General features: G+C 59.0%; 54 protein-coding genes and 1 pseudogene (1 of these 55 running past the window's edge). 31 read left to right on the forward strand and 24 right to left on the reverse strand.

Features of this window, described 5'->3' with window-relative positions; translation table 11 throughout:
• Positions 1 to 1,268: 1,268 nt before the first annotated feature.
• Positions 1,269 to 2,309, forward strand: a complete 1,041-nt coding sequence (gene holA / locus BMZ42_RS10265; protein ID WP_091521873.1) for a DNA polymerase III subunit delta — start codon at positions 1,269 to 1,271, stop codon at positions 2,307 to 2,309.
• Positions 2,310 to 2,510: 201 nt separating this feature from the next.
• On the opposite strand, the gene BMZ42_RS10270 is transcribed toward holA, so the two are convergent.
• The 8 genes from BMZ42_RS10270 to hemE form a co-directional block, all read right to left on the reverse strand.
• On the reverse strand, positions 2,511 to 3,395 hold the full coding sequence (locus tag BMZ42_RS10270) for a ParB/RepB/Spo0J family partition protein (protein ID WP_091521875.1): 885 nt from the start codon (positions 3,393 to 3,395) through the stop codon (positions 2,511 to 2,513).
• A 34-nt stretch (positions 3,396 to 3,429) separates the two neighbouring features.
• Complete coding sequence (locus tag BMZ42_RS10275; RefSeq protein WP_091521878.1) at positions 3,430 to 4,230, reverse strand: ParA family protein; 801 nt, start codon at positions 4,228 to 4,230, stop codon at positions 3,430 to 3,432.
• A 35-nt stretch (positions 4,231 to 4,265) separates the two neighbouring features.
• The gene (gene rsmG, locus BMZ42_RS10280; protein ID WP_091521880.1) at positions 4,266 to 4,901 is read right to left on the reverse strand and encodes a 16S rRNA (guanine(527)-N(7))-methyltransferase RsmG; all 636 of its coding nucleotides are present in this window, start codon (positions 4,899 to 4,901) and stop codon (positions 4,266 to 4,268) included.
• A complete protein-coding gene (gene mnmG, locus BMZ42_RS10285) occupies positions 4,898 to 6,766 on the reverse strand; it encodes a tRNA uridine-5-carboxymethylaminomethyl(34) synthesis enzyme MnmG (protein ID WP_091521882.1) in 1,869 nt (622 codons plus the stop codon). Before mnmG ends, rsmG begins: the two co-directional genes overlap by 4 nt.
• A gap of 143 nt (positions 6,767 to 6,909) precedes the next feature.
• The gene (gene mnmE, locus BMZ42_RS10290; RefSeq protein WP_091521885.1) at positions 6,910 to 8,238 is read right to left on the reverse strand and encodes a tRNA uridine-5-carboxymethylaminomethyl(34) synthesis GTPase MnmE; all 1,329 of its coding nucleotides are present in this window, start codon (positions 8,236 to 8,238) and stop codon (positions 6,910 to 6,912) included.
• Between the two features lie 73 nt (positions 8,239 to 8,311).
• Positions 8,312 to 9,577, reverse strand: coding sequence for a transcription termination factor Rho (gene rho, locus BMZ42_RS10295; protein ID WP_091521887.1), 1,266 nt, complete (start codon positions 9,575 to 9,577; stop codon positions 8,312 to 8,314).
• 157 nt (positions 9,578 to 9,734) lie between these two features.
• On the reverse strand, positions 9,735 to 10,262 hold the full coding sequence (gene hemJ / locus BMZ42_RS10300) for a protoporphyrinogen oxidase HemJ (RefSeq protein WP_091521889.1): 528 nt from the start codon (positions 10,260 to 10,262) through the stop codon (positions 9,735 to 9,737).
• Entirely contained in the window at positions 10,259 to 11,287 is a 1,029-nt protein-coding gene (gene hemE, locus BMZ42_RS10305) for a uroporphyrinogen decarboxylase (protein ID WP_091521893.1), read from the reverse strand. The genes hemJ and hemE overlap by 4 nt, the downstream gene beginning before the upstream one ends.
• Positions 11,288 to 11,687: 400 nt before the next feature.
• On the opposite strand from hemE, the gene BMZ42_RS10310 reads away from it, so the two are divergent.
• From BMZ42_RS10310 to dnaQ, 5 genes are read left to right on the forward strand one after another with little or no spacing between them, the layout of a single operon-like run.
• A complete protein-coding gene (locus BMZ42_RS10310; protein WP_091521898.1) occupies positions 11,688 to 12,509 on the forward strand; it encodes a pyruvate, water dikinase regulatory protein in 822 nt (273 codons plus the stop codon).
• Between the two features lie 28 nt (positions 12,510 to 12,537).
• Positions 12,538 to 13,137, forward strand: coding sequence for a Maf-like protein (locus BMZ42_RS10315; RefSeq protein ID WP_091521904.1), 600 nt, complete (start codon positions 12,538 to 12,540; stop codon positions 13,135 to 13,137).
• Positions 13,130 to 13,972 (forward strand): shikimate dehydrogenase, encoded by an 843-nt coding sequence (locus tag BMZ42_RS10320; protein ID WP_091521910.1) that lies wholly within the window; start codon positions 13,130 to 13,132, stop codon positions 13,970 to 13,972. The genes BMZ42_RS10315 and BMZ42_RS10320 overlap by 8 nt, the downstream gene beginning before the upstream one ends.
• Positions 13,969 to 14,562 (forward strand): dephospho-CoA kinase, encoded by a 594-nt coding sequence (gene coaE / locus BMZ42_RS10325; RefSeq protein WP_091521915.1) that lies wholly within the window; start codon positions 13,969 to 13,971, stop codon positions 14,560 to 14,562. Before BMZ42_RS10320 ends, coaE begins: the two co-directional genes overlap by 4 nt.
• Before the next feature lie 52 nt (positions 14,563 to 14,614).
• The gene (gene dnaQ, locus BMZ42_RS10330) at positions 14,615 to 15,331 is read left to right on the forward strand and encodes a DNA polymerase III subunit epsilon (protein WP_091521919.1); all 717 of its coding nucleotides are present in this window, start codon (positions 14,615 to 14,617) and stop codon (positions 15,329 to 15,331) included.
• Positions 15,332 to 15,405: 74 nt separating this feature from the next.
• Here the strand turns inward: dnaQ and secB are convergent, their stop codons facing one another.
• Both secB and BMZ42_RS10340 read right to left on the reverse strand, forming a co-directional pair.
• Positions 15,406 to 15,897, reverse strand: a complete 492-nt coding sequence (gene secB / locus BMZ42_RS10335) for a protein-export chaperone SecB (protein ID WP_091522184.1) — start codon at positions 15,895 to 15,897, stop codon at positions 15,406 to 15,408.
• A 117-nt stretch (positions 15,898 to 16,014) separates the two neighbouring features.
• Positions 16,015 to 16,500 carry an FxsA family protein gene (locus tag BMZ42_RS10340; RefSeq protein ID WP_091521924.1) on the reverse strand — a complete coding sequence of 162 codons (486 nt, stop codon included), beginning with the start codon at positions 16,498 to 16,500 and terminating at the stop codon, positions 16,015 to 16,017.
• 157 nt (positions 16,501 to 16,657) lie between these two features.
• On the opposite strand from BMZ42_RS10340, the gene BMZ42_RS10345 reads away from it, so the two are divergent.
• Genes BMZ42_RS10345 through BMZ42_RS10360 form a run of 4 tightly spaced genes read left to right on the forward strand, consistent with a single transcriptional unit; the run spans position 16,658 to position 19,423 of the window.
• Entirely contained in the window at positions 16,658 to 17,356 is a 699-nt protein-coding gene (locus BMZ42_RS10345; protein WP_091521926.1) for a Tim44/TimA family putative adaptor protein, read from the forward strand.
• 35 nt (positions 17,357 to 17,391) lie between these two features.
• Positions 17,392 to 18,492, forward strand: coding sequence for a murein transglycosylase A (mltA, locus tag BMZ42_RS10350; RefSeq protein WP_091521931.1), 1,101 nt, complete (start codon positions 17,392 to 17,394; stop codon positions 18,490 to 18,492).
• A 2-nt stretch (positions 18,493 to 18,494) separates the two neighbouring features.
• Positions 18,495 to 19,052, forward strand: coding sequence for a Smr/MutS family protein (locus BMZ42_RS10355; RefSeq protein WP_091521934.1), 558 nt, complete (start codon positions 18,495 to 18,497; stop codon positions 19,050 to 19,052).
• Positions 19,049 to 19,423 carry a helix-turn-helix domain-containing protein gene (locus tag BMZ42_RS10360; RefSeq protein WP_091521937.1) on the forward strand — a complete coding sequence of 125 codons (375 nt, stop codon included), beginning with the start codon at positions 19,049 to 19,051 and terminating at the stop codon, positions 19,421 to 19,423. The genes BMZ42_RS10355 and BMZ42_RS10360 overlap by 4 nt, the downstream gene beginning before the upstream one ends.
• Before the next feature lie 106 nt (positions 19,424 to 19,529).
• Here the strand turns inward: BMZ42_RS10360 and BMZ42_RS10365 are convergent, their stop codons facing one another.
• The 4 genes from BMZ42_RS10365 to hslV form a co-directional block, all read right to left on the reverse strand.
• On the reverse strand, positions 19,530 to 20,486 hold the full coding sequence (locus tag BMZ42_RS10365; RefSeq protein WP_420492461.1) for a DUF1402 family protein: 957 nt from the start codon (positions 20,484 to 20,486) through the stop codon (positions 19,530 to 19,532).
• Between the two features lie 124 nt (positions 20,487 to 20,610).
• Entirely contained in the window at positions 20,611 to 21,924 is a 1,314-nt protein-coding gene (hslU, locus tag BMZ42_RS10370; RefSeq protein WP_091521940.1) for an ATP-dependent protease ATPase subunit HslU, read from the reverse strand.
• The gene (locus BMZ42_RS10375; RefSeq protein ID WP_091521942.1) at positions 21,921 to 22,442 is read right to left on the reverse strand and encodes a GNAT family N-acetyltransferase; all 522 of its coding nucleotides are present in this window, start codon (positions 22,440 to 22,442) and stop codon (positions 21,921 to 21,923) included. The genes hslU and BMZ42_RS10375 overlap by 4 nt, the downstream gene beginning before the upstream one ends.
• Complete coding sequence (gene hslV, locus BMZ42_RS10380; protein WP_091522188.1) at positions 22,432 to 22,980, reverse strand: ATP-dependent protease subunit HslV; 549 nt, start codon at positions 22,978 to 22,980, stop codon at positions 22,432 to 22,434. Before hslV ends, BMZ42_RS10375 begins: the two co-directional genes overlap by 11 nt.
• 167 nt (positions 22,981 to 23,147) lie before the next feature.
• Here hslV and hisB point away from each other — a divergent pair, with 167 nt between their 5' ends.
• From hisB to BMZ42_RS10425, 9 genes are all read left to right on the forward strand, one after another.
• Positions 23,148 to 23,747 (forward strand): imidazoleglycerol-phosphate dehydratase HisB, encoded by a 600-nt coding sequence (hisB, locus tag BMZ42_RS10385; RefSeq protein ID WP_091521943.1) that lies wholly within the window; start codon positions 23,148 to 23,150, stop codon positions 23,745 to 23,747.
• 7 nt (positions 23,748 to 23,754) lie between these two features.
• A complete protein-coding gene (locus BMZ42_RS10390) occupies positions 23,755 to 24,234 on the forward strand; it encodes a DUF2628 domain-containing protein (RefSeq protein WP_091521945.1) in 480 nt (159 codons plus the stop codon).
• Positions 24,235 to 24,236: 2 nt separating this feature from the next.
• On the forward strand, positions 24,237 to 24,887 hold the full coding sequence (hisH, locus tag BMZ42_RS10395) for an imidazole glycerol phosphate synthase subunit HisH (protein WP_091521946.1): 651 nt from the start codon (positions 24,237 to 24,239) through the stop codon (positions 24,885 to 24,887).
• Between the two features lie 10 nt (positions 24,888 to 24,897).
• A complete protein-coding gene (locus BMZ42_RS10400) occupies positions 24,898 to 25,188 on the forward strand; it encodes a DUF1330 domain-containing protein (RefSeq protein WP_091521948.1) in 291 nt (96 codons plus the stop codon).
• A gap of 4 nt (positions 25,189 to 25,192) precedes the next feature.
• Complete coding sequence (gene hisA / locus BMZ42_RS10405) at positions 25,193 to 25,933, forward strand: 1-(5-phosphoribosyl)-5-[(5-phosphoribosylamino)methylideneamino]imidazole-4-carboxamide isomerase (protein WP_091521950.1); 741 nt, start codon at positions 25,193 to 25,195, stop codon at positions 25,931 to 25,933.
• Positions 25,930 to 26,712, forward strand: coding sequence for an imidazole glycerol phosphate synthase subunit HisF (gene hisF, locus BMZ42_RS10410; RefSeq protein ID WP_091521952.1), 783 nt, complete (start codon positions 25,930 to 25,932; stop codon positions 26,710 to 26,712). The genes hisA and hisF overlap by 4 nt, the downstream gene beginning before the upstream one ends.
• 19 nt (positions 26,713 to 26,731) lie before the next feature.
• Positions 26,732 to 27,055 carry a phosphoribosyl-ATP diphosphatase gene (locus BMZ42_RS10415; protein WP_091521953.1) on the forward strand — a complete coding sequence of 108 codons (324 nt, stop codon included), beginning with the start codon at positions 26,732 to 26,734 and terminating at the stop codon, positions 27,053 to 27,055.
• Positions 27,056 to 27,068: 13 nt separating this feature from the next.
• Complete coding sequence (gene coaA, locus BMZ42_RS10420) at positions 27,069 to 28,037, forward strand: type I pantothenate kinase (protein ID WP_091521955.1); 969 nt, start codon at positions 27,069 to 27,071, stop codon at positions 28,035 to 28,037.
• 161 nt (positions 28,038 to 28,198) lie between these two features.
• Complete coding sequence (locus BMZ42_RS10425; RefSeq protein ID WP_091521956.1) at positions 28,199 to 29,080, forward strand: phosphatase PAP2 family protein; 882 nt, start codon at positions 28,199 to 28,201, stop codon at positions 29,078 to 29,080.
• Here BMZ42_RS10425 and BMZ42_RS10430 read toward each other — a convergent pair.
• The 5 genes from BMZ42_RS10430 to BMZ42_RS10450 all read right to left on the reverse strand — a co-directional run bounded on the left by BMZ42_RS10430 (position 29,052) and on the right by BMZ42_RS10450 (position 35,015).
• The gene (locus BMZ42_RS10430; protein ID WP_091521958.1) at positions 29,052 to 29,666 is read right to left on the reverse strand and encodes an alpha-ketoglutarate-dependent dioxygenase AlkB family protein; all 615 of its coding nucleotides are present in this window, start codon (positions 29,664 to 29,666) and stop codon (positions 29,052 to 29,054) included. The genes BMZ42_RS10425 and BMZ42_RS10430 overlap by 29 nt on opposite strands.
• Before the next feature lie 71 nt (positions 29,667 to 29,737).
• Positions 29,738 to 30,199 carry a peptidoglycan-binding protein LysM gene (lysM, locus tag BMZ42_RS10435; RefSeq protein ID WP_091521959.1) on the reverse strand — a complete coding sequence of 154 codons (462 nt, stop codon included), beginning with the start codon at positions 30,197 to 30,199 and terminating at the stop codon, positions 29,738 to 29,740.
• Positions 30,200 to 30,306: 107 nt separating this feature from the next.
• Positions 30,307 to 30,741 (reverse strand): alternative ribosome rescue aminoacyl-tRNA hydrolase ArfB, encoded by a 435-nt coding sequence (gene arfB, locus BMZ42_RS10440; RefSeq protein ID WP_091521961.1) that lies wholly within the window; start codon positions 30,739 to 30,741, stop codon positions 30,307 to 30,309.
• A 172-nt stretch (positions 30,742 to 30,913) separates the two neighbouring features.
• Positions 30,914 to 33,154: a methyl-accepting chemotaxis protein gene (locus tag BMZ42_RS18390; protein WP_280139868.1), complete on the reverse strand. Its 2,241-nt coding sequence runs from the start codon at positions 33,152 to 33,154 to the stop codon at positions 30,914 to 30,916.
• Between the two features lie 250 nt (positions 33,155 to 33,404).
• Complete coding sequence (locus tag BMZ42_RS10450; protein WP_091521962.1) at positions 33,405 to 35,015, reverse strand: phosphoenolpyruvate carboxykinase; 1,611 nt, start codon at positions 35,013 to 35,015, stop codon at positions 33,405 to 33,407.
• A 351-nt stretch (positions 35,016 to 35,366) separates the two neighbouring features.
• On the opposite strand from BMZ42_RS10450, the gene BMZ42_RS10455 reads away from it, so the two are divergent.
• The 12 genes from BMZ42_RS10455 (at position 35,367) to trxA (ending at position 52,929) form a co-directional block, all read left to right on the forward strand.
• Positions 35,367 to 36,068, forward strand: a complete 702-nt coding sequence (locus BMZ42_RS10455; protein ID WP_091522192.1) for a response regulator transcription factor — start codon at positions 35,367 to 35,369, stop codon at positions 36,066 to 36,068.
• 17 nt (positions 36,069 to 36,085) lie between these two features.
• Positions 36,086 to 37,870, forward strand: a complete 1,785-nt coding sequence (locus BMZ42_RS10460; RefSeq protein ID WP_091521964.1) for a stimulus-sensing domain-containing protein — start codon at positions 36,086 to 36,088, stop codon at positions 37,868 to 37,870.
• A complete protein-coding gene (locus tag BMZ42_RS10465; protein ID WP_091521965.1) occupies positions 37,870 to 38,316 on the forward strand; it encodes an HPr kinase/phosphorylase in 447 nt (148 codons plus the stop codon). The genes BMZ42_RS10460 and BMZ42_RS10465 overlap by 1 nt, the downstream gene beginning before the upstream one ends.
• A 308-nt stretch (positions 38,317 to 38,624) precedes the next feature.
• Positions 38,625 to 39,026 (forward strand): PTS sugar transporter subunit IIA, encoded by a 402-nt coding sequence (locus tag BMZ42_RS10470; protein WP_091521967.1) that lies wholly within the window; start codon positions 38,625 to 38,627, stop codon positions 39,024 to 39,026.
• Positions 39,023 to 39,325: an HPr family phosphocarrier protein gene (locus BMZ42_RS10475; RefSeq protein WP_091521969.1), complete on the forward strand. Its 303-nt coding sequence runs from the start codon at positions 39,023 to 39,025 to the stop codon at positions 39,323 to 39,325. Before BMZ42_RS10470 ends, BMZ42_RS10475 begins: the two co-directional genes overlap by 4 nt.
• A 242-nt stretch (positions 39,326 to 39,567) precedes the next feature.
• Positions 39,568 to 40,965, forward strand: coding sequence for an adenosylhomocysteinase (ahcY, locus tag BMZ42_RS10480; protein WP_091521970.1), 1,398 nt, complete (start codon positions 39,568 to 39,570; stop codon positions 40,963 to 40,965).
• Between the two features lie 207 nt (positions 40,966 to 41,172).
• Positions 41,173 to 43,710: a sensor histidine kinase gene (locus tag BMZ42_RS10485; protein WP_091521972.1), complete on the forward strand. Its 2,538-nt coding sequence runs from the start codon at positions 41,173 to 41,175 to the stop codon at positions 43,708 to 43,710.
• A 2-nt stretch (positions 43,711 to 43,712) separates the two neighbouring features.
• Positions 43,713 to 45,215 (forward strand): tRNA (adenosine(37)-N6)-threonylcarbamoyltransferase complex ATPase subunit type 1 TsaE, encoded by a 1,503-nt coding sequence (gene tsaE / locus BMZ42_RS10490; RefSeq protein ID WP_091521974.1) that lies wholly within the window; start codon positions 43,713 to 43,715, stop codon positions 45,213 to 45,215.
• A gap of 20 nt (positions 45,216 to 45,235) precedes the next feature.
• Entirely contained in the window at positions 45,236 to 45,934 is a 699-nt protein-coding gene (locus BMZ42_RS10495) for a nucleotidyltransferase family protein (RefSeq protein WP_091522194.1), read from the forward strand.
• Complete coding sequence (gene addB, locus BMZ42_RS10500; protein ID WP_091521975.1) at positions 45,931 to 49,035, forward strand: double-strand break repair protein AddB; 3,105 nt, start codon at positions 45,931 to 45,933, stop codon at positions 49,033 to 49,035. Before BMZ42_RS10495 ends, addB begins: the two co-directional genes overlap by 4 nt.
• Entirely contained in the window at positions 49,032 to 52,544 is a 3,513-nt protein-coding gene (gene addA / locus BMZ42_RS10505) for a double-strand break repair helicase AddA (protein ID WP_091521977.1), read from the forward strand. The genes addB and addA overlap by 4 nt, the downstream gene beginning before the upstream one ends.
• Before the next feature lie 64 nt (positions 52,545 to 52,608).
• Positions 52,609 to 52,929, forward strand: coding sequence for a thioredoxin (trxA, locus tag BMZ42_RS10510; protein WP_091521978.1), 321 nt, complete (start codon positions 52,609 to 52,611; stop codon positions 52,927 to 52,929).
• 49 nt (positions 52,930 to 52,978) lie between these two features.
• Here trxA and BMZ42_RS10515 read toward each other — a convergent pair whose 3' ends face one another.
• The 5 genes and pseudogenes from BMZ42_RS10515 to cutA form a co-directional block, all read right to left on the reverse strand.
• Positions 52,979 to 54,316 carry a bifunctional folylpolyglutamate synthase/dihydrofolate synthase gene (locus BMZ42_RS10515; RefSeq protein ID WP_091521980.1) on the reverse strand — a complete coding sequence of 446 codons (1,338 nt, stop codon included), beginning with the start codon at positions 54,314 to 54,316 and terminating at the stop codon, positions 52,979 to 52,981.
• A gap of 40 nt (positions 54,317 to 54,356) precedes the next feature.
• Positions 54,357 to 55,259 carry an acetyl-CoA carboxylase, carboxyltransferase subunit beta gene (accD, locus tag BMZ42_RS10520; protein WP_091521982.1) on the reverse strand — a complete coding sequence of 301 codons (903 nt, stop codon included), beginning with the start codon at positions 55,257 to 55,259 and terminating at the stop codon, positions 54,357 to 54,359.
• 51 nt (positions 55,260 to 55,310) lie between these two features.
• Positions 55,311 to 56,150, reverse strand: a complete 840-nt coding sequence (trpA, locus tag BMZ42_RS10525) for a tryptophan synthase subunit alpha (RefSeq protein WP_091521983.1) — start codon at positions 56,148 to 56,150, stop codon at positions 55,311 to 55,313.
• Positions 56,147 to 56,554: a hypothetical protein gene (locus BMZ42_RS18435; RefSeq protein WP_342028949.1), complete on the reverse strand. Its 408-nt coding sequence runs from the start codon at positions 56,552 to 56,554 to the stop codon at positions 56,147 to 56,149. Before BMZ42_RS18435 ends, trpA begins: the two co-directional genes overlap by 4 nt.
• Positions 56,555 to 56,623: 69 nt before the next feature.
• A pseudogene (gene cutA / locus BMZ42_RS18440) lies at positions 56,624 to 56,648 on the reverse strand (divalent-cation tolerance protein CutA); its annotated part runs 272 nt beyond the window's last position; the annotation flags it as partial.

The following is a 56,648-nucleotide window of genomic DNA, read 5'->3' on the forward strand; positions in this document are numbered from 1 at the left end:
AGAACATTCACACCTAGGCACCAATCATCTTGCGACAATCAACGCCCTGGTAGACTATATTCTCTCAAGAAAACGTGTCCGCCAAAGTCTCTGTAAGGAACCCTTCAAGCCCGAAAGCTTTCCGAGTTCCGCGAGCCTCTGCCGCCCACGTTTCTCTTTCTTCTATATGCAATTGTCAAAGAACAGACACTGAACCGTGTCACGAGCCTCAGCCTTCCGGCCTCAAACCCATCGAGCTTCACTTGCGCGTCACTCTGAAATCTCGCCCAACTCAGCAAGTCAGGGACAAACCGTCCCGCTCGCCAGCAGCGTCGCCGCCGTCGTTGGTGAGGCGTATATAGGCGACACCAACTCAAACCGTCAAGCGCTATTTTCAAAAAATCCGCAACTTTCCGAGCCTTACACGGTGACGCAACGGCGTCCGCCACCTTACGCGCTGGAAAACTCCCCAGCCACCAGACCAAAGCCCACAGCAGGGAAAAGTCGCCGGTCGCGACCCACTCTATATAGGGAGCACATCGCGCAGCTTTAAGAGGTGCCTCGAAAACGGTCCAAGACCAACTCCATATAGAGAAGCGCCACGCGTTGAGGATGCCGGCGGGAGGCGGCAGCGGATCCCAATTGGGGCCCGTAGCTCAATACGTTTCTGAGGCCAACGGGCAGCGGCAAAAGCCATCCTGCTGCTCTATCAGGCACCGGGATAGTTTAAGGACATCCAGGCAAGCTCATTTAGCCTGCCTGGATAATCGCTTCATAGGGTCAAACCAGACGGCTAGTTTGCTGCCGGTGGCAATGCGGCGGGAGAAGCAGGTTCGGATGCTGCGCCAGAACCCGGAATTGCGGGCGACGCATTTGGCGTCGGGACCGCCTCGTCAGTCTGGTCTGGAATGACCGCGGTTGTCGCTGAGTCTGTTCCCGGACCAGATGAAAATGCGAGTACGGCTATGACGACCAAGGCCGCGACAACGCCGGCTGCAATCCAAGCACCTGCACCTGAGCGTGGCGGAATGGCGGCGGGCGTTGCAATAAGAGGATCGGCAGCCGGATCGCTATAAGGGATGTGCGGCTCTGTAAATGGGGCATCAGGATGCGAAGGGCTCGGATCGACGGGATAACGTGGGTCCGGACTGCGGGGGTCGGCCATGATATTCTCCATTCTCAAACCAATCTGAATGTGAACAACGCAGGCGAACTCGGACCGGTTCCATTTTATGCAGCAGTTTGATTTGGGCGCTGCCTTCGCCCTCCGTCTGTGGTAGCCAAGCGGCATGGCACAAAAGAAAGCGCATGAAGTCGACGGCTGGTTGCGGCGACCTGACCCCGAAACCCGCATCATCCTGATCTACGGCCCGGATCGCGGTCTGGTTGCCGAACGCACCCAGACCTATGTAAAACAGGCGGGGCTGGACGCCGAGGATCCGTTCTCATCGGTTCGTCTGGAAGCCTCCGAACTCGATGCCGCCCCCGGACGCTTGATCGATGAAGCCGGTACCGTGCCGATGTTCTCGAGCCAGCGGCTGATCTGGATCAAAGGCGCGGGTACACACAAGAATCTCGCCGACGATGTGAAGGAACTCGCCACCAATCCGCTACGCGATTCGATTGTTCTCATCGAGGCCGGCGACCTGAAAAAATCTGCCCCGTTGCGCAACGTCGTTGAAGGGGCGTTCAGCGCAATGGCCCTACCCTGCTATGCCGACGAAAGCCGATCGATCGATGGTGTCATCGACGAGATTCTGGCACGGGAGCGCATGACCATGGCGGTTGAAGCGCGGCAGGCGCTGAAGGCTAATCTGGGCGGAGACCGTCTTGCCACGCGCAGCGAGCTTGAAAAGCTGGCGCTTTATTGTCACGGGCAACCACAGATCACGCTCGACGACGTCACCGTGACAATCGGTGACGTCTCGGGCCTCTCTGTCGATGCTGCGGTAGATGCAGTGCTTGCCGGTAACAGTGAGGCGTTCGATACAACATTCTCCCGCATCGTGTCGTCTGGCTCACACCCCTTCGTGGTGCTGTCGGCGGCCATGCGGCAGTTCAATCAATTGCTGGCTCTGCGCGGGGATATGGATGCAAATGGGAAATCTGCTACGGCTGCTGTCGCGAGCGCCCGCCCACCCGTCTTTTTCACCAGACGCAAGCTAATCGAGACCGCTGTACAGCGGTCGACCAGCGTCACCCTTTTGCGTGCACTGGAGCGACTTCAGGCTGCAGTTCTACTGACACGACAGCGGCCTGATCTGGCAGTTGCCACCGCTCGACAGGCACTGATCGCGCTTCTCGTGGAAGCAGCGCGTGCCCGACGTTAGCGGATTCCAGAAAAAGCGCGAAACAATTTTCGCGCTCGAAATAGCATTAAAACAAAGGAATGAAGCGTGTCGCGATCTTTCAGATCTACTTCACGCGCTCCAAGTTTTTGCATCTACGCAGGTCACTGTCCCGAAACCGGTCCCCACCTTCGGGTGCGACGCCGATAGAGCCTTTCCTCAATGCTAGAAAAGCGGAAAATTCTACTGCTGAAGGCGGCGGCACATCTCATCGAGCTGGTCGAGCGTCTTATATCCGATTTTCAATTCCCCACCGCGTTGACCATGCGTAATGGTGACCCGCAGTCCAGTCACGTCCGACAACATCTTTTCAAGCGCAACAGTGTCGGCATCCTTCGGCGCGGGAGCGGAGGACGAAACGCCGCTGCGGGTTTGCTGAATCTGAAGCGGTTGCTGAGCCAACGCTTCCGCCTGACGAACCGACAGGCCCTCCTCGACAATCCGATGCGCCAGACCGGCGGGATCTTCCGCCGTCACCAAAGTGCGCGCATGTCCAGCTGACAGCGACCCGTCGACCAGCATGTCACGTATTTCAGACGGCAGCTTAAGCAGTCGAAGCGTATTGGCGACATGGCTCCGGCTTTTGCCGATAACCTGTCCGAGATCAGCCTGAGTATAATTGTGTTCATCTATCAACTGCTGATATCCCAACGCCTCCTCGACGGCATTGAGGTCTGCGCGCTGAACGTTCTCAATAATTGCGATCTCTAGCGCGACACGGTCATCAACCTCGCGGATAATGACCGGAACCTCAGTCAAGCCGGCGAGCTGCGATGCACGCCACCGGCGTTCACCGGCAATGATCTCATAGCGGCCATTGTCGACAGTGCGGACGACAACCGGCTGAACCACACCGTGTTCCCGAATCGACTGAGCCAGGTCCGCAAGTTCGGTTTCGCCGAAATGACGGCGCGGGTTGCGGGGATTGGGTCCGACAAACTCAATCGGCACCTTGTTGTCTGCGCCGATGCGCGGCGTTGCAGCATTGGGCTGGGCCGGCTTGTCCATTTCGCCAATCAGCGCTGCAAGTCCACGTCCAAGGCGTTTTCTGGAAAGATCGTCGCTCATGTCACTTCCGCATTTTCAGGTTGACGGATGAAACTCAGGCAGCACGCAAACGGCGCTCGCGTCGAATGACTTCCGACGCCAGTTGCAAATAGGCCTGGCTACCAGTGCATTTCAGGTCGTAAAGAATTGCCGGTTTACCGTAAGACGGCGCTTCCGACACCCGCACATTTCGCGGGATCACCGTCTCATAAACCTTCTCGCCCATATGTGCGCGCACATCCTCCACCACCTGATTGGCCAGATTGTTACGGCCATCGAACATTGTCAGGACGATGCCCTGGATGGTGAGGTCCGGGTTGATCGAGTTGCGGATCTGCTCCACCGTTTCAAGCAGTTGGCTCAAGCCTTCAAGCGCGAAGAACTCACACTGCAGGGGCACAAGCACAGAATCGGCAGCGGCCATGGAATTCAGGGTCAAGAGATTGAGTGATGGTGGGCAATCGATCAGAACATAGGTGAACGCTCCATCTTGATCGAACGAGCGTCGCAGCGCATTACGCAAGCGCAGCACCCGGTCTGGGGCGTTGGCGATCTCCATCTCGATACCGAGAAGATCAAGCGTGGATGGAATGATCGACATTCCAGGGACCGCAGTTGGCATTGCCGACTCTGCAACATCTGCTTCACCGGTCAGCAGGTCATAAGACGAGACATGCCGGTCCTGGCGGTTGATGCCCACACCGGTGCTGGCGTTACCCTGCGGATCAAGATCAACGATGAGCACACGTTCGCCGATTGCGGCGAGCGCCGTCGCCAGATTGATTGCCGTCGTCGTCTTGCCAACCCCACCCTTCTGGTTGGCGATGGTGATGATACGTGGTCGAGAAGATTTCATGATCGGTCTACCGCACAGCTGTTGGCCACATCTGCTCAGGATTCGTTACGGGTGAGTCCTGATATTTCAAGGACGCGACTCGCGCGATCAATCCTACTTTGATGTTCTATCAGATCAAACCGCCATTGGTTAACGCTTTCCGCCACTTCCGCGGCGTATTCCCGGCCTTTGTGGAACTGAGCTTTCGCACCACGCGTCAACCACGGCTCTGCAAGGCCCAGCAGTTTGGGAAGTGGCGCCAATGCGCGCGCGGTCACGATCTCTGGCTGTTGCACCAAGGTTGCTGCATCTTCGATACGCGAGACATGGACGCGAGCGGGCGCCCTGTAACTTCCCAGTACGGAACGGAGAAAAGCAGCCTTCTTGTTGTTGCTCTCCACCAGGTCGATATGTGTACCGGGCCGATCACGCATCAGGATCGCCAGGACAGCCCCTGGAAAACCACCGCCTGAACCAAGGTCAAGCCATTTCAGAGCGTTGGATTCCAATCGTGCGATCTGGGCACTGTCGAGAATATGTCGGCTCCAGAGTGTGTCCAAGGTGGACGGCGCGGCGAGATTGATTCGAGTTGACCATTTTCTGAACTCGCTTTCAAACCCCACCAAGCAATCAAACGTTTCACGTGAAACCGGCCCCGCGATTTCCTGAAGTTCCAGATATTTGTCCTTCACGCCGCACCACGCTTCTGATCCGACTGATGCATCGCTGCAATCACAATTGCCAATGCTGCAGGCGTCATTCCATCAACCCGCTGCACTTCCGCAAGTGAACGCGGGCGACGCTCGGCCAACTTAGTCTTGAGTTCATTGGATAGACCCGCGAGACTCGAAAAGTCGAGCGTCTCCGGAATTTCCCGCGCCTCCTCTCGCCGTAGCAGGGCCACGTCGGCCTTCTGCCTGTCCATATAAACGGCATAACGGGCATCGGTTTCGACGCGTTCGCGCACGCTTTCGGGAATTTCCAGCATCTGCGGCCACACCTGAGTAAGCCGGTCAAATGTGATATCGGGATACGACAGCAAATCAAACGCGCTCCGCCGCTGGCCATCCTTGTTGAGATTCAAACCAAACTTCTGAGCCTCATTCGGTGTCAGCGACAGACGCTCGGTCAGCGCCCGCGCCTCGTTAAGTTGAGATTGCTGTTGGTTGTAACGCTTCGTCCTTTCAGGTGAAGCAATACCTAGTTGTATGGCCAAGGGCGTCAGTCGCTCATCAGCGTTGTCAGCACGTAAAGACAAGCGGAACTCGGCGCGGGACGTAAACATGCGGTAGGGCTCGGTCACACCACGACTGGTCAGATCATCGATCAGCACGCCGAGATAAGCATCCCCTCTTCCGAATGTGACTTCCGTCTCTCCTGCCACCTGCCGTGCCGCATTCAGGCCTGCGACCAGCCCCTGAGCTGCGGCCTCCTCATAGCCAGTTGTCCCGTTGATCTGACCAGCGAGAAACAACCCCGATACTTTGTGCGTCTGTAACGTACTCGTCAGTTCACGCGGATCGATGAAGTCGTATTCAATCGCATAGGCTGGTTGGAGAATAACTGCTTTTTCGAGTCCAGGAATAGAAGCGACCAACGCTGCCTGTGCGTCACGCGGAAGCGAGGTCGAAATACCGTTCGGGTAGACGGTGTGATCATCGAGCCCTTCCGGCTCGAGAAAAATCTGATGACCATCACGATCGCCAAACTTGACGATCTTGTCCTCAATCGACGGACAATAGCGTGGACCGATCCCTTCGATATTTCCGGAATACATGGCGGAACGGGCCAGGTTCGCACGCACGATCTCATGCGTCTGCGCTGTTGTTCGCGTCACCCCACATTTGATCTGCGGATTGGTGATCGAATCCGTCAAAAGTGAGAATGGCACCGGATGGTCGTCTGCATCCTGGCTATCAATTCCCGCCCAATCGATCGTTCGTCCATCCAAGCGGCTTGGAGTGCCGGTCTTCAGCCGGCCAAGTTGAAATCCCAGTCGTTCCATGGTTGCAGACAGCCCGACGGATGCCGCTTCGTGCATGCGTCCAGCGGGAAACTGCTCCTGACCGATATGGATCAGTCCACGCAAAAAGGTTCCGGTCGTGAGCACGACAGCATCACAGGATAACGTCCTGCCATCCGCAAGAACGACGCCCGCTATTCGTCCGTCATAGATCGATAGGTCGAAGACTTCGCCCTCAACGACAGCAAGGTTGGCGTGATTGAAAATCGCCTGCTGAACCGCCTCGCGGTAAAGTCTACGGTCTGCCTGGGTTCTGGGGCCCCTCACCGCCGGACCCTTCCGACGGTTGAGCATCCGAAACTGAATTCCGGCCTGATCAGCCATCCGTCCCATCAGGCCATCCAGCGCATCAATTTCGCGCACGAGATGACCCTTGCCCAACCCACCAATCGCTGGGTTGCAGGACATCACGCCGATGGTTTCCTTCTTCATCGTGACGAGTGCCGTATCTGCGCCTGCGCGTGCGGAAGCCGAGGCCGCCTCGCAGCCTGCGTGCCCGCCCCCGATCACGATGACATCATATCTTGAATTCATGGTACCTTGCATTCTTCGCCAGTGGGCCGGAGAAAGTCGTCAAGTGTGAATCTTATTGTTTCACGTGAAACTGCGTGTTGGGGTTCAACGGCGATGTTTCACGTGAGTCACTGCTGTCTTCTTAGCAGCATGTTTCACGTGAGTCATTTTCCGATGCAGAACTCGCTGAATATCACACCCAATAGATCTTCGACATCAGTAGTGCCGGTGATGCGACCAAGGTGGTCCGCCGCCTGACGTAATTCTTCCGCACGCAATTCAAGCGGTAGATCGTCCCGCGAAACCGCAACATCGATGCAGCTCAAGCAATCCGATAGGTGGCTCTTGTGGCGCAAACGTGTCGGAATGGTGGACTCGGCGAGCGCGAGAGAAGCGGCCGCCCGGCTCGAGATTACGTCCAGAAGTTCCTCAAGACCTTCACCCGTAACTGCAGATACGGCAAGCGTACCGCGTGCAACACGGCCAACGTCGCACTTGCTTGTCACCACGATGCGGTTGTTGTCCTCGTTGAGCGGGTTAACCCGATCAATGTCTGCGGCGTCAGCCGGCATGAGATGAATAACCAGATCTGCGGCTCGCGCCGCGCCGTGCGCCCTCTCCACGCCGAGTTTTTCAACGACATCGTCCGTTTCGCGAATACCAGCTGTATCCGTGACAATGACCTTGAGTCCGCGGACATCGAGGCTCACCTCGACAAGGTCGCGCGTGGTGCCAGGGATATCTGTGACAATGGCAACTTCTCGTCGCGCCAAGGCGTTGAGAAGGCTGGATTTTCCGGCATTCGGTGCTCCGATCAGAACAACTCGAAAACCTTCGCGAATGATCTCGGCAGCCGCATATCCCGCAATGTGGGAGCGAAGTGTAGCGGCAAGCGCGCGCATGTTTTCCCAGACCCGTTGGGATACAGAACCCGGAACGTCATCCTCATCAGCAAAATCGAGTTCGGCTTCAATGAAGGCCCGCGCCCTCAGGAGCGTCGTCCGCCAGGAACCGTATAGCTGACGCTGTCGCCCAGACGTATTCTGGATGGCCAGTTTGCGCTGTGTCTCGGTCTCGGCGGCGATAAGATCAGCCAAAGCTTCAGCGCCGCTCAGATCCATCTTGCCATTGAGAAAGGCCCGGCGGGTAAAATCGCCCGCTTCTGCGGGACGAAAACCTTCAAGGTTCGCCAGATAATGGAGGATCGCGGAGACAACCGCCCTGCCCCCATGAATCTGAAGTTCAGCGCAATCTTCACCGGTGAAACTATTGGGTCCCAGGAAAAACAGAACCAATCCCCGATCGAGCAGCCCACGATCATCGGCCCGGATCTCCCGCAGGACTGCCTGCCGCGGCGGCGGCAAATTGCCAACCAGTGTTTGCAGCCCTGATTGTACTTGGGGCCCTGATAGGCGGATGATCGCAACGCCGGACGGAAGTGCGCCAGACGAGAGCGCAAAGATCGTATCTTGGAACACAGCTAAGCCTTTCAAGGCTGCCGCAGCACCAGGGTAGAATCGTTTCGGAATCGAATCATTAGTGTGCGGTGGCTTGTGCCACCTGCACTCATGTGTTCATCGAATCGAAGAAATCCGAATTCGTCTTTGTCTGCTTCAGCTTGTCGATGAGGAACTCGATTGCATCGGTCGTGCCCATCGGTGCCAGGATACGACGCAATACGAAGATCTTCTGCAGGTCCTGACGCTGAACAAGCAGGTCTTCCTTACGCGTACCCGACTTAAGAATGTCCATGGACGGGAAGATGCGTTTGTCGGCGACCTTGCGATCGAGCACGATTTCGGAGTTACCGGTGCCCTTGAACTCTTCGAAGATGACTTCGTCCATACGGCTGCCGGTATCGATCAGCGCGGTCGCGATGATCGTCAGCGAACCGCCCTCTTCGATGTTGCGCGCTGCGCCGAAGAAGCGCTTCGGGCGCTGCAATGCGTTGGCGTCGACACCACCGGTGAGGACCTTACCGGAGGACGGCACAACAGTGTTATAGGCTCGACCAAGACGGGTGATCGAATCGAGCAGGATGACCACGTCGCGACCATGTTCGACCAGGCGCTTGGCCTTTTCGATCACCATTTCGGCAACCTGCACGTGACGAACGGCCGGTTCGTCAAAGGTCGAGGAAACAACCTCGCCTTTCACCGAACGCTGCATGTCCGTCACTTCTTCCGGACGCTCATCAATCAGAAGAACGATCAGATAGGCTTCGGGGTGATTGGTCGAAATGGAATGCGCAATGTTCTGAAGAAGAACGGTCTTACCGGTACGCGGCGGTGCGACGATCAAACCGCGCTGCCCCTTGCCCAATGGCGCCACCAGATCAATGACGCGCGCGGAAAGGTCCTTACCGGTCGGGTTGTCCGTTTCCATGCGCAGACGCTCATTCGGGTAGAGTGGCGTCAGATTGTCGAAGTGGATCTTGTGGCGGATTTTCTCAGGGTCTTCGAAATTGATCGTGTTGACCTTGAGGAGTGCAAAATAGCGTTCGCCATCCTTGGGACCGCGAATTGGACCCTCGACCGTATCGCCGGTCTTCAGCGAGAAACGACGGATCTGCGAGGGCGAAATGTAGATGTCATCCGGACCCGGCAAGTAGTTCGCATTTGCCGAGCGAAGAAAGCCAAAGCCATCCTGCAATACTTCGACAACGCCTTCGCCGATGATCTCGACATCCTGAGCGGCGAGCTTCTTGAGGATCGCGAACATCAGTTCCTGCTTGCGCAGAACACTCGCGTTCTCGACTTCGAGCGATTCGGCAAATGCGATCAGCTCGGTCGGACCCTTGCTCTTGAGCTCCTGTAGTTTCATTTCCTGCATATTGCGGCTCTGGATCGGCGGTAGGAAGGAGGGATGGCGGCGGTTTGTGCGGCGGAAGACGCCTCAGAGAACTGAAAACACGACACCATACTGGGGAAGAGGACCAGACTCTTACTCGCCATCGCTCCAAAGCGCAATATGGAAATGAAAACACCGATCAGAAGGGTTTTACCACGACAAGGATGACAATGAGGATCATCAGCACCGTTGGGATCTCGTTGACGATACGCCAGTGACGCGATGCCTTCACATTCTGGTCTTGTGCAAACCGGCGCACGGACGCCGAAAGATAGCCGTGTACGCCAGACAATGCGACGACCAACCCGAGTTTGGCATGCAGCCATCCGCCTGAAAACTGGAAGCCGCGCCAGGCAAGCCAAAGACCGAGAATCCAGGTCGCCATCATCGCCGGATTGATGATCGCCCGCAGCAGGCGACGCTCCATCACCTTGAACGTCTCGGCCTTGTCGGAGCCGATCTCGGCTTCGGCGTGATAGACGAACAGGCGCGGCAGATAGAGCATTCCCGCCATCCATGAGATCACCGCGATGACATGCAGCGCCTTGATCCAGGGATAAAGGCCTTCCGGGTCGAGCCAGAACAGTAGCGCTGCCAAAGCGGCAACAATAACCAACGCCCCAACAGCGCGCCCGGCAGGGTTCTCTGCAACTGAGGTTCCACTCATCGGCTGGCGCTCCGAACCAGTTCGATCATACGTTCAACATGCGCAATCGGGGTCTGAGGGGTAATGCCATGGCCAAGATTGAAAATCAGCGGCCCTGCCCCCAGCTCCTTGAGGATCGCGTTTACGCCTTCATCAAGCGCTTTGCCGCCCGCAACCAGCCGCATCGGGTCCAGATTACCTTGAACCGCGCCTTCGGCCTGCAGACTGCGGGCCTGGCTCCACGGAACGGTCCAGTCGAGCCCGAGCGCGGTCACGCCAGTTTTCTGGCGATAGGTATCGTACAATTGGCCCGCGCCTTTCGGGAAACCGATGATCGGCGCATCAGGATATTTCGCGCGGATATTCTTCACGATGCGAGCTACCGGCGTGATGCAATAGCGCTCAAAACTGGCTTCATCCAGAACGCCCGACCAGGAATCAAAAATCTGGACAGCGTCAGCGCCTGCCTCAATCTGTCGAATGAGATAGTCCGCCGAACAATCTGCCAGCGTTTCCAGGAGTTCATCCATTGCCTCCGGGTTGCTGTACCCGAAAAGGCGGGCAGGCGCCTGATCTGGCGTGCCATGGCCCGCGATCATGTAGGTCACCACTGTCCAGGGAGCACCGCAGAAGCCGAGCAGTGTCGTTTCTGCCGGCAATTCGCGACGCAGACGACGAACTGTCTCGTAGACCGGGCTGAGATGTTCGTGAAAACGGCTTGTGTCGAGGGCTGAAACTTCGTCCCTGCGAATGGGAGTCATCAGCGGTCCACGCCCTTCTTCAAAGCGCAGATCACGACCGAGCGCGTGGGGTACGACGAGAATGTCTGAAAACAGGATCGATGCGTCAAACCCAAAACGACGGATCGGCTGGAGAGTGACCTCCACCGCAAAGTCTGGATTGTAGCAAAGATCGAGGAAGCCACCGGCGGTTTTGCGGGATGCTTGGTATTCGGGAAGGTAGCGGCCAGCCTGACGCATCATCCAGATGGGGGGAGGGAAAACCGCTTCTCCCTTCAGGACATCCAGAACAATCTTTTTCGTCATGGGGCTACTCCTGTCGGCACGTAAAACACCAATAAAGAATCCTAGATTTGGAATCTTTTGATTCTATGACTCTGTTGGTAACGGCAATTGTGTTGTCATCCCCTGCATGTCGGTCCAACACAATGCGCAAAGCGACGCACCGGAATTGTACAGGGTCGTGTGAATTGTGGGGAAAACTCGTAAAACCATTATAAAACAGATTGTTAGATGGTCATCGAATTTCGCGGCGAAGGCCATGGTGGGGACAGCAATCAGTTATCCCCATTTTGACGCACAGATCGGATTCAATATCCGCAGCGGCGCGAATTGTGGATAAAGAACGATCTTATACAGTCGTTGCCGCCGGCATTGAAAAGATGCCCCCGTTTTCCACATTTGCTAACAGCCCCTGGTCGTCTCTGTGAACAAACCTCGAAGCTTCTTTCATTTGCACCTGATTTCAGACGCCACCGGCGAAACGCTGCTGGCTGCTGGTCGTGCGGCATCGGCGCAATATAAGGACGCGCGGGCCATCGAGCACATTTACCCGCTGATCCGGACAGAGAAGCAGTTGGAAAAAGTGCTGGCGGAAATTGATGACGCGCCAGGCATCGTTCTCTACACGGTTGTCGACCAGGCGCTGGCGGGGATCATCGACGCAAGATGCGCCACCATGGGTTTGCCGTGCGTGTCGGTGCTCGAGCCGGTGCTGTCGGTGTTTCAATCCTATCACGGCGCACCTGCAGGGCGGCGTGTCGGCGCGCAGCACGTTCTCGATGCTGAATATTTCCGGCGCATTGATGCGCTGAATTTCACCATGGAGCATGATGACGGCCAGCTGCCGGCCGACATCGAGGAAGCCGATATTATTCTGATCGGTATTTCACGCACCTCGAAGACGCCGACGAGTATCTATCTGGCCAATCGCGGCATCAAGACCGCCAACATCCCGATTGTTCTGGGAGTGCCGATCCCGGACATGGTGGTGCACTCGAAAAAGCCCTTGGTGGTCGGTCTGATCGCCACGGCTGAACGCGTTTCACAGGTACGTCAGAACCGATTGCTGGGCACATCGGTAGGCTATGATTCACAGGTCTATGTCGATCGTACGGTGATCGCGCAAGAACTTGCCTATGCACGGCAGATTTGTTCGCGCCACGGTTGGCCAACCATCGATGTCAGCCGACGTTCCATCGAGGAAACCGCGGCCGCCATCGTTGCGTTGCGGTCGCGAAAACGTTAACCGCCAGGGGAATGAAGGGAACACGCGCATGTCAGATCTTGTCGTTCTGGGCTCTGGAAGCCCGTTTCGCCGTCAATTGCTGGCAGATGCGGGCGTGTCGTTCGAGGTTGTACGCCCTGAGATTGATGAGCGCGCAGTGGAAAAGGCCGTCGAGGGCGCGGGGCTGACCCCACAAGACTTGGCTGCCATACTGGCCGAAGCGAAAGCCATCGATGTTTCGCAGCGAATGCCGGGTGCTTGGGTCATCGGCAGCGATCAGACGCTGTCATTGGGTGACGAGGTGCTGCACAAGCCGGCGGATATGGAGGAAGCGCGTCGACGGCTACTTCTCCTTTCAGGCAAAACACATCAACTCAACAGTGCGGTCGTGCTTGCACGGGATGGCGAGATCGTCTGGCGTCACGTCGGCGTAGCACTTCTGACGATGCGTAAGCTGGAGCCTGGGTTCATCGGGCGACATCTTTCGCGGGTTGGCGACAGGGCATTGTCGAGCGTCGGGGCCTATCAGATTGAAGGCGAGGGAATTCAATTGTTCGAGACAATTGACGGCGACCATTTCACCATTGTCGGTCTGCCCTTGCTGTCGCTGCTGCAAAAATTGCGCGAAGTGGGAGCGATTGATGGGTGAAATTGTCCGCAAGGCTTTTGTGATCGGTCATCCGATTGCTCATTCGCGCTCGCCGCTCATTCACGGCCACTGGCTGTCCAGGCTTGGGCTCAATGGCAGCTATGAGCGGATCGATGTCGCACCTGCCGATTTGCCGGTGTTCCTCAACGATATGGCGTTGAACGGTTTTGTCGGCGGAAACGTCACGATCCCCCATAAGGAAGTGGTCCGTGATCTGGTAACCCGTCGTACCGACGCCGCCGATCTGATCGGTGCCGTCAATACTTTGTGGTTCGCCGATGGGATTCTGCATGGCGACAATACCGACGCGCATGGATTTGCGGCAAACCTGGATCAGTATCAACCTGGCTGGAGTTCAGCATCCTCGGCATTGGTGCTTGGGGCAGGCGGAGCTGCGCGCGCGATTTTGTTTGCGCTGATTGAAAAGGGCGTGCGCGACATCCGCATCGTCAACCGTACCTTGGCACGGGCGCAAGAACTGGCAGATCGTTTTGGCGACAGCGTTTCTGCGCATGCCTGGGATGAAATGGACGGTCTGGTCACGGATGTTGAATTGGTGGTCAATACAACATCCGTCGGGATGGGCGGGCAGGGCGCTTCACCGCTCAATGTCAGCCTTTTGTCAGCAGACGCGCTGGTCACAGATATCGTGTACACACCACTGCAAACGCCATTGCTGTCAGCGGCTGCAGCCCGGGGATTGAGAACGGTCGACGGGCTGGGCATGCTGCTGCACCAGGCGGCGCCTGGATTTGGGCGCTGGTTCGGGAATTTGCCTCCCGTCACCGATGAGTTGCGCGACATCATTGTCGCAGATCTGGGAGCTCATGCATGATCATTCTCGGCCTTACCGGATCGATTGGCATGGGAAAGTCGACAACGGCGCAGATGTTTCGCGATGCCGGCGTGCCGGTTCATGATTCCGACGAGGCGGTTCATCGTCTTTATGCTGGTGCGGCTGCACCGCTGATCGAGGCGCGGTTTCCCGGCACGGTGGATAATGGCGTTGTCGATCGTGAAAAGTTGAGCAAGCAGGTTCTGGGGCAGCCGGAAGCGCTGCGCGATCTTGAAAGGATCATCCATCCCCTGGTTCGCGCCGATGCCGATGCGTTCTTGCAAGCCAGCAGGACAGCTGGTGCGGCGTTTGCGGTGATGGACATTCCGCTGCTGTTTGAAACGCAGGGTGAGGGGCGTGTCGACAAGATCGCTGTGGTGTCTGCACCAGAAGCGGTACAGCGTGCGCGTGTGCTGGCGCGACCCGGCATGACAAGCGAAAAGCTGGAAGCAATTCTGGCGCGCCAGGTTCCCGATGCAGAAAAACGAGCTCGTGCTGACTTCATCATCGATACGGGGAGTGGACTGGACACCGCCCGTCGGGATGTGCAGGCGATCATCACCCAACTGACCATGGATCGGCTGGTCTAAGGCCGGTCAGGTGCAGGCATCGCCGGCATTTTGCGCCGGCAAGGAGCGAGCGATGCGTGAAATCATTTTCGATACCGAAACCACAGGGCTTGATAACCGTGACGACCGGATTATCGAGTTTGGCGGCATCGAATTGGTGAACCGGTTTCCGACTGGACGAACTTTTCATCACTACATCAATGCGCAGGGCAAGTCGGTGCATCCGGAAGCGCTGGCGGTGCACGGAATCAGCGACGCAGACCTTGCCGACAAGCCGATTTTCTCTGCCATCGCCGACGAGCTGATCGACTTTCTCGATGGCGCGATGCTGGTTGCGCACAATGCGAATTTCGATATCGGTTTCCTGAATGCCGAATTTGCCCGTATCGGGCGTGACCCGATCGACCCTGCGGTGGTCATCGATACGCTGGCTCTCGCCCGGCGCAAGCATCCGATGGGGCCGAATTCTCTCGACGCATTGTGCCGACGCTATGGCATCGACAATGGTCATCGCACCAAGCATGGCGCGTTGCTCGACTCCGAATTGCTGGCCGAAGTCTATATCGAGCTGATCGGCGGCAAACAGGCCGCGCTTGTCCTTGAGGTGCAGGACGAGACCGTCAACGCCACCGGCGAACAGATCGACATCACGCCCGCTCGTGCCCGCGAAGTGCCGCTCGCTCCACGCCTCACCAGTGCCGAACTTACAGCCCATCGGGCGATGGTCGCCACGCTTGGTGCGGCAGCACTCTGGAAGACCGCCGATCCGACCTATCAGGACGCCGAATAATTCCAGCAGCAAATTCTGTCATGAAAAAAGCCCGGTCGAGCCGGGCTTTTTCGTCTCAGGATCGTTGGATCCTATCAGTTTGTCGGCGCAGAAACCTTGGCCTTGGCCTGTTCTTCAGCCATGCGCTGCTGGAACATCTGGGCAAAGTCGATCGGGTCGATCATCAGCGGTGGGAAGCCGCCATTGCGGGTGTTGTCGGCGATGATCTGACGCGCGAACGGGAACAGCAGGCGTGGGCACTCGATAAACAAGATCGGCAGCATGTGCTCCTGCGGGAAACCGCTGATGCGGAACACACCTCCGTAGACCAGTTCGACGTTGAACAGAACTTCGCTGTCGGCACTCGCCTTTGCATTGAGTGTCAACGTGACGTCGTATTCTGTTTCGGACAGCGGGTTCGCATTGACGTTAACGTTGATGGCGATCGCCGGGGCCTTCTCGCGCGCGCGCAGCGAGGCAGGTGCGCTTGGGCTTTCGAAGGACAGATCCTTGACGTATTGAACCAGAACGTTGAGTGACGGTGGTGTGCCGTTGCCCACTTTTGCAGCTTCTTCGTTTTGAGCCATCAGCTGGAATCCTTCTTTGTCAGCCGTCTGACGGCCGGGCATGAAATCGGGACGTTGGCTATCATGACCACGTGGATGTGACAAGCAAAACGCCACTGGGACAGGTGGCGTTGCGAATCAGAAACGCGTGTCGTGGTCTATCGAAGGACGGCGCTGGGTTTCATCATTGTCGCGGGTGAAATCATCTTCATCCAGGTCAATGACTCTGCTGGAGCGCGTTCCACGCCCAAAGCCGCTGATGTCCACCACATGGAGGCGTCGTTTGAGGAAGCGCCATGCGGCATCGCGAACAGGCGGCAGGAACAGGATCAGACCTACCACGTCAGTCAGGAAACCCGGCAGGAACAGCAACAGCCCGGCGAGCATCACCATGAAACCGTGCACCAGTTCTCGGCCGGGTTCTCCACCCCGATCCATCGTCTGCCTCAAGCGTGTCAGAATGCCGAAGCCTTGTATCCGCAGCAGTATTGCACCAAGCACGCTGCTGGCGATGACCAATCCGATTGTTGCCAGTACGCCGATCTTGCTGCCGACGATTACGAAACCTGCAATTTCGAGCAGTGGCAGGACGATGAAGATGAGCGGTGCGAGCGGTAGGGGCACGTTGGCTTCCTGTTTTCACGTTCGGTACGATACGATGCGCTGCTTAGATAGGAATATGCTGCTTTGATTTGAATGATCGCGTCATGCGTTCTATATGCACTAGACAAGCCGATTGAAGCGCGATGTTTCATTGGAAACTGGATTTTTGGCGGACGCGATGGAATTCTTCGATTTTGGCACGATCTTTTTTCTGGTCGCAGCGATCGTGATCTTTTTCCAGCTGCGCAATGTGCTGGGGCGCCGCACGGGCAATGAGCGTCCGCCGTTCGACCCTTATGCTTCTGCGCGTAAGTCTGGCGAGGCCGCAACCAACGAAAATGTTGTTGCCTTGCCACGCAAGAAGGGCGCAAACGAAAGCGAATCCACTTACGCCTCGATAGACGCATTCGCTGCACCCGGTACTCAATTGAATACCGGCATGCGGGCGATACGCGATCTGGATCCCTCATTTGATCCCAAGACATTCGTCGACGGCGCGAAGATGGCCTACGAGATGATCGTCATGGCCTATGCCGATGGCGATCGTAAGACCTTGAAAAACCTCTTGTCGCGCGAGGTCTATGATGGTTTCGTCGCTGCAATTTCCGAGCGGGAGAGCCGTGCGGAAAAGATCCAGTCATCGTTCATTGGAATCAACAAGGCTGAGATTTCCAGTGCGGAAATCAAGGGAACGGAAGCGCATGTCACGCTGCGCATCGTCAGCGAACTTATTTCTGCCACTCTCAACAAGTCGGGCGAAGTGATCGACGGCGACCCCGAGACGGTTGCAGAGGTGAAGGATGTCTGGACATTTGCGCGCGACTCGCGTTCCCGTGATCCAAACTGGAAACTTGTCGCAACAGAAGCTGACGACTGATCGAAAAGATCAGGCCGGTGTGAGGGAGCCGCGCCATGCCGCTTTCTCAACATTTGCGGGTCATCGACTATCAAAGCCTGCCCTGCTGGTCTGACGACCGGCTGGGCGAGGCTTTTTCTGCCTTTCGGCGCTCGGCGATACGCGCGCTTGAAACCCCCTATAAATCCGGCGCTCTGGGCGTGGAGGCGGGCGCGTTCGAAAGCGCCTTTCGCGAAGCAGGGATCCTCGAAAATCCTGATGATGCAACCGCGCGCGACTTTTTCGAACGCCACTTCGCCCCTTGTCTGATTTATCCTCGCGAGGGAGAGCAAGGTTTCGTGACCGGGTTCTATGAGCCCCAGGTGGAAGCATCACCGGTAAAAACCGCGAAATTCACGGTGCCGTTGCTGGCGCGACCTGCGGATCTGGTCAAAGTCGACGACTGCAACCGTCCGGAGGGATTTGATCCCTATCTTGCTTTTGCCCGCCAGAGCGACGACGGATTGGTTGAGTACCATGATCGCCGTGCCATCGAGCAGGGCGCGTTGGAGGGCATCGCAGAGCCTTTGGCCTGGGTGGCCGACAAGGTCGATGCATTCTTCATTCACGTTCAGGGCGCAACCCGGCTTGTGATGCCCGACGGGTCTGTCACGCGGCTGACCTATGCTGCAAAATCCGGACAGCGTTTCACCGGACCGGGACGCATCCTCATCGAACTTGGCGAAATTCCTCCTGAAAAAGTGTCGATGCAGGCAATTCGCGCATGGTTTCGGGATAATCCGGACCGCGTTGACGAGATCTTGCAGCAAAACCGCTCCTACATCTTCTTTCGCAAAGCAGATGTCACCGATACGGCGCTGGGACCGGTGGCGGCTGCAAAAGTGCCGTTGACCGCAGGACGCTCTCTGGCTGTCGATCGATTGCTGCACACTTTCGGCACACCATTCTTCATCAATGCGCCAACGCTCACAGCTTTTGGCGGCGTGCCCTTCGCGCGGCTGATGATTGCGCAGGATACCGGATCGGCGATTGTTGGACCGGCACGCGGGGATCTGTTTGCAGGTTCCGGTGATGCGGCTGGGGAGATTGCGGGTGTCGTCCGTCATCCAGCCGACTTTTACGCGTTGGTGCCACGCTCGCTCGTGAAGGGAGCGTGACGATGGCACGCGCAAAGGCGGAAAAACTGTCCCATGAGGACCGCATCCTCTGGGGTAAGGTTGCGCGATCAGTCAAGCCGTTGCCGGGCAAGTCTTTTGAGGAGGCGGCGATCGAGAAAGAGGATTTCGCGCTCCTGCTTGATCCACCAGAAAAGAAAAAGCGCGCCGCAGACGCGCAAGCAGAACCTGTCGCGCCGGACCGTCCAGCTAGGCCACACCTTCAGCACGGGATCGACAAGCCGACACGCACGAAAATTGCCAAGGGCAGGCTTCCGATTGAGGGCAAGGTCGACCTTCACGGTCTCACGCAAACCGAAGCCCATGCGCTGCTTTTGTCTTTCCTGCATCGTGCCTATGCGGATGGTCGCCGTCATGTGCTGGTGGTGACTGGGAAAGGCTCGTCGTTGGGAAGCGAGGGCGTTCTTCGCCGCGCGGTTCCGGCGTGGCTTGCGACCCCTATGTTTCGTGCTCTCGTGGGTGGTCACGAAATGGCCGCGCGTCACCATGGCGGTGATGGCGCAATCTATATCCGGCTGCGAAAGAGTGGAGGCGGCGCGTGACACCGTTCGGGGAGCGGGTACGGGAACTGCGAGAGGCGAGGGGGGTGACGCAAAAGGAGATGGCACAGGCGCTGGGAGTCAGTGCGGCCTATCTCTCAGCGCTGGAGCACGGCAAGCGCGGCGCACCGAGCTGGGTTCTGCTCCAGAAAATCGTCGGCTATTTCAACATTATCTGGGATGAGGCGGATCACTTGCAGCGTCTTGCGGAATCGTCTCACCCTCGCGTTGTCATCGACACCGCAGGATTGTCCGCCAATGCGACGCTGCTTGCCAACCGGCTGGCAATGGGGATCGCTCGTCTTGAGCAAGAGGATCTGGAAGTCCTGTTACAGACGTTGCAGGGCATGATCCGCAATGGCGACCGGCGCTAAAGCATGTCTACGGAAAGTGGGAACCGGTTTCGGGAGACATGCGTACAAACCAGGATTTAAAGCGCGAGGATCGAATCTGAAAGATCGCGACGCGCTGTAATAGCGGTCAGAACAATTCCTTGAGTTCGCTGAGCTTGGTGTTCACCAGCCAGCCATAATAATTTTCCGCCGGAAGGCGCGGCGAGAGGCCTGCTGCGCGTAGCTTTTGGTTCTCTGCCTTCAGCGCACGAGCGCGCTGATCGGGGTTCCCGATATTGTAGAGAGTTGCCGTTACGCCTGGATTCTTCGAGATGTCGAAGTCTGCAATGGTCCGGTAAGCATCGATGGACTTCTTCAGTGTCGCCGCCACATAAGCCAGCGTGAGGTCCGGGTCCATGATCGTCCGGTAGACCTCTTTTGCATTGCGATGATCGAGCTTGGGCAGACCCGATGTCCGGGCCACCAGATCGCTCATCTGCAATGCTGTTAGCGGATTCAGCTGCCCTATACCGAACGTCTGGCCGGCATAGAATGGCTGGAAGAAGACCGCGCTGAAACGGTTGTCTGGAAAGGATGCACCATCAACCTTCTTGCCGCGGAAATCTCGCTCCCACACTGCTTCCCGACAAGACCACAGACTGTAGCTTTCGGTAATCGCTTTGCATTTGGAAAATTGCGGTCGCTGAACAAAATCGTCGATCGCTTCGCCATTATGCGAAAAGCTGAAATTGGTCTGCAGGTAGGCGACAGCCTTGACGTAATAAGTCTGCAGCCGATCATAGGCATCCACATTGTAGGTATGTTCGCCAACGATAGCTCCGACGATATGCAGCGGGTCGATGCTGTAGAGGGCGGCGGCCGCCTTGATCTTCGCGCGCAACTGCGCGTCGTTTTTCAACAGCTCATAGACCTTGCGATATTTCGCGTCATAGGTTGACTGTGCCGCACGGGTACGACTGGCCGAAGCTGCCGGCACCGGCGGTTGCGTCGCGGACCGGTTGCCTGGTGGGACCAGTGTCGCGGCTGTTGCCGGGAATGCTGCCAGAAGAAGGCTCAGGCACACAAAGGTTCTGATCAGCAAAATGAGGCCGCCTTGCACAAGTCCACTTCAAAGGTGGCCCAAAATAGATACTCAAGATTGTCAAGTCGAGTGCCCTGACAATCAATCATATGTCAAGGCACTCCGGCAGTAGCAGTGATCGCGCGCGTTACAGGATGAAACGCGAGAGATCGGTGTTCTTTGCGAGGTCGCCGACATGCGCATCGACGTAATCGCCGTCGATGACCATCTCGGTGCCCGAACGGTCCGGAGCCTGGAAGGAAATGTCGTCGAGCACACGCTCCATCACGGTCTGCAACCGGCGCGCGCCGATATTTTCCACTGTCGCGTTCAGATCAACGGCGATGCCGGCAAGCTTGTCGATGGCGTCGTCGGTGAAGGACAACGTCACGCCCTCGGTGCCGAGCAAGGCAATGTACTGCTTGATCAGGCTGGCTTCCGTTTCTGTCAGGATGCGGCGGAAGTCTTCCTTCTCCAGCGCCCGCAGCTCGACGCGGATCGGCAAGCGGCCCTGAAGTTCAGGCAGAAGGTCCGACGGCTTGGCAACGTGAAACGCGCCTGAAGCGATAAACAGGATGTGGTCGGTCTTCACGGGGCCGTATTTCGTGGCGACGGTCGTGCCCTCGACAAGCGGCAGCAGGTCGCGCTGCACGCCTTCGCGCGATGGCCCACTCGAGGAGACGTCAGAGCGGGCGGCAACCTTGTCGATCTCATCAAGAAAGACGATGCCGTCATTTTCTGCCGAAGATAGCGCCCGGCGCACGACCTCTTCCTGATCGAGCAACTTGTCGGACTCGTCGTTGATGAGCAGTGCGTAGGAATCCTTGACCGTGGTCTTGCGCATCTTGGTGCGCTGGCCGCCCATCGCTTTCGACAGCATGTCGTTGATGTTCATCACGCCGATATTCGCGCCCGGCATGCCGGGGATCTCGAAGCTGGGCATCCCGCCGGACCCGGAGTCTGCAACCTCGATCTCGATTTCCTTGTCGTCCATTTCACCATCGCGCAATTTCTTGCGGAAACTGTCGCGCGTTGCCGGACTGGCGGTCTTGCCCACCAGCGCCTCCAGCACCCGCTCTTCCGCATTGATGTGCGCACGCGCCTTCACGTCCTCGCGCATCTGTTCGCGTGTCAGGCCTATGGCAGCCTCCACCAGATCGCGGATAATCTGTTCGACGTCACGGCCGACATAGCCGACTTCTGTGAACTTGGTCGCTTCCACCTTGATGAAGGGTGCGCCTGCCAGCTTGGCAAGACGGCGCGAAATCTCGGTCTTGCCGACGCCGGTCGGTCCGATCATCAGGATGTTCTTCGGCATCACTTCTTCGCGCATCTGGCCATCGAGCTGCTGGCGGCGCCAGCGATTGCGCAGGGCAATCGCCACGGCGCGCTTGGCGTCATTCTGGCCGATGATGTAGCGGTCGAGTTCGGAGACGATTTCGCGTGGGGAAAATGTACTCATTCTGGGTCGGTTCCTTCGGCTGCATCGCGCTTCATCATCAGCGCGCGGCCATAGATGGTAGTTCTTGTGTCGAAAGCCGCGAAACCGGCCTTCTCATAGGCACGGATCGCGCGGGCATTGTCAGGGTCGGGATCGACAATCAGGCGCGGCGCGCCTTCGTCAAAGAGGTCCTCGGCCAACTGCTGCAAGATTGCCGAGCCATGGCCCTTTCCAAGCAGATCCGCAATGCCGATCGATAGATCGATGCCAAGCGTGCCCATGGGCTGATCCTGAAAGGGATGATCATCCTCCATATGCGGATCGTAGCTTTGCAGGTACGCGATGGGACGCCCGTCCAGTTCCACGATCAATGGTTCGACGGAAACGCTGTCGATATGTTCGCGGATCTGTTCCAGTTCGGTCTTCGGATCACCCCACCACTCAGCCATATGGGGCTCGGCAAGCCATCGTGCCAGCAGCGGCAGGTCAGCCTGCGTCAGCGCGCGGAAGTCGTAGAGCGGTGCGGGGTCACGCGACATCGAGTGTTTCGACCACGAAATTGCTGTTGGTGTAGACACAGATTTCCGCCGCGATCTGCATCGCCTTGCGCGCAATCTCCTCAGCGTCCTTGTCGGTGTCCATCAAAGCGCGCGCTGCTGCCAGCGCATAGTTTCCGCCTGAGCCAATGGCCATCACGCCATGTTCCGGCTCTAGAACGTCTCCGGTGCCGGTCAGCGCCAGCGTCACGTCCTTGTCGGCCACGAGCATCATCGCTTCGAGACGGCGCAGATAGCGGTCGGTGCGCCAGTCCTTGGCAAGTTCGACGCAAGCGCGGGTAAGCTGATCTGGATATTGTTCCAGCTTTGCCTCCAGCCGCTCCAGCAGCGTGAACGCGTCGGCGGTCGCGCCGGCAAAGCCGGAGATCACATTGCCTTTGCCGAGGCGGCGAACCTTTCGCGCGTTGCCCTTCATGATCGTCTGGCCAAGGCTGACCTGTCCGTCGCCCGCGATCACGACCTTGTTGCCCTTGCGCACCGTCACGATGGTGGTGGCGTGCATTGTCAGTTCGTTCGACATGTCTACTCCGATATTGCCCTGGCCGACCCGCATGTTTGAACGGCGTCGCCGGCTGCGTCAGGGTTTATGTATGCGCAGGATGCGCAATTGCAAATCGCGATGTGCTGGCATTCTGCCGATCATGCTGATAAGAGGCTCACGCTTTGGCAAATGCAGGGGTCGCATCCATGACCAGCCGTACCGCGAGTGTCTCGCGCAAGACAAACGAAACTGAAATCTCCGTGTCCGTCGATCTCGACGGCAAGGGCATTTCCACGATTTCGACCGGTGTCGGGTTCTTCGACCATATGCTTGATCAATTGTCGCGGCATTCGCTGATCGACATGACGATCAACACCAAGGGCGATCTCCATATTGACGATCACCACACGGTCGAAGACACCGGGATCGCCATCGGTCAGGCGCTTGGCAAGGCGTTGGGTGAGCGTCGCGGGATCTGTCGCTATGCCTCCATCGACCTGGCCATGGACGAAACCCTCACCAAGGCAGCGATCGATGTTTCGGGTCGTCCGTTTCTGGTGTGGAATGTCGAGTTTTCGGCACCGAAGATTGGCAGTTTCGACACAGAGCTGGTGCGCGAATTTTTCCAGGCCTTTGCGCAGAATGCCGGTATCACGCTGCATGTGATGACCTATCATGGCATCAACAACCACCATATCGCCGAAACCTGCTTCAAGGCCGTCGCACGCGCGCTGCGCATGGCTGTCGAGCATGACCCGCGCCAGGCAGGCGCTATTCCGTCCACCAAGGGCACCCTGAACGGATGAGGCCGTAATGGCTAGTTATGTGGTGATGGAGCCGCCTGTACGCGGCTCCGATGATGCGGTGGTCGTCCGCGACGGGTTCTACTTCCTTGCTTTCATCGTCCCGCTGCTCTGGCTGCTGGTTCATCGTCTTTGGATCGAGGCATTGGCGGTCCTTGCTGTCACTTTGTCAGTTGCTGCCGCAGGCTCATATGTCCTGGCCGGGCCGGCCGGCTCGATCGCCGCACTCGCGCTTAATCTGTTTATCGGGCTCGAAGCCTCCTCGCTTCGGCTTGCTGCACTGCGTCGCCGCGGCTGGCGTGATTGGGGCGTCGTTGAAGCCGAAAACAGAGACGACGCTGAAATTCGCTATTTGCTGCGGGCAGAGGCGACTGGCGATCTGAGGCGCGACACCGGCACTATTCATGATCGCGGCGCCACTCTCACGCGTCGTGACGAAACGATCTCCGGTCCGGCTCTGGGTATGTTGGCCTATCCGACGAAAGGATGACGATGCGCGTAGCCATCATCGACTACGGTTCTGGAAATTTGCGCTCCGCCACCAAGGCGTTCGAGCGCTCTTCGCGCGAAGCAGGAATTGCAGCAGACATAGACCTGACCAATGACCCTGAGCGCATACGCACTGCGGATCGCGTGGTTCTGCCTGGTGTGGGCGCTTACGCCGATTGCAGCGCGGGACTGCACGCGGTCGACGGCATGGTCGAGGCGATCATTGATGCTGTGGAGCGCAGGGCGGTCCCATTCCTCGGCATATGCGTCGGCATGCAGCTGATGTCGTCGCGCGGGCTTGAAAAGACCGTCACCGAAGGGTTTGGCTGGATCAAGGGTGATGTACGGCAAATGACGCCGTCCGACCCGACCCTGAAGATACCCCAGATCGGCTGGAACACGATTCACGTGAAACAGGAGCACCCGCTCTTTGCCGGGATCAGGACTGGCGAAGGTGGCCTGCACGCTTATTTCGTTCATTCATATCATCTTGAAGCAGCGCACGCTGACGACGTGTTGGCGACTTGCGATTACGGCGGTGCGGTCACGGCAGCAGTCGCTCACGCCAACAAGGCCGGAACCCAGTTTCATCCCGAAAAGAGCCAGACGCTGGGGCTTGCTCTGATCGCCAATTTCCTGCGCTGGAAGCCTTAAGGAGCAGCTCATGTCGAAAAAGGGCTACTGGATGGCGATGGTGAATGTCACCGACGCAGAAGGCTACAAGCAGTATGTTGCTGCCAATGCGGCGGCCTTTGCCAAGTACGGGGGAAGTTTTGTCGTACGCGGCGGGCAGGCTGAAGTGCCGGAAGGGCCGCATGCTTCCCGACTGATCGTCATCGAGTTCGAGAGCTACCAGATTGCACTCGACTGCTACAACTCACCAGAGTATCAGGCCGCACTGAAGTTGCGGACACCATACTCAACCGCCCATCTTGCAATTGTGGAAGGCGTCTGACCTCGTGATCCTGTTTCCTGCCATCGACCTGAAGGAAGGTCAGTGCGTTCGTCTCAAACTTGGGGAGATGGACACTGCAACCGTTTACAATCCGGACCCGGGAGCGCAGGCGCGCGCTTTCGAGGATCAGGGCTTCGAGTGGCTTCATGTCGTCGATCTGGACGGAGCCTTTGCCGGGGAAAGCCGCAATGGCGATGCCGTCGAGGCTATTTTGAAGTCGACGAAGAACCCCGTTCAGCTCGGCGGTGGGATCCGTACGCTGGCGCATATCGAGGCGTGGCTGGACAAGGGTTTGGCGCGCGTCATCCTCGGGACGGTGGCGGTTCGCGATCCCGATCTGGTAAAGGAAGCCTGCAAGGCGTTTCCCGGCAAGATTGCAGTTGGCATCGACGCGCGCGGTGGCAAGGTTGCGGTTGAAGGCTGGGCCGAGGCCTCCTCGCTGGGCGCGCTTGAATTGGCCAAGAAATTTGAAGGCGCAGGCGTCGCAGCCATTATCTACACTGATATCGACCGTGATGGCGTCCTCACCGGCATCAACTGGGACGCGACGATCGAGATGGCGGATGAAGTCTCCATTCCGGTGATCGCATCTGGCGGGCTTGCCTCGCTGGCGGACATCGTCCGCATGACAATGCCCGACGCACGGAAGCTGGAAGGCGCCATTTCTGGTCGTGCGCTTTATGACGGGCGGATCGATCCATCCGAAGCTCTGGCAATTCTTACCAAGGCAAAGGCAAGCGCATGACCTTGAAAGCTCGTGTCATCCCTTGTCTGGATGTGAGGGACGGCCGCGTCGTCAAGGGTGTCAACTTCGTTGACCTGGTTGATGCAGGCGATCCGGTGGAGGCTGCGCGCGCCTATGATGCGGCGGGCGCCGATGAATTGTGCTTCCTCGACATCACCGCCTCTTCGGACAACCGCGAGACGATCTACGACATCGTCGCGCGCACGGCCGAGCAGTGCTTCGTACCGCTTACGGTGGGTGGTGGCGTGCGCCAGGTAGCCGATATTCGAAAGCTGCTGCTTGCCGGCGCGGACAAGGTTTCGATCAACACCGCAGCGGTGAACAACCCCGACCTGGTGTCGCAAGCTGCCGACAAGTTCGGGAACCAATGCATCGTGATTGGCATCGATGCCAAGAAGGTGTCGCAGGAAGGTGAAAGCGATCGCTGGGAAATCTTCACCCATGGTGGACGCAATGCGACCGGAATTGATGCGGTGGAGTATGCAATTGCAATGGTCGAACGCGGCGCTGGCGAAATTCTGCTGACCTCGATGGACCGTGACGGCACAAAAGCCGGCTACGATATCGCGCTGACGCGTGCGATCGCTGATGCGGTGAGTGCGCCGGTAATCGCTTCGGGCGGGGTTGGAACGCTCGATCACCTTGTCGAAGGCATCCGCGACGGCCATGCCACGGCTGTGCTTGCCGCCTCTATCTTCCATTTCGGTACTTACACCATTGCGCAGGCCAAGGAACACATGGCAAAAGCAGGCCTGCCGGTGCGGTTTGACGTTGCGTGACCAACGGGAGGAGGCGGCCTTGAGCCAGTTTTCACTGAGCGATCTCGAGCAGATCGTTGCCGCACGTGGCCGATCGGGTGAATCCGATTCATGGACTGCAAAGCTGTTTTCGAAAGGGATCGGGAAAGCCGCGCAGAAGCTTGGAGAGGAAGCCGTCGAAACTGTCATCGCCAGCGTCACCGGCGATCGCGATGGATTGGTTTGCGAAAGCGCGGATCTTCTCTACCATCTGATGGTCGTGCTTGCCTTGGCAGATGTGAAGCTTGACGACGTCATGCACGAACTTGAGCGACGGACCGGCCGCTCCGGTATTGCTGAAAAAGCTTCCCGCCCATCAGACTGACTGGACCGCAGTAATGCTGACCGACCAACTGACACCTGGCGAGATGTATTCACCCTATCGGGTGTTTACAGCCGATTATTGGGCGAAATTTCGGGCAGATACGCCTCTCACTCTGACTGAAGATGAGGTTCGGCGTCTGCGTTCGCTCAATGATCCCATTGATCTGGACGAAATTCGACGCATTTATCTGTCGCTGTCGCGTCTTTTGTCTGCGCATGTCGAAGCGAGCCAGCTTTTATTCAGTCAGCGGCGTGTTTTTTTCAATGGAGACAATGCCGCCGACAAGACACCGTTCATCATCGGCATTGCCGGCTCGGTGGCAGTGGGAAAATCAACCACTGCGCGCGTTCTGAAGGAATTGCTGCAGCGTTGGCCTTCCAGCCCGAAAGTTGATCTGGTTACGACCGATGGTTTCCTGCTGCCCAATGAGCAGCTGCGCAACGAAAACCTGATGGAGCGCAAGGGATTTCCGGAAAGTTACGACGTTGGCGCGCTGCTGCGCTTTCTGTCTGCGATCAAGTCTGGCCAGAAGAATGTGAAGGCACCGCTCTACTCGCATATGACCTATGACGTGCTGCCCGGTGAATATGTCTCCATCGACCGTCCGGATATCCTTATCTTCGAGGGGATCAATGTGCTGCAGCCGCGCCAGCTGCCACCGGACGGCAAGTTTGTGCCCTTCGTGTCAGACTTCTTCGATTTCTCGATCTATATCGATGCCGATGAAGACCTGATCCACAAATGGTATATCGACCGCTTCATGCGGCTGCGCGAGACCGCGTTTAAAAGCCCGGAATCGTTTTTCCATCGCTATTCCCAGTTGTCGGAAGATGCTGCCCGGGCGATTGCCGAAGGGCTTTGGGAAAATATCAACCTGAAGAACTTGCGCGAAAACATCGTTCCGACCCGTCCGCGCGCCGATCTCGTGCTGCGCAAAGGCAACGATCACCTGATTCGCGAAGTGGCGTTACGGAAGCTTTAACCACCAAATGTGCTTGCTGCAGCGACAAGTTCTTCTTCAAGCGGTGATTAAACATCTAGGCGCATAGTTTTCCCGTCAGTGGAGAATGCGTCTTGCAGATAGTCGATCAAAAAATTGCCGCTCGGACACTTCTGTGGACTGTATGCGGCGCCTACGTATCCATGTTTGTAATTCTGGCGGTATCAGACCTTGAGATTGATCTTGGGTCCGTCGGCATGCTTGCCCAGATACTGGCAGTTGTTTTGCTGATCCTGGGCTATGCCACCTGGCGTCGAATGGTCATTCTGCCGGCTGCATTTGGTTGTCTTGCTGCTGTGTTCGCTTCCAGCTTGCCTGTCCTTCTGTGGACCTATGCGGCAATCAACCTGAACTTGCCGCTGGCTGATTCCCAGCTCATGCGCATGGACGCGGCGCTTGGTTTCAACTGGTACTCCTTCATCGGTTATGTTGATGCGTCGCCAACACTGGCATGGCTGTTGGCGGAGGCGTACTCATCGTTTCATCTGCAGTTGCTGTTCCTGCCAATCCTGCTCGTTATGTTCGGGCGTGAGCAGCGCGCATATGCGATGATCTTTGCCTACTACGTTCTTTGCGCCATCTCGAGCGTCATCAGTATCTGGTATCCAGCCTTGGGAACCTATGTGATGTATGGCGTCGAAGCTGAGACGCTCAGCAACATCAACGCCAAGTTCGGCTATTTCTTCCTTGAGCAGTTTCATGCGGTGCGAGAAGCAGGGCCGTTCGTGCTGCGGCTTGATGAAAGTGCAGGAATCCTGACATTTCCGTCCGTGCACGCCGGTGTCGCCGCTTTGTGCGCCTGGGCGGCGTGGGATGTGAAATGGTTGAGGATCCCGTTCGGGTTGCTCAACGTTGCGATGGCGGTGTCGGCAGTTTCTCACGCCAATCACTATTTTGTTGATGTGATAGCGGGTGTCGCAATAGCTGCTCTGTGCGCCAGCGTCGCCACTTTTGTTTTCTATCGGCGCGCCGACACCTTTGTCAGCGCTCAGCAGGCTACGCTGCCGTCACCCGCCTCAACGTGAGATTGATGCGGCCGCCGTGCTTCAGCAGCGTTGAGGTGCCCGGATAAATCCTGTCGACGCCATGGAAGGCGAGGCGACCCTCGCCGCCCAACACCACCACGTCGCCGCTATGCAGCTTGATAGAATGGGTTGGATCGTCCCGCTTTTGGCCGCCAATGCGAAACATGCAGCTGTCGCCAAGGGAAACTGAAATCACCGGTGCATGAAAGTTGTGTTCGTCGCGGTCTTGGTGCAGCCCCATCTTGGCATGTGCATCATAGAAGTTGATGAGGCAGGCTTCGGGTTCTGGCGCATCCGGTGCGAGGTCATGCCATAGCTCGAGTAGGCGCGCCGGGATTGATGGCCATTGGTCGCCCGTTACAGGATGGCAGCTCTGATAGCGATAGCCCTGTTCCTTGTCGGTCACCCAACCCAGCGTGCCGCAATTTGTCATGCGCACGCTCATCGGTTTTCCGGTCCTCGGCATCGTTGGCACATAGAGCGGCGCGGCGCGTACGACTGCACGTATCTCCGCGAGCAGCGCTTCCTGCGAAATTCTGTCGAAATAGCCGGGCGCGTGACCAACACCGCCGGGAAGCATGAGCATCTAGCGCCTCAAAAAAAACGGCGGCACCACTGCCGCCGTTCAGACAATCTGCCTGCCAAACGAGCCTGAAATCAGGCGTCGAGTTCCGGGATACGGAGAACCTGGCCGGGATAGATCTTGTCGGGGTGGGTCAGCATCGGCTTGTTGGCCTCGAAGATCGCGTCGTGCTTCGTGCCTTTGCCCTTGCCATAATGTGCCTCGGCGATCTTCCAGAGGTTGTCGCCCTTCTTGACCGTGTAGAATACCGGTTCCTTTTCGGCTTTGTCAGCCGCAGCCTCGACCGAAACAGCAGTCTCAACCGATTCCACGCCCATCGTGTTGCCAACCGCGACGATTGCCTTCTCGAGCGTTGCCTGGTCTGCAACCGACCCCTTCAGGACGGCCTTGTTGCCAACGACCTCAATCTGGACCTTGTCGGTTCCAAGACCGTGAGAATCGAGTTCCTTCTTGAGCGCCTCCACCTTCAGCTCTTCGTCATCATCGCCAATTCCGAGTTTCTTTCCGATCGATTTTGCAAAGCTGAACAAGCCCATGTCGTCTCTCCTGTCGAAATAAATTGTCGACCTTGCTGTCAACTTTGGCCCAGAGCGCGACAAAATGAAAGAATGGAATTTAAAGATGACGCCGCGATGAAGGCTATTCAGTCATCCGTAACGCGCCCACGCATTCGTTTCACGTCGGATCGTCCGGCCTTGGCTTTCAGGCGCCGTTCGATTGAACCCTTTGTCGGCTTGGTTTTTCTACGCGGTTTTGCCGGCGGCTCGGCAGCCTTGCCCAGCAACTCGACCAGACGCGCGCGCGCATCTGCGCGGTTGAGTTCCTGGGTGCGGAAGCGGTTGGCCTCGATGACGATGACACCATCTTTGGTCGCGCGCTGGCCGGCGAACTGGATCGCGCGCTCGCGGACCCGCTCGGGCAGGGCGGAGCGGGGAACGCAGAAGCGGAGCTGGACAGCAGTAGCTACCTTGTTGACGTTCTGACCGCCGGGACCAGATGAGCGGATGAAGCTTTCGTCCAGCTCGTCCTCGCTGATCGTCACACCGGGCGCGATGCGAATTGTCCGCCCTTCATTCATGCAGTGCCTCACGGGTAGCTCAAACAGCGGCATTGGCCAGCTGGTTTTCGTGAAATTCATAGCACAAGACGCGGCGCGAGTCCGTGCCTCGCACCGCGTCCTGTGGTTCACGTGAAACCATTACCTTGCGTTACAGGGCTGTTTAGGCCCTACGCAGATGCCGCATTCGAACTCAGAACTCTTCCCAGCCCTCGTCAGGGGTGTGTACGGCGGCTATCACGGCTGCAGCGTTGCTTGCCTGTATCGTCTGGAAGGTGTTCGAAAACAGTGTGCTCTTTCCGCTGCTTCGTATCGTCTGCGAGGGCATTTGCGGTTTTGGCTGCTGTTGCGTCACTGTCTTGTGATTGCCAAGACGGAACTGCGCCAAAAGCTCATTGAGCGCCTCGGCTTCGCCGGCCAGCTTGTGGCTCGCGGACGTCGTTTCGCCAACCATGACTGCGTTCTGCTGGGTGCCCTGATCAATCCGGTTGACCGCGATATTGATCTCCTGGAGGCCCGTTGCCTGTTCCTTCGAAGCTTCCACGATGGCCACGACGTTGGTGCTGATGTCCTGCACCTCCTTGACGATGGTCGTCAGTGCATCGCCTGCCTGACCCACGAGGGCCACACCGTCTCGTACATGCGTTCCTGATGCGCTGATCAGCGCATTGATTTCCTTGGCGGCACTGGCCGAGCGCTGTGCTAGCCCGCGCACTTCCTGGGCGACGACCGCAAAGCCCCTGCCGGCATCGCCAGCTCGCGCTGCCTCAACACCTGCGTTGAGCGCAAGAAGGTTGATCTGGAATGCGATTTCATCGATGACGCTGACGATGCCGCCAATCTGGTTGGAGGAGTCAACGATCCGATCCATGGCAGCAACCGCGTCGCGCACGATCACGCCCGAGCGTTCAGCGCCGGTTCGTGTGCGCTCTACCAGTTGACCTGCTTCTTCTGCACGCCGGCTGGAGTCGCTGACGGTCGCAACCATTTGCTCAAGCGCGGCAGCGGTTTCCTCGACCGAGGCGGCCTGCTGCTCTGTGCGATGCGACAGGTCGTCGGATGCCTTGCGGATCTGGTCGGAGTCGGCGTGGATCGCCACCGCGCTGTCGCCAACCGCGCCAAGTGCACTGCGAAGCTTCGCGACTGCGAGGTTGAAGTCGGTGCGCAGCTGCTCCATCGTTTCAGTGAACGGCTGTTCGATCTGCTGCGTCACGTCGCCATCGGCAAGCTGGCTGAGCGCACTTGCAAGAACATCGACCGAATGCTGCAATTCGGCAGCATGTTTTTCCTTTTCCTCAAGCTCACGCATTTCGCGCTCGTGCTCGGTCCGCTGGCGCGCTTCTGCCGCTTCCCGCTCTTCATTGACCTTGCGAATGGTGTTTTCCCGAAACAGGTCGAACGCTGACGCGATCTCGCCAATCTCGTCGCGACGGCCAAGCCCGGGGACCGTTACGTCGAGGTCTCCCGATGCAAGCTGACGCATCGCTCCGGCAGTCCGCGAAATCGGCGCGGCGACAGACCGCCAGACAGTCAGACCAATCAGCACAACCGCCAGAAGAACGATGGCGACGGCGATCATCACCATTCGGCCGATAGCGGAAGTTGTCTCCGCGCGCTGTGTCACCACTTCGCGACGTACATTCTCCATCTCGGCATTGATGCGTACGAACACCGGCTCGATCTGCGAAAAGGCGTCAGCAACCTGAACTTTCAGGCTCGCCGTCTTGTCGAGAATGTCCGCGTAGTTGACGAACGTCATCTGGTATTGATCCAACGTGCCGATCACTGCCTGATGGGATTCTGTGGATCCAAACAGGCCTGAAGGACGCTTTCGCAGAATGTCGATAGCGCGAATAACGGTCGCGCGCGCCTCCATGCTCGGAGCCAGCCGGAAATCTTTTTCACCGCTCGAGATCGCCGCGGCGTCAAGCTTGAGAGCGGGATAAGGGATGTTTGCAAGATGCTTGGTCAGCGCTGCGGTCGCCGTTGACAGTTCTTTACGCAATCCCGCATCGGGGGTCAGACCAAGACGTCTGTTAAGGTTTGCCGCGATGTCGAAAATATTGATGTATCGTTCGAAGCCTGCGGTCAGGATACCCTGTTCGGGAATGTCGCGATGCTGATTTTGCGCGATGATTTCCTCAAGTTGATTGAGCCAGTACAACATCTCGGAACGCTGCGCTGTGTGCTCAACGACATGATGTTCGTTATTGGAGAGGAAAAAATCCTTTTCATGCTGGCGCAATTGCAGGAAGCCGGTTCGCACTTCGCCGGTCACCGCCGCTGCGTTACCGGCCTGCGCCTCCATTTCATTGATCTGTGCAATCAAATGGCGTTCATAGAGGAACAGACCTGTGACAGCCATCACCCCCAGCACGCCGACCAATCCGATGGCAGCAATGCGATGGGAAATGCGAAGAGCCGGGAATTTCATGTTCGAACCCTCGGTATGCACGGCCCTTCCCGTGCCTGACGGGAAGAATGACATGTTAAAATGTGGTCTTGCATGCCGTTTGGCGGAGGCTCGACATCATGTCGCCAGGAGAGTTTCCCAGGCCCGACGCTAAGAGAGCCTGAGAGTGTTAAGTCTCGGTGAATTGCAACACTCGAAGTCAAGGTTTCGTAACAAAAAGCCCCGCGCGCGGGCGGGGCTTTCAGACAGTCAAACAGAAACTGTTTGCCGGCTATTCGACGGCTTGAAATACTCGCGGTGCCGCATTGCGTGTGTCTGCATCGACATGAGCTTCAAATTTGGCGAAACTGTCGATGAACATGCTGACGAGGCGGCTTGCCTGAGTGTCGTAGGCAGCCTTGTCGGACCAGGTCGCGCGCGGATCGAGGATCGCGGTGTCGACGCCGGGGACAGCAACAGGCACTTCAAAGCCAAAGCTCGTATCGGTACGGAACTCGACATTGTTGAGCGAGCCGTCCAGGGCCGCGGAAAGCAGGGCGCGGGTCGCCTTGATCGGCATGCGGTTGCCGACGCCATACGCACCTCCGGTCCATCCGGTGTTGACCAGCCAGCAGGTCACGCCGTGACGGGCGATCAGATCACGCAGCAGGTTGCCATAGGCAGCCGGGTGGCGTGGCATGAACGGTGCGCCGAAGCAGGTGGAGAAGGTGGCTTCCGGCTCCGTTACGCCCTTTTCGGTGCCGGCGACCTTGGCCGTGTAGCCCGACAGGAAGTGGTACATCGCCTGCGCTGGGGTGAGGCGCGCAATCGGAGGCATGACACCGAACGCGTCGGCGGTCAGCATGATGATATTCTTCGGATGACTGGTGCGACCGGTCTCGCTTGCATTGGCGATGAAATGCATCGGATAGGCGCAGCGGGTGTTTTCGGTCAGCGATCCATTGTCGAAGTCCGGCATGCGGCGCTCGTCGAGAACGACGTTTTCCAGCACTGTGCCGAAGCGCCGGGTGGTCCCGAAGATCTCCGGCTCGGCTTCTTCGGACAGCTTGATCGTCTTGGCGTAGCAGCCACCTTCGAAGTTGAAGATGCCGTCTTCGCCCCAGCCATGCTCATCGTCGCCGATAAGCGTACGCTTGGGGTCGGCTGACAGCGTCGTCTTGCCGGTGCCCGACAGGCCGAAGAACACGGCTGCGTCGCCGTCCGGACCGACATTTGCCGAGCAATGCATCGGCATCACGCCGCGCGGCGGCAGCAGATAGTTGAGGGCGGTAAAGACCGACTTTTTCATTTCGCCGGCATAGGATGTGCCGCCGATCAGAACCAGCATGCGCGAGAAATCGATGGCGATGACAGTTTCGGTGCGGCAGCCGTGACGTGCCGGGTCCGCACGGAACGAAGGCAGGTCGATGATTGTCATCTTCGGGGCGAACTGCGCGAGCGCCGAACGCTCCGGACGGATCAGGAGGTTGCGAATGAACTGCGAATGCCAGGCAAATTCGGTGATGACACGGGTTGGCAAGCTGTTGGCTTCGTCGGCGCCACCGACAAGATCCTGTACGTACAGGTCCAGCGACGCTGCATGGGCAACCATGTCCTTGTAAAGCACCTCGAAGTGCTCCGGCGACATCGGCTTGTTGTTGTCCCACCAGACCTGGTCTTCGGTGGACGCATCGCGCACAACGAACTTGTCCTTGGGCGAGCGACCGGTGTGCTGGCCAGTATAGGCAACGAGCGCCCCATGTGCCGTCAGCTTGGCTTCGCCCCGTCGCAACGCGTGTTCGACGAGCTCTGCGGCTTCCAGATTATAGTGCACCGTCCCGGTCGTTTTCAGACCGGAGGTTTCAATCCCGTTTGCGGGATTTCGCGGGCCGATTTCAGTCATCCTCACCACCAAAAGAACCGAGCAATTAGAAAGGCTTTGTCGGTGGCAAGGGTTTGATTTCCTGTCCAGCGAACGAAAGCTCGGTTGTTCCCAAACAGAAAAACTATTGAATTTCAAATCATTAATCGATTGAAAAAAATCTCTTCTGGTTTTAATCGGTTGTAGGTTTGAAAAGCACGGCGCCCTGCGCCTGATCGGGGCCACCACAAGCGGGTTGTCATGCGGGAAATGCCTGCTGTGGACGGCTGATTGGCGGCTGGCAGGTGACGTCGCCACAATTTGTGCCTATTTTGTCCGCCTATAGCCCTTCTGAAGCAGGAAGGACGCCCGCTCATGAGGGAGCCGCTTGAAATGGCAACGATCGCGCTGGTCGATGATGACCGCAATATCCTTACATCGGTATCCATTGCACTGGAATCTGAAGGTTATCGCGTAGAGACGTATACCGACGGTGCTTCGGCGCTTGAGGGATTGTCGGCGCGGCCGCCCAATCTGGCCATCTTTGACATCAAGATGCCCCGCATGGACGGCATGGAGCTTTTGCGTCGGCTGCGCCAGAAAAGTGACATGCCCGTGATCTTTCTCACCTCCAAGGACGATGAGATCGATGAGTTGTTCGGGCTAAAGATGGGCGCCGACGATTTCATCCGTAAGCCATTCTCACAGCGCCTGCTGGTGGAGCGCGTTCGGGCCGTGTTGCGGCGGGCCAATGCACGCGATGCTGGCGCAAAGCCTGCCAGCCAGCAGGCCAAGTCGCTCGAGCGCGGTCAACTCGTGATGGATCAGGAGCGCCATACCTGCACCTGGAAAGGCGAGCCGGTGACGCTGACCGTTACCGAGTTCCTGATCCTGCATTCGCTGGCGCAGCGCCCCGGTGTGGTCAAGAGCCGTGATGCGCTGATGGACTCGGCCTATGATGAGCAGGTATATGTGGATGATCGCACTATCGACAGCCACATCAAGCGCCTGCGCAAGAAGTTCAAGGCGGTCGATGACGATTTCGAAATGATCGAGACGCTTTACGGAGTGGGTTACCGTTTCCGCGAGGCATGAGAGCCTGAAGACGCCCGATGGCGGAAAATAGTCATCAGAACAGCACCGCATTGCGGCGCAATGCTGCATTGAAGAGCGGGTCGATGAGACGCGGCCGTTTCATCGTGCCCATCAAGCGCTTTCTCAGTCACTACGTCTTTTCAAGCCTGACGCAGCGCATTCTGGTGCTCAATCTTGCCGGTCTCGGCGTCATGGTGATCGGCATTCTGTACATCAACCAGTTCCGTGACGGGCTGGTTCAGGCGCGTATCGAAAGCCTCATGATCCAGGGGCAGATCATTTCCGGTGCAATTGCAGCGTCGGCTACGGTCGAGACGGATGCGATCACGATTGACCCGGAAAAGCTGCTTGAGCTTCAGGCGGGACAGAGCCTTCCACCGGGGACGGGTCAGCTTGATAGTCTGCATTTTCCGATCAATCCGGAACGCGTCGCTCCGTTGCTGCAGCGGCTCATTTCGCCGACTTTGACGCGGGCGCGGATTTACGATCGTGAAGCGATGCTCATCCTTGATTCACGTCACCTTTATTCGCGTGGTCAGATCCTGCGTTATGGGCTGCCGCCCGTGGCGGCGGAAGAGCCGGGTTTCCTCCACAAGATGGAGCGGTTTCTGCTTGGCTTCTTCACACGCTCGGATTTGCCCGTCTATCGCGAGCAGCCCGGCGGCAGCGGTACTGTTTTTCCTGAGGTCATGAGCGCGCTGCAAGGCAGCCCGGCAACATATGTCCGCGTCAGCGAACAGGGCGAGCAGATCGTGTCTGTGGCGGTTCCGGTACAGCGCTATCGCGCGGTGCTCGGCGTGCTGATGTTGTCCACGCAAGGTGGCGACATCGACAAGATCGTGGCCGCAGAGCGGCGGGCGATCCTGCGCGTTTTCGGTGTCGCAGCGCTTGTCGTTGCCATCATGTCGACCTTGCTGGCCTCGACCATCGCCAATCCACTGCGCCGCCTGTCGGCCGCCGCCGTGCGCGTGCGTCGTGGCGTCAAGAACCGCGAGGAAATTCCCGACTTCTCCGACCGCCAGGACGAGATCGGCAATCTGTCGGTAGCGTTGCGCGACATGACCAATGCGCTTTATGCCCGCATTGAAGCTATCGAAAGCTTTGCGGCGGATGTCTCGCACGAGTTGAAGAACCCTTTGACGTCGCTGCGAAGTGCTGTCGAGACGCTGCCTCTGGCCAAAAACGAGCGTTCGCGAGAACGGCTGATGGAAGTGATCCAGCATGATGTGCGACGCCTCGATCGCCTGATCACCGACATTTCCGACGCGTCGCGCCTCGACGCCGAACTTGCACGCGAGGACGCAACGCGGGTTGATCTGCTGCGCCTTGTCACCGATCTCGTCGACGCCTCCCGTGATCCCGGCCGCAATCGCAAGCCGGTCGAAATCGTTGTCCAGACGGTGAAAAAAAACCAGCCAGCGCGCGATTTCTATGTGTCGGGACATGATCTGCGTCTTGGACAGGTCCTGACCAATCTGATCGAGAATGCGCGATCCTTCGTGCCGGAAGATGGCGGCCGCATCCTGGTCACGATGGGCCGGTCGGGGCGGTATGTCGTTCTAACAGTGGATGACAATGGACCTGGCATTCGAGTCGAGCAGATCGAACGCATCTTCGAGCGCTTCTACACCGACCGTCCTTCGGGTGAGGCTTTCGGGCAAAATTCCGGTCTCGGTCTGTCGATCAGCCGTCAGATCATCGAGGCGCATGGTGGCAAACTGACCGCTGAGAATATTGCCGGCACGAAGCCGGGAGAATTTGGCGGTGCGCGTTTTGTCGTGACCTTGCCTGCGGAAACGTGATGATCCGCCGCAACGCCCATGCCAGCTGTGTCGTGCTTGGATCAAAAGGGGTGATGATCCGCGGACGCTCGGGTGCGGGAAAAACTACATTGGCGCTCGCTTTGATCGAGGCGTGCCGTGGCCGTGGCCAGTTTGCCCGGCTGGTGGCGGATGATCAGATCTGGCTGGAAGCGCGCAACGGCCGGGTGGTTGCGGTCGCGCCAGACGCCATCGCCGGTCTTGTCGAAATTGTCGGGGTCGGCCCTTCTCCGGTCGCTTTTGAGGCAGGATCCGTCGTTGATCTGATCGTCGATCTTGTGGAACCGGCTGAGGCGGCACGCTACCAGGATGAAGCCGCGTGCTCGCTTGAAGGTGTTCAGATTCGTTATCTCAATGTGCCTGAGCGACAGGTGGTTTGTGCTGTCGGGGCAGTTCTGAGCCGGCTGGATATTTTCCCTTTGGGTTGACGAACAGGTGCATTTGCCTTGATATCGCTACGGCTGCGTCAATTTGGCCTATCCCGGAGCAAGTTTTGACTTGTCAAAGGCCAAGTCACTGACAAGATTACGCCCCTGCCGCCCGGCTTTGGAACAGGGTATCCGGGGCGATACGTTCAGGCCGCTGACAACGGGTTGGATACGTGACGGGAGTGGGTAGTGACCAATTCTGAAAAGATCGGGAATGGCGGTATGCCGGACGCTGGCTGCTATATCTTGTGCGGCATGATTAATGTCGTCAGCTCGCCGATTGGCGCGTCGAAACGCAGGCATATTGCATGATCGGAATTGTGCTCGTTACGCATGGCCGTTTGGCCGAAGAGTTTCGCCACGCTGTCGAGCACGTGGTCGGCCCGCAGGAAAATTTCGAAACCGTGTCGATCGGGGCGGATGACGACATGGAGCAACGCCGCGCAGATATCGTCGAAGCGGTGAGGCAAGCCGACACCGGAACCGGAACGATCATCCTGACTGACATGTTCGGCGGAACACCTTCAAATCTGGCGATTTCCGTGATGTCGCCGGGCAAGGTCGAGGTTATTGCCGGCGTCAATCTTCCTATGCTCATCAAGCTGACCAGTGTGCGCCTCGGCAATGACATGGATCAGGCGCTCGAGGAAGCACAGATGGCCGGGCGCAAATATATCAACGTTGCAAGTCAGCTGTTGGCGGGAAAATGACTGAAACTGTTACGCACAACGACGGCGGCAGCGTCAGCCGTCAACTCATGATCGTCAACAAGCGTGGTCTGCATGCCCGTGCATCGGCAAAGTTTGTCCAGTTGGTGACAGGCTACGACGCGACGGTCGAGGTCGAAAAGGACGGTGTGACGGTCGGTGGAACCTCGATCATGGGACTGATGATGCTGGCTGCCAGCCCGGGTTGCGCCATCTCGATCACCGCACATGGCAATGACGCCGAAGCCGTGGTCGCAGCGCTCGAAGAACTTGTCGCAGACCGTTTCGGCGAAGAGTGCTGACGAACAAATAGATCCGACATAGACGGATAAGGATTTCTTTATATCCATTGCCGCGAAGGCTGATTTCTGCTAGTCCGCTGCCAAACACGGCCATATTCCGGCGTCTTGCCGGTATGGTTTGGAAATCACCGGGGCATCGGATTGCGAACAGGCTTCTGCCTCAGGAATTCCGCTGCTCTCTTGAAGGTTGAGCGACCTGAAGCGCCGTTCGGCGCAGGTCGATTGAAAGCGGGAGCGGACGCATGAGCGGACAGGACTACATCGTTGCCGATATCGGGCTGGCCGACTGGGGCCGCAAGGAAATGGTTATTGCGGAAACGGAGATGCCCGGCCTGATGGCGGCGCGCGAGGAGTTTGGTGGGTCCAAGCCGCTGAAAGGCGCGCGCATCACCGGCTCCCTCCACATGACCATCCAGACAGCGGTTCTGATCGAGACCCTCAAGGAACTTGGCGCGGATGTGCGCTGGGCCTCGTGCAACATCTTCTCGACCCAGGACCACGCAGCAGCGGCCATTGCCGCAACCGGCACGCCGGTGTTTGCGGTCAAGGGCGAAACGCTCACCGAGTACTGGGACTACACCGATCGCATCTTCCAGTGGCCCGATGGCGGCACCTCGAACATGATCCTCGATGATGGTGGCGATGCCACCATGTACATCCTCATCGGTGCGCGCGCCGAAGCTGGCGAGGACGTCCTGTCCAATCCGGGCAATGACGAAGAGGAAATCCTTTTTGCGCAGATCCGCAAGCGGATGGCGGCGACTCCAGGTTTCTTCACGCGCCAGCGCGACGCGATCAAGGGTGTCACCGAGGAAACCACGACGGGCGTCAACCGCCTTTATCAGTTGCAGAAGAAGGGCCTCCTCCCGTTCCCTGCCATCAACGTCAATGACTCGGTCACCAAGTCCAAGTTCGACAACAAATATGGCTGCAAGGAATCGCTGGTCGACGGCATCCGCCGGGCAACCGACACGATGATGGCCGGCAAGGTCGCGATCGTTTGCGGCTACGGTGATGTCGGCAAGGGCTCGGCCGCTTCGCTCACCGGTGCCGGCGCGCGCGTCAAGGTCACCGAAGTCGATCCGATCTGCGCCTTGCAGGCTGCCATGGATGGCTACGAAGTCGTCACCCTTGCGGATGCAGCCGACACCGCCGACATCGTCATCACCACGACCGGCAACAAGGATGTCATCACCCTCGATGACATGCGCAAGATGAAGGACATGGCGATCGTCGGCAACATTGGCCATTTCGACAACGAAATTCAGGTCGATGCGCTGCGCAACCTCAAGTGGACCAACATCAAGCCGCAAGTTGACATGATCGAGTTCCCCGATGGCAAGCGGATGATCCTTCTTTCGGAAGGACGCCTGCTAAATCTGGGCAACGCCACGGGTCATCCAAGCTTCGTCATGTCGGCATCCTTTACCAACCAGGTGCTGGCGCAGATCGAACTGTGGACGCGCGGCGAGCAGTACGAAAACCAGGTCTATGTCCTGCCCAAGCATCTCGACGAAAAGGTCGCGCGGCTGCATCTGGCGCGCGTCGGCGCCAAGCTGACCGAGCTTTCTGATGAACAGGCTGCCTATATCGGCGTGACCCCACAGGGGCCATTCAAGTCGGACCACTACAGGTACTGATTTATTAACCATTGCACACACTATATAGACGCCGGGTGATTGACTTTTGCCCGGCGTCTTTTTTTGCGCGCGCTTTGCCTTCCCGAGGATTCACCCACACGGTACAGTTGCGTGATTCGTGACGCCTCCGGTTCTGGGGAGAAACATGGGGCGCGTCCTTTCAGCGGTGTCGAACGACGCCTTTTGTGGCGGAGAGGACTTTAGGAAATGCCAGCGGCTGTAGATCTGGAAGCGGGACAATCCAGCTCCGGCGAAAACAAGGATTCCGGACGCAGCGGGACACGCGCGCGTATCCGCGACAGAGTCCGTACGATCGCTTTGCGCTCTGCAGCACTGCTGTGCTCGACAATGCCCGTATCTGCCTACGCGCAGGAGGTGAACCGCGCGTCGATGTCGCTCGGCACGGTGGACGTGATACAGCTGGCGCTGTTTCTTGGCATCACCAGCGCGGCGATGCTTTCCGCCATTCTCATGATCCGCGAGCGAGCGCGGATCGCCGCTGAAAATACCCAGTTGCGCGACCGTGTCGCTGAACTCGATGGAGCGCTGCAGCGTTCCGACGCGCTGCTTCATCTGCGCGACCAGCGTATCGTCGTCTGGTCCGATGGCGACCGCAAGGCGGAGCTGGTTGGCTCGCTTTCGACACCCGGCGCTCCTGACGACCGTGCGACTTTCCTGGCTTTCGGCAAATGGTTATTGCCGCAAGCTGCGGCGCAGGTCGAGCGTGCCGTGGCGCGGCTGCGTGAAGCGCGTGAGCCATTCGATCTGATCGCGGAGACGTCGCGTGGCGGACTGATCGAAGTGCAGGGCCGGGCCGGGGTGGCGCATGTTGCCGTGCGTTTCCTGTCGATGAGCGACGCCCGCCGTGAGCATGGCGAGCTGCGCCTTGAGCATCAACGCCTGCGTGTTGAGCATGATAACCTTCTGGGGTTGCTTGATGCATTGACCATGCCTGTCTGGGTGCGCGGAGCGGACGGCCAGCTCAGCTGGGTCAACAATGCATATGCCGATCTCGTTGAAGTGCCGACCCAGGGCCTTGCAATCAGCGAGAACCGTGAGCTTTTCGGAACCTCCGCCCGTCAGCAGATCGCTGATGACCACCGGTCGCGTCGCGTGTTTTCGCAAAATCTCTCGACGGTGGTGCGGGGCGACCGGCGCATCTTTGCGGTCTCGGATTTTGCTGGCGCTGAAGGTTCAGCCGGCCTTGCCTGGGATGTCGGTGAGATCGAAAATCTGCGTGAGGAGTATGAGCGTGTTGTGCGCAGCCATGCCGACACGCTGGACCGGCTCAACACCGCGGTGGCGATTTTCGACACCGACCAGAACCTTCTGTTCCACAATCAGGCCTTCCAGAAGCTATGGGATCTCGACCCGGCCTTCCTGATGAGTGCGCCCGACAATACCCTTCTGCTTGACCGGCTCCGCAGCGAAGGCAAGCTGGCCGAGCAGCCCGAGTGGCGGCGATGGAAGGAAAACCTTCTTGCCGCCTATCGTGCCGTCGAACCGCAGGAGCATCTTTGGCACCTGCCTGACGGCCAGACGTTGCGCGTGGTTGCCAATCCGAGCCCCAAGGGCGGCGTGACCTGGCTGTTCGAAAACCTCACCGAGAAGATCAATCTGGAAAGCCGCTACAATACCGTCGTGCGCGTGCAGGGCGTGACGCTCGACAATCTTGCTGAAGGCGTGGCGGTGTTCGGGCCGGACGGGCGCATGCGCCTGTCGAACCCTGCGTTCACGGCCCTGTGGGGCATGTCGGATGAATTGGTTCAGCCTGGAACGCACATTTCAGTCATCAAGGCGGCATGCCAGTCGCTGGCCAAAATCAGTCCCTGGGGTGACCTGGCGGCGGCAGCCACCGGTTTTGACGAAGAGCGTTCCGATGCTCAGGGGCAGGTGGAACTCAATGATGGCAGCGTCCTGCGCTACGCGGTGATCCACTTGCCCAACGGCCAGCTGATGACGACATTCATTGATGTGACCGACAGCGTAAATGCCGAGCGCATGCTCAAGGACAAGAACGAAGCCCTTGAGCGTGCCGATCAGCTGAAGAATGATTTCGTCCAGCACGTCTCCTATGAGTTGCGTTCGCCGCTGACCAATATTATCGGTTTCACCGAATTGCTGGCGCAGGACACCACTGGCCCGCTCAACGAGCGTCAGCGCGATTATCTTGGTCATATCGCATCTTCGTCGTCAGAGCTTGAAACGATTGTCGATGACATCCTTGATCTGGCGACGGTCGATGCCGGCATCATGGAACTGGATATCAAAGAGGTCGCGATCGAGCAGACGGTTCGCTCTGCAGCCGACCTTGTGGCCGAGCGCCTGCGCGAGCATCGCATCGGGCTGCGGATCGAATCAGATGGCGCACCGGCAAGCTTTTTCGGTGACGAGAACCGTATCCGCCAGGTGTTGTTCAACCTTCTCAGCAACGCTGCCAATTACGCACCCGAAGGCTCAACGATATTGCTGGCCTGCGCGCGCGCGCCCTCAGGTGTGATGTTCTCGGTTCACGACGATGGTCCGGGTATCCCGGAAGACGTCATCGACACCATTTTCAAGCGTTTCGAGCCACGTACCAATGGCGGACGTCGCCGCGGAGCAGGGTTGGGCCTCTCGATCGTCAAGAGTTTCGTCGAGTTGCATGGTGGCACGGTCGAGATCGTCACTGGCGTCAACGAGGGCACGACTGTGAATTGCCAGTTCCCACTGGTTCCCGAAGGATTCCTTGCTGCGGCGGAATGAACATGATCCCAGAACGGGTGCTGCTGACGCTCGACTTGCCCGACGAGCAGGCTTCCAATCAGCTTGGTGAAGACATCGCCGCAGCGCTGCGCATTGCAGACGTGTTGTTGCTGTCGGGCGACCTTGGCATGGGCAAGTCGACGCTGGCGCGCGCGATCATTCGTGCGATGGCCGGCAATCCGGAGCTGGAAGTTCCGAGCCCGACCTTTACGCTGGTGCAAGCCTATCCGACCCGCGTGCCGATCCAGCACTATGATCTGTATCGTTTGGGTGCCCCCGATGAGCTTGAGGAACTGGGCTTCAGCGAGGCGATCCGCGACGGCGCGGTTCTGGTTGAATGGCCCGAGCGTGCGGCCGAAGACATGCCGAAGGACGCCGTGCGCCTTTCGCTGAGCGAGAAGGGGCAGGGCCGTACCGTTTCGATCGATGCGCCGGTCGATTTTGCTGAACGCCTGCAGCGCTCACTCCTGATCCGTCGGTTTCTGGACGATGCCGGCTGGCAGCATGCGTCGCGCAACTTCCTGGTCGGTGATGCATCGACGCGCGCCTATGAAAGCGTGTGCCGGTCTGATGGCACGGCGATGATCCTCATGAACGCGCCACGCCGCCCGGATGGACCGCCGATCCGTGACGGCAAGCCCTACAGCCGCATTGCGCATCTGGCTGAATCGGTGACGCCCTTTGTCGCGATCGCCAAAGTGCTGCGGGACGCCGGTTTTGCCGCTCCGCAAATTCCTGCCGCGGATCTCGATAATGGTCTCCTGCTTGTCGAGAATCTCGGCACGCAAGGCGTGTTGGATGCGCACGGCATACCGATTGCAGAACGCTACATCGCTTCAGCGGAATTGTTGGCCCGGATGCACATGCATCAATGGCCACAGCGCATCGAGATTGCGCCCGACGCGGTGCATGTCGTGCCTGCCTATGACCGTGTCGCGATGGCGATCGAGATCGAGCTTCTGACGGACTGGTATCTTCCTTATGTAACCGGAACCCCCACTGGGGACGAAGACCGCGCCGAATTCGCCCACGTCTGGGAACAGATGTTTGACCTTCTGGACGATGCTGAAAAGACGCTGGTTCTGCGCGATTATCACTCGCCCAACATTATCTGGCGCGAAGACCGGCGGGGTGATGACAGGGTCGGCATCATCGATTTTCAGGATGCGGTGATCGGGCCGGCGGCTTACGACGTCGCGTCGCTTGCCATGGATGCGCGGGTGACGATTTCGCCTGAGCTTGAGGCAGCGGCCGTCGACGCCTATTGTGCTACGCGCGCGCGTTTGGGCGTCTTTGATCGCGAGCAGTTCGAAACTGCCTATGCGATCATGGCGGCGCAGCGCAACACCAAGATCATCGGCATCTTCGTTCGCCTTGACCAGCGCGACGGCAAGCCCGCCTATCTGAAACATCTGCCGCGCATTCGCGAATATCTCTCTCGCGCGCTTGCGCATCCCCGACTGGCACCGCTGGTGCCGATCTATCGCAAGGCTGGCATCCTGTGAGCGCGCTTCCGCGCCGCGCGATGGTTCTGGCCGCCGGCCTTGGAAAGCGCATGCGGCCTCTGACAGACCACACGCCCAAGCCGCTGATCGAAATTGCTGGCAAGTCGCTTCTGGACTGGGGTTTGGATGCGCTGGGCAGTGCCGGAGTGGAGACAGCCGTCGTCAACACCCACTATCTGGGTGATCAGATCGTGCGCCATGTCGCGATGCGCCAGCGGCCTGCGATCACGATTTCTGACGAGCGTGATGCGCTTCTGGATTCCGCAGGTGGCATTGTCAGGGCGCTGCCGATCCTCGGTCACGACCCGTTCCTGATCCTCAACGCCGACACATTCTGGATCGATGGGCCAGAACCGGAACTCCACAGGCTTGGGCTTGCATGGAACGACGCGCGCATGGATATTCTGGTCATGCTTGCACATCCCGATCATGCGACCGGACACAGCGGTTCGACTGACTTCCTGATGGACGGGGAGCATCGCCTGTCGCGTGCGCGGGGCAGCACCGAGGGCTTCATCTATGCCGGCGTTGCCATCCTGCATCCGCGCATTTTCGAAGGCGCCGTCGCTGAGCCGCATTCTCTCAATCTGTATTTTGATCGCGCAATTGCCGCGGGTCGGCTGTTCGGCCTGCCGATGAACGGCCACTGGATTACAGTCGGTACGCCCGATGCTGTCGCGCCGGCGGAGGCGGCGGTGCGACGTGGAGCGGGACGATGACGCCGCGCGTCGTTTCGATCCCCGCTGGCGTTGAATTTCTGCCTGAATTTGCCGACGCCTTGCTGGCTGGTCGCCTGGTGGAAGGTTTCACGTGGAACGGCGATCCGCTGCAACTTGCCGAGGCCACCATCTATGTACCGACGCGCCGCGCCGCGCGCGCACTGCGAAGTGTCTTCGTTGATCGGCTAGGCGGCACCACGGCGATCCTTCCAACGATCAGGCCGTTGGGTGAGTTCGACGAGGACGCAGCTCTGTTCGAAAGCGGCTCCAGTGACGATCTCGCGCTCGATCCACCCATCGGTGATATGGATCGTGTCCTCTTGCTCAGCCCGCTGGTGCGGGCGTGGAAACGGCGTCTCCCATCGCATGTCGCGGCGCTTTTCGGTGAGGAGATCGTCGTTCCGGCATCGCTTGCCGACGCGATCTGGCTGTCGCGCGACCTGGCAGCCTTGATGGATGAAATCGAGACCGGTGGCGCGCACTGGTCACGGCTTGCTGACCTCGTGCCCGCCGAGCTTGCCAATTGGTGGCAGGTGACGCTGGAATTTCTGGAGATCATCACATCGGCTTGGCCAGCACTTCTGGCCGAGCGTGGGCGATCCAATCCGGCTGGCCATCGCAGTGCTATCATTCTTGCCGAAGCCGAAAGGCTGACCCGCAACCCACCCGCAGGGCCGGTTATCGTTGCTGGCTCGACGGGTTCCATTCCTGCAACCGCGCAGCTTCTTGCTGCGATTTCGGAACTACCCCTTGGCGCGGTGGTTCTGCCGGGGCTGGACAAACGCGCGGACGAAACCAGCTGGGCCGAGATCGGCAGACCTGATGGTCCGCCATCGGTGTTCGGTCATCCGCAGGGTGGTCTCAAGAAACTTCTGGGCGTGTTGGGTGTCGAGCGTCGCGACGTCGAGGAACTGGCTTTGCCCGAACCTGCCATCGCGCAGCGTATCGCGCTGGTCAACGAGGCGCTGCGCCCGGCCGAAACGACCGATGTCTGGGCTACGCTTGAACGTGCTCCCGATCCGCAAAGCTTTGCGAATGTCAGCCTGATCGAGGCTGCCAACGAGCGCGAGGAAGCGCTGTCGATCGCTGTCGCGCTGCGCGTGGCGATTGATGATGGCACGAGCTTTGCCGCACTCGTCACCGGCGACCGCGAACTGGCACGACGGGTGTCTGCCGAGCTGCGCCGCTTCGGTATTGAAGCTGACGATTCTGGTGGCACGCCGCTCAACACCACCGCTCAAGCGACACTTTTCCACCGTCTGCTGGAGGCCGTGTTTCGGCCCGGTGATGCGGTGGCGCTGATGGCGCTGCTCAAGCATCCGCTGCTGCATGCGGGCTTGCCGCGCGCGGATGTGCGTGCTGCTGCCGAAGCGATCGACCTTGTGGCGCTGCGCGGGGCAACCGGGCGACCGGACATCGCGCAGCTGCGCGTTGATTTCGACCAGCGTCTTGCCCGGCTTGATGCGGATCCGCGCAAGCCGTTCTGGCATCAGCGTCTTTCCGCAGACCGGCTCGACAAGGCGCGTGAGCTGCTCGACGCAATCACGCGGGCATCGTCCGAGCTGATTGATCTGCGCGGACAGGAGGTCTCCCTCAAGGAGATCGCTGCGGTTTCGGTGCGCTGTTTCGAGGCGCTGGGCCGCGATCAGGATGGTGCCTATGAGGCGCTCTATGGTGGCGATAGCGGCGAGGCATTCGCCTCGTTCCTGCGTTCGTTGGTCGGCATCACCGCCGATGTCGACCTGGATGCGATCGAATGGCCGGACGTGTTCAATGCGCTGATGGCAGGGGCATCGGTCAAGCCCTCGGTCACCGGAGATCCGCGAATTGCGATCTGGGGTGCGCTGGAGGCCCGCCTGCAGACGGTCGACACGCTCATCCTCGGCGGCCTCAATGAAGGGTCATGGCCGCGCAAGGCGGAAGCTGACCGCTTCATGTCGCGCATGATGAAGGCCGGGCTTGAACTCGACCCACCGGAAAAACGCATTGGCCAGGCAGCGCATGATTTTGTCATGGCGATGGGCGCGAAGAAGGTGATCCTGACCCGCTCGGCGCGGACCGGTGATGCGCCGGCCCTGGCGTCGCGCTGGCTTCAGCGACTGATGACGTTTGCCGGCAAAGAGATGATCGACCAGATGGCGCATCGGGGGTCGGACATCTTGCATTGGGCGCGCAGTCTCGACCTCTCGCCATCTGTTCCCTTCGCCCCGCGTCCGTCTCCGCGCCCGCCGGTCGACATGCGGCCGAAGCATTATTCGGTGACCGAAATCGAGACGCTGCGGCGCGATGCCTACGCGGTCTACGCGCGACGCATCCTGCGGCTTGAACCTCTGGAGCCGTTGCTGCGCGATCCGGGCGCTGCCGAGCGCGGCACGCTGTTCCACGACATCGTCCATGCCTTCGCCCTTGCGGGCATCGATCCCGAAGCACCCGACGCGCAGACGCGACTGGTGGAGATCGGTCGGCAGGAATTCGACAAGGTCGGGCTGCCGCTCGACATCGACGCGGTGTGGTGGCCGCGCTTTCTCGAGATGGCCGGACACTTCATCGCGTGGGAGCGTCGTCGTCCGATTGGGATCCAGGCCCGACTTGCGGAAATCCGCGCCAGCCGCACCGAGATCGGCGTAACGGGCATCAGCCTTTCAGGCCGCGCCGACCGCATCGACCTTCTTGCCGCCGACATGGCCGACATCATCGACTTCAAGACCGGCTCGTCGCCTTCCAAGGCGCAGGCGCACACGCTGCTGTCGCCGCAGCTTGCGCTTGAAGGTGCCCTGCTAATGCGCGGGGCGTTTCGCGATATCGGCACGCGCATGCCTTCCCAACTCGCTTATGTGCGCATGAAAGCAGACGGCGATGTCGTCGAGGAATCGATCCTCGAATATAGCCGCCAGATCAAGTCGGCGACCGAGCTTTCCGACGAAGCTTGGATGCAGCTGGAGAAGCTGGTGTCCCACTATGCCCGAGAGACGACTGGTTTCCTGTCGCGCGCGTTGCCGTTCCGGGAAGGCGATGTCAGTGGCTATTATGATCATCTGGCCCGTGTGCTGGAATGGTCGGCAGGTGGTGAAGGTGCGGCAGGCGGGGGCGAGGGCGAATGAGCAGCGTGTTCATCATCCCGGATGATACCCGGATCGCGCAGGCCAAAGCCTCGACGCCAGACATTTCCGCCTGGGTTTCGGCCAATGCCGGCTCGGGCAAAACGCATGTTCTTGCCAGCCGCGTGATCAGGTTGCTGCTGCGCGGTGTCGATCCGTCGCGCATCCTGTGCCTCACCTACACACGCGCCGCGGCCGCCAATATGGCAAACCGTGTGTTCGCCAACCTTTCGCGCTGGACGATGCTTGCGCAGGACGATCTCGCGCGGGAAATTGCGGACCTGGAGGGCATCGCGCCGGACGCGCGAAAGCTCAGGCTGGCACGTCAGTTGTTTGCGCGCGCGCTTGAAACGCCGGGCGGTCTCAAAATCCAGACCATTCATGCGTTCTGCGAGGCGGTTCTGCACCAGTTCCCGCTGGAGGCTAACATTGCCGGGCATTTCGAGATGCTCGACACACAGATGGAAGCTGCCCTCGTTGGCGAGGCGCGCCGGGAAATGATCGCGCTTGCGGCGCAGAATGCTGATGCCGAGCTTGCCGAAGCTTTTGCCACAATATTGCAGGTTGCAGGCGAAAGCGGGCTCGACGCGCTTCTCGGTGCCATCGTCAACCAGCGCGATGGTTTGCGCGCTTTCCTCGGGCAGATCAGCGTCGGCGACGGGCAATACCTGCCGCTGTTTGAGGAATTTGGTTTCAACGGGAGCGAGAGTGCAGACTCGCTCGCGGGAGCGCTGCTGCCCGACAGCTATTTCACGCCCGAGCTTGCGCGCGGGATAGCCAGCCGTGCTGCCGCAGCCGACAAGTCGATTGCCGCGAAATTTGCTGCCGATCTCATTGAGATTTTCGCCCAACCGGATGCGCAGGAGCGGCTACACGCCCTGCGCGGCGCGTTTCTCACCAGAAAAGCCGGGCAGTGGGCGCCAAAATCCGCCACTCGAATCATGGCCAAGGGTGTTGGTGAATATTTCCCCGAATTCGCCGACGAGTTCGAGCGTTTCGCGGGGGATATTGAAGCAACCTGCGATCGTGTCGGCCTTTTGTCGATGCTCACCAGCACTAAAGCGGCGCTCACCATCGCCGACTGGCTCATCGGGCGTTATGAGCGGCTCAAAAGCGCGCGCGGTTTCCTCGATTTCAACGATCTGATTACCCGCACCGTCGCTCTGCTGGCGCGCGAGGACGCCGGCGCGTGGGTTCAATACAAGCTGGACCAGGGGATCGATCACGTCCTGCTCGATGAAGCCCAGGATACCAGTCCCGACCAGTGGGCGGTGGTGAAGGCCCTGACCTCGGAGTTCTTCGCCGGGCTTGGTGCGCGTGACGGTGTGCGCCGCACCGTGTTTGCGGTGGGCGATGAAAAGCAGTCGATCTATTCGTTCCAGGGAGCCGAGCCGGAATCCTTCGGTCGCAGCGGTCGCGAATTTCAAGAACGCGTGCTCAGCGCCAAAGGGCAGTTCGAACACGTCAAGCTGACGCGCTCGTTCCGCTCGACCGATGACGTCCTGTCAGCGGTCGATCTGGTGTTTGCGCCCGAACCCAACCGCGACGGTCTCACCCGCGATCCGGAGCCGATCGAGCATCTGGCGATCCGCTCCAGTGCGCCCGGCCATGTCGAGGTCTGGCCATCGCTCAGTCCGACCGTCGTCGAGGAGCCGGAAGACTGGACGGAGCCGGTCGATCACGCATCGGCTCCTGCAGTTCGGCTTGCCGTTCAGATTGCCAATACGATTGGCCACTGGCTTTCCTCAGGCGAAATGCTGCTTGGCAGGGCGCGCAAGATCAAGGCCGGGGACGTGATGGTTCTGGTACGAAAACGCGACCGGTTCATCCATGCCTTGTCTCGGGAATTGAAAGAACGCGGCATTCCGGTGGCCGGTGCCGACCGTCTGATGCTGACCGATCACATCGCCGTGCAGGATTTGATGGCAATTGCGCGCATATCGCTGCAGCCGGAAGACGACCTGTCGCTCGCCGCGCTCTTGAAGAGCCCTGTCTTCGGTTACGACGAGGAGCGCCTGTTCCGCCTTGCAGCCTATCGTGATCCAGGTCAGTCGCTTCTATCTGCCCTGAGGGCCGACCCTTCCAGCAAGGATGTCGCCGATTTGCTGGCGCGCTGGAGAAATGAATCCGGCTATCGAAAGCCGTTCGTATTGTTTGCTGGCATGCTTGCCAAGGACGGCCTGCGACGAAAATTCATTGCCCGGCTGGGCGTAGAGGCTGGCGATGTCGTAGATGAGTTCCTCAGTTTCTGCCTCGCCGCCGAAAAGACCGGCGTCACCGAACTCGAGGCGTTGCTGGCGCTGTTGGAAAGCGGCGGGCCCGAGATCAAGCGCGAGATGGATCAGACACGCGGTGAAGTCCGCATCATGACCACGCATGCCTCCAAGGGACTGGAGGCACCGGTCGTGTTCCTTGTCGACAGTGGCGCGGCAGCGTTTTCTGACAGCCATCTGCCGCGCCTGCTTCGGTTCGACCCGCCGAACCTTGGGTGGCAGGGGGAAGGCTATTTGTGGCGTGCCGCTGCCGATACGAGCAACAGCTTTTCGCAATCCCTCGCAGTCAAGGCGCGCGCCAAGGCTGAACAGGAATATCGACGCTTGCTCTATGTCGGCATGACCCGCGCCGAAGATCGCCTCATCATGTGCGGTTATCACGGCAAGCGTGGTCAGCCGGAAATGGCCTGGCATGCAATGGTGCAAAACGCGCTCGCAGGCTCGGCTCAGACGCAGACCCTTGTCCATCCCGCCACCGGTGAGACGATATTGCGTTACTCGGCGACCCCGCCGATTGATGTGCAATTGGAAGCGGAAGCACCGGCTACAGAGCCTGTCCTGCCGTCAATGCCCCCAGAACTCTTCAAGGTGCTGCCGCGCCCCACGATCTTGCCACGTCCCCTGTCGCCGTCCGGCGCGGGCGCGGTGATCGATCCTGCCCCCGAACAGCCGGTTCCCGGTGGTTCGCCGGTGCTTGATGCAGCGCTTGCACCGGCATTCGCACTTGAGCGCGGAACGGCTGCGCACCGGCTGCTGCAGCTTTTGCCCGCGTTACCGCAGGATGAACGCGAAGCCGCGGCGCGCCGCTACCTGGAGCGGATCGGGCGTGACTGGCCCAGCGGTGAAGCGGATCGGTTGTGGCTCTCCGTGCGCGCTATCCTGGAAAACCGGGATTTTGCGTCGCTTTTTGCGCGAGGTTCACGCGCCGAAGTCGAAATCATGGGCACGATCATGCTCGGAAATTCCGAACGTGCCGTGTCTGGCAAGATCGACCGCCTGGTGCCGGGAGATGATGCGGTGCTGATTGTCGACTACAAGACAAACCGCCCTGCGCCGCAGGCTCCGGCCCAGGTTCCGTTCGGCCATGTCGCACAGATGGCGCTTTACTGCGCGCTTCTCGCACCGCTTTATCCGGGCAGGCCGATCCGGGCTGCGTTGGTGTACACGGAAACGCCAATTCTGATCGACCTTCCGGCAGACGTGATGGATGCTGCGCTTGCTCAACTGGGGAAGGCGTGACAGAAAGTTCTTGAATGGGGTGATCCGATGCCCCACATGCGTGCGACAGATTCAGGAGATCGCCATGGCAACCGTCACCGTAGACAAGAACAATTTCCAGACCGACGTCCTGCAGGCTTCAGAGCCAGTCGTCGTTGATTTCTGGGCCGAATGGTGCGGCCCGTGCAAGATGATCGCGCCAGCGCTTGAGGAAATTGCGACCGAGCTCGCTGGCAAGGTGAAAGTCGCCAAGGTCAATATCGACGAGAACCCGGAACTGGCTGCCCAGTTTGGTGTTCGCTCGATCCCGACCCTGATGATCTTCAAGGGCGGCGAAGTTGCCGACATGAAAGTGGGTGCAGCGCCCAAGACCGCGCTGGCCTCGTGGATCGGCGGCGCCGTCTGATCTTCAGAGCATCATGAAAAAACCCGGCCTTGCGCCGGGTTTTTTTGTGTCAGGCTGGTGGCGTGCCGTTTTTGCGAAGCACTTCGCCGACCAGATAGAGCGAGCCGCAGATCAGGATGCGCGGCGGCAGGCTTGGGTCGTCCCAGCCATCTCGCAGCAACATCAAGGCGTTTTCCACGGACGCGACCGGTTCGGCCTCAAGCCCTGCCTCAGTTGCGCGCGCAGCGAGCTGGTCATTGGGAACGCCCGCGTCGCTCTCATTCACAGGGATGGTGAAAACCCGCTTCGCGATGCCGACAAAGTTGCGGAAATAGCCGGCCTGATCCTTGGTGTTGATCATCCCGGAGATCAGCACCAGTGGACGTGGCGAGCGATCTTCCTGTTCGGCCAGCGTTTCGGCGATTGCGGCCCCGGCGCTGGGATTATGGCCGCCGTCGATCCAGATGTCGGCCCCTTGCGGGGCGAGAGCGCTGAGCTTTCCGTCGGGAAGCAACTGCATGCGTCCCGGCCACTCGACCCGTCGCATTGCTGCTTCCGCAATGCTCTGGGTCACCTTGAACCCCGCTGCCTTCACACCGGCAATCGCGGCGGCGGCGTTGCCATATTGATGCCGGCCGGGAAGGCGCGGCAGGCTCAGGTCAAACAGGCCATCTTCATCCTGATAGACGAGACGACCGTTCTCTTCATGCGCCATGAATTCCTGGCCATAGACAACCAGCGGGCAGCCAAGGCGTTCGGCTGTTTCCACCAGCACGTCGCGCGCGCTGTCATGAAGTTGCGCGCCGACGACCACAGGGCAGCCCGGCTTGATGATGCCGGCCTTTTCGGCGGCAATCAGTTCAACCTTGTCACCAAGATAGGCTTCGTGGTCGAGCGCAATCGGCAGGATGACGCTGGCTGCAGGGCGGGCGATCACATTGGTCGCGTCGAACCGACCTCCCAGGCCCACCTCGACGATCGCAACATCCGCAGGATGCTCGGAAAACAGCACGAACATCGCCGCCGTCAGGATCTCGAACACCGTGATCGTCTCGCCGTTATTGGCCGCAGCGATCCGCTGCAGCACTTCGGCAAGCACATCATCTTCGACCAGCCGTCCGCCGCCTTCGGCTCCCAGCCGATAGCGTTCGTGCCAGTCTACCAGATGCGGTGAGGTGTGGACGTGGCAGGTAAGGCCCGATGCCTCGATCAGCGCGCGGGTAAATGCCGAGGTCGAACCCTTGCCATTGGTGCCGGCAATATGGATCACCGGCGGCATCCGTTCCTGCGGATTGCCAAGCCTTTCGAGCAGGCGCGAGATGCGCTCGAGCGACAGGTCGAACCCCTTGGGGTGCAGGCTCATCAGCCGCTCGATTTCACGGTCGGCGGCGCTCGTTGCAAGGGTCATGTCAGACCTCCCGGTTCACGCCGGCCTGTTTGCGGCAAGCTTATGCCTCGGCTGAAACCTGTTTGTCCGTCTCCACAATCTTCGCGGCCGTGGCCTTCTCCTTGAGCAGGATCTTCAGCAGCCGGGAAATTGTTTCCTTCAGCTCAAGACGAGAGACCACCATGTCGACCATGCCGTGCTCCATGAGATATTCGGAGCGCTGGAAGCCTTCCGGCAGCTTTTCGCGGATGGTCTGTTCGATGACGCGGGCACCGGCAAAGCCGATCACCGCACCGGGCTCGGCGACATGGACGTCGCCCAGCATCGCGTAGGATGCTGTCACGCCGCCGGTGGTCGGGTTGGTCAGCACCACGATATAGGGAAGGTTGGCTTCCTTCAGGCGGTCGACGGCAACGGTCGTGCGCGCCAGCTGCATGAGCGACAGGATGCCTTCCTGCATGCGGGCGCCGCCCGATGCCGAAAACAGCACCAAGGGCCGCTTCTGAGCAATCGCCGTTTCAAAAGCCTTCACGATGGCTTCGCCGGCGGCCATGCCGAGCGATCCGCCCATGAAAGCAAAGTCCTGTACCGTCGCGACGATCGGCAAGCCCTCGATGGTGCCGGTTGCCGACAGAACCGCATCCTCAAGACCGGTCTTGGCGCGGTAGTCCTTGAGACGATCCGTGTAGCGCTTCTCGTCACGGAATTTCAGCGGATCAACCGGAGCCTTCGGGTTCTCCAGCAGCGTGTATTCGCCATTGTCGAAAAACGCCTTGAGCCGCTCCTTGCCGGAAATCTTCATGTGGTAGCCCGAAGACGGGATCACCCACTGGTTTTCCTCCAGCTCCTTGTGAAACACCATCTCGCCGGTCTCGGGGTCCTTGACCCAGAGATTTTCGGGCATGTCGCGGCGACCAAAGAAGGAGTTGATCTTGGGCCGTACGTAGTTGGTGATCCAGTTCATCGAGATTTCCTTGATCTGTGACGTCAGCGCGTCTTCACAGAAATGGTGTCTTTAGTCAGCCGGGGCAAGACGCGCGCGACGCACGCCACGGGCGAGCCCATCCACGAGCGTTGCAACAGCCTCGGCGGGATTGGCGGTCATCTTTCCGTTGCCGTCTATCACATTAGCCACCGCGTTGACGATGGCTGTACCGACGACGACACCGTCAGCGGATGCACCGATGGCCCGCGCCTGTTCGGCCGTCTTGACGCCAAACCCGACGCAGACCGGCAGATCGGTATGCGCCTTGATCCGGGACACCGCCGCGGCAACATTGGTCGTATCGGGCAGGGCCGAGCCGGTGATGCCGGTCATCGAGACATAGTACACAAAGCCGGAAGTGTTCTGCAGCACCTTGGGCAGCCGATGGTCGTCGGTGGTCGGCGTTGCGAGACGAATGAAATTCACACCGGCCTTGAGCGCGGGAATGCAGAGTTCCTCGTCCATCTCCGGCGGCAGGTCGACCACGATCAGGCCGTCGATGCCGGACGCCTTGGCGTCAGCAAGGAAACTGTCGACGCCGTAGCTGTAGATCGGGTTGTAATAGCCCATCAGAACGATCGGCGTCTCATCGTCTTCCTTGCGGAAGTCGGCGGCCATGGCGAGCGTCTTCTTCAGCGTCTGGCCGGCCCTGAGGGCACGCAAGCCAGCCGCCTGGATAGCCGGGCCGTCGGCCATCGGGTCGGAGAATGGCATCCCCAGCTCGATGATGTCCGAGCCGGCCTTCGGCAGCGCCTTCATGATTTCCAGCGAGGTATCGTAGTCGGGATCGCCACCCATGAAATAGGTGACGAGCGCCGGGCGGCCCTCTTGTTTCAGCGCCGCCATGCGGCGGTCGATACGCGTCGTCATACGTACTCTCCGGAAAATCTCTCTTCGGTGTAGTCCGAAACAGTCTTGCCCGACATGGCGGTGTTCATCCAGGCACGTCGTTCGAAATCGATGAGGCCCAGTTCCCAGACGCAGGCCATCAGCAGCGGGTCGGCCTCGACGAAACGCCCGTCCGGCGACCGGTCGGCACGCCACAATTTGCGTGCGGCGATGCCCCCCTTCACCCACCAGTGCAACAGCAGCCAGCGCGCCTCTTCGCCTTCATGAAGAATGGCAAATCCGGCGCCCTGATGGGGCGTGTGGGCGATTTCGTTTTCAGCCGAGCGCATCTTGGCGATCGCCGCCTCAAAGACCTCGTCGCCAATCGTCGCGCCTTCGGCGCAGATTGCGTTGAGCTTGACCGATACCGGGCCAATCGCGACCATCTCGCGGAACCAGGCGCGCCTTGGCTGGTATGCGCAGGAGACCGGCTCGCTCGTCTGCGTGCGCAGCCAATCGCCATAGGTTGCATCCACCGCA

Source organism: Aquamicrobium aerolatum DSM 21857, from assembly GCF_900113935.1.
GTDB classification, from domain to species: domain Bacteria; phylum Pseudomonadota; class Alphaproteobacteria; order Rhizobiales; family Rhizobiaceae; genus Aerobium; species Aerobium aerolatum.

Coding starts and splice junctions, on each gene's coding strand:
- trpA (WP_091521983.1), bottom strand. CDS start 56,150: ATGACGACGCGTATCGACCGCCGCATGGCGGCGCTGAAACAAGAGGGC.
- BMZ42_RS18390 (WP_280139868.1), bottom strand. CDS start 33,154: ATGAAATTCCCGGCTCTTCGCATTTCCCATCGCATTGCTGCCATCGGA.
- rho (WP_091521887.1), bottom strand. CDS start 9,577: ATGCAGGAAATGAAACTACAGGAGCTCAAGAGCAAGGGTCCGACCGAG.
- BMZ42_RS10315 (WP_091521904.1), top strand. CDS start 12,538: ATGTCAGATCTTGTCGTTCTGGGCTCTGGAAGCCCGTTTCGCCGTCAA.
- hslV (WP_091522188.1), bottom strand. CDS start 22,980: ATGTCGAACGAACTGACAATGCACGCCACCACCATCGTGACGGTGCGC.
- hisF (WP_091521952.1), top strand. CDS start 25,930: ATGACCTTGAAAGCTCGTGTCATCCCTTGTCTGGATGTGAGGGACGGC.
- BMZ42_RS10270 (WP_091521875.1), bottom strand. CDS start 3,395: ATGAGCGACGATCTTTCCAGAAAACGCCTTGGACGTGGACTTGCAGCG.
- BMZ42_RS10475 (WP_091521969.1), top strand. CDS start 39,023: ATGACTGAAACTGTTACGCACAACGACGGCGGCAGCGTCAGCCGTCAA.
- BMZ42_RS10275 (WP_091521878.1), bottom strand. CDS start 4,230: ATGAAATCTTCTCGACCACGTATCATCACCATCGCCAACCAGAAGGGT.
- BMZ42_RS10465 (WP_091521965.1), top strand. CDS start 37,870: ATGATCCGCCGCAACGCCCATGCCAGCTGTGTCGTGCTTGGATCAAAA.
- BMZ42_RS10455 (WP_091522192.1), top strand. CDS start 35,367: ATGGCAACGATCGCGCTGGTCGATGATGACCGCAATATCCTTACATCG.
- secB (WP_091522184.1), bottom strand. CDS start 15,897: ATGGCTCAAAACGAAGAAGCTGCAAAAGTGGGCAACGGCACACCACCG.
- ahcY (WP_091521970.1), top strand. CDS start 39,568: ATGAGCGGACAGGACTACATCGTTGCCGATATCGGGCTGGCCGACTGG.
- dnaQ (WP_091521919.1), top strand. CDS start 14,615: ATGCGTGAAATCATTTTCGATACCGAAACCACAGGGCTTGATAACCGT.
- BMZ42_RS10485 (WP_091521972.1), top strand. CDS start 41,173: ATGCCAGCGGCTGTAGATCTGGAAGCGGGACAATCCAGCTCCGGCGAA.
- BMZ42_RS10390 (WP_091521945.1), top strand. CDS start 23,755: ATGGCTAGTTATGTGGTGATGGAGCCGCCTGTACGCGGCTCCGATGAT.
- BMZ42_RS10460 (WP_091521964.1), top strand. CDS start 36,086: ATGGCGGAAAATAGTCATCAGAACAGCACCGCATTGCGGCGCAATGCT.
- hemE (WP_091521893.1), bottom strand. CDS start 11,287: ATGACGAAAAAGATTGTTCTGGATGTCCTGAAGGGAGAAGCGGTTTTC.
- BMZ42_RS18435 (WP_342028949.1), bottom strand. CDS start 56,554: ATGGTCGCGATTGGCCCGGTATCGGTCAAGCTCAACGCAATCTGCGCC.
- arfB (WP_091521961.1), bottom strand. CDS start 30,741: ATGAATGAAGGGCGGACAATTCGCATCGCGCCCGGTGTGACGATCAGC.
- BMZ42_RS10320 (WP_091521910.1), top strand. CDS start 13,130: ATGGGTGAAATTGTCCGCAAGGCTTTTGTGATCGGTCATCCGATTGCT.
- BMZ42_RS10450 (WP_091521962.1), bottom strand. CDS start 35,015: ATGACTGAAATCGGCCCGCGAAATCCCGCAAACGGGATTGAAACCTCC.
- BMZ42_RS10375 (WP_091521942.1), bottom strand. CDS start 22,442: ATGTCGCGTGACCCCGCACCGCTCTACGACTTCCGCGCGCTGACGCAG.
- BMZ42_RS10425 (WP_091521956.1), top strand. CDS start 28,199: ATGTTTGTAATTCTGGCGGTATCAGACCTTGAGATTGATCTTGGGTCC.
- BMZ42_RS10430 (WP_091521958.1), bottom strand. CDS start 29,666: ATGCTCATGCTTCCCGGCGGTGTTGGTCACGCGCCCGGCTATTTCGAC.
- addB (WP_091521975.1), top strand. CDS start 45,931: ATGACGCCGCGCGTCGTTTCGATCCCCGCTGGCGTTGAATTTCTGCCT.
- accD (WP_091521982.1), bottom strand. CDS start 55,259: ATGAACTGGATCACCAACTACGTACGGCCCAAGATCAACTCCTTCTTT.
- BMZ42_RS10345 (WP_091521926.1), top strand. CDS start 16,658: ATGGAATTCTTCGATTTTGGCACGATCTTTTTTCTGGTCGCAGCGATC.
- addA (WP_091521977.1), top strand. CDS start 49,032: ATGAGCAGCGTGTTCATCATCCCGGATGATACCCGGATCGCGCAGGCC.
- BMZ42_RS10400 (WP_091521948.1), top strand. CDS start 24,898: ATGTCGAAAAAGGGCTACTGGATGGCGATGGTGAATGTCACCGACGCA.
- trxA (WP_091521978.1), top strand. CDS start 52,609: ATGGCAACCGTCACCGTAGACAAGAACAATTTCCAGACCGACGTCCTG.
- hemJ (WP_091521889.1), bottom strand. CDS start 10,262: ATGAGTGGAACCTCAGTTGCAGAGAACCCTGCCGGGCGCGCTGTTGGG.
- BMZ42_RS10470 (WP_091521967.1), top strand. CDS start 38,625: ATGATCGGAATTGTGCTCGTTACGCATGGCCGTTTGGCCGAAGAGTTT.
- mnmG (WP_091521882.1), bottom strand. CDS start 6,766: ATGAATTCAAGATATGATGTCATCGTGATCGGGGGCGGGCACGCAGGC.
- tsaE (WP_091521974.1), top strand. CDS start 43,713: ATGATCCCAGAACGGGTGCTGCTGACGCTCGACTTGCCCGACGAGCAG.
- hisB (WP_091521943.1), top strand. CDS start 23,148: ATGACCAGCCGTACCGCGAGTGTCTCGCGCAAGACAAACGAAACTGAA.
- BMZ42_RS10355 (WP_091521934.1), top strand. CDS start 18,495: ATGGCACGCGCAAAGGCGGAAAAACTGTCCCATGAGGACCGCATCCTC.
- BMZ42_RS10495 (WP_091522194.1), top strand. CDS start 45,236: ATGGTTCTGGCCGCCGGCCTTGGAAAGCGCATGCGGCCTCTGACAGAC.
- BMZ42_RS10515 (WP_091521980.1), bottom strand. CDS start 54,316: ATGACCCTTGCAACGAGCGCCGCCGACCGTGAAATCGAGCGGCTGATG.
- coaE (WP_091521915.1), top strand. CDS start 13,969: ATGATCATTCTCGGCCTTACCGGATCGATTGGCATGGGAAAGTCGACA.
- coaA (WP_091521955.1), top strand. CDS start 27,069: ATGCTGACCGACCAACTGACACCTGGCGAGATGTATTCACCCTATCGG.
- hisH (WP_091521946.1), top strand. CDS start 24,237: ATGCGCGTAGCCATCATCGACTACGGTTCTGGAAATTTGCGCTCCGCC.
- mltA (WP_091521931.1), top strand. CDS start 17,392: ATGCCGCTTTCTCAACATTTGCGGGTCATCGACTATCAAAGCCTGCCC.
- holA (WP_091521873.1), top strand. CDS start 1,269: ATGGCACAAAAGAAAGCGCATGAAGTCGACGGCTGGTTGCGGCGACCT.
- hslU (WP_091521940.1), bottom strand. CDS start 21,924: ATGAGTACATTTTCCCCACGCGAAATCGTCTCCGAACTCGACCGCTAC.
- lysM (WP_091521959.1), bottom strand. CDS start 30,199: ATGGGCTTGTTCAGCTTTGCAAAATCGATCGGAAAGAAACTCGGAATT.